The 57671-nt window shown below is 61.6% G+C and carries 50 protein-coding genes and 1 riboswitch (1 of these 51 running past the window's edge); of the genes, 29 read left to right on the forward strand and 21 right to left on the reverse strand.

Going from position 1 to position 57671, the window contains the following annotated elements:
- Positions 1–244: 244 nt before the first annotated feature.
- On the reverse strand, positions 245–673 hold the full coding sequence (locus GV819_RS24080) for a DUF4952 domain-containing protein (RefSeq protein WP_161758545.1): 429 nt from the start codon (positions 671–673) through the stop codon (positions 245–247).
- Between the two features lie 313 nt (positions 674–986).
- On the opposite strand from GV819_RS24080, the gene GV819_RS24085 reads away from it, so the two are divergent.
- The gene (locus GV819_RS24085) at positions 987–1250 is read left to right on the forward strand and encodes a hypothetical protein (RefSeq protein WP_161758546.1); all 264 of its coding nucleotides are present in this window, start codon (positions 987–989) and stop codon (positions 1248–1250) included.
- Between the two features lie 65 nt (positions 1251–1315).
- Entirely contained in the window at positions 1316–1762 is a 447-nt protein-coding gene (gene aac(6'), locus GV819_RS24090; RefSeq protein ID WP_161758547.1) for an aminoglycoside 6'-N-acetyltransferase, read from the forward strand.
- Here the strand turns inward: aac(6') and GV819_RS24095 are convergent, their stop codons facing one another.
- On the reverse strand, positions 1763–2866 hold the full coding sequence (locus tag GV819_RS24095) for a GlxA family transcriptional regulator (protein ID WP_011063935.1): 1104 nt from the start codon (positions 2864–2866) through the stop codon (positions 1763–1765).
- 458 nt (positions 2867–3324) lie between these two features.
- Positions 3325–4701, reverse strand: a complete 1377-nt coding sequence (locus GV819_RS24100; protein ID WP_161758548.1) for an L-serine ammonia-lyase — start codon at positions 4699–4701, stop codon at positions 3325–3327.
- A gap of 426 nt (positions 4702–5127) precedes the next feature.
- On the opposite strand from GV819_RS24100, the gene GV819_RS24105 reads away from it, so the two are divergent.
- The 3 genes from GV819_RS24105 (at position 5128) to choV (ending at position 8178) form a co-directional block, all read left to right on the forward strand.
- Positions 5128–6084, forward strand: a complete 957-nt coding sequence (locus GV819_RS24105; RefSeq protein WP_161758549.1) for a choline ABC transporter substrate-binding protein — start codon at positions 5128–5130, stop codon at positions 6082–6084.
- Positions 6085–6157: 73 nt separating this feature from the next.
- The gene (gene choW / locus GV819_RS24110) at positions 6158–7003 is read left to right on the forward strand and encodes a choline ABC transporter permease subunit (protein WP_161758550.1); all 846 of its coding nucleotides are present in this window, start codon (positions 6158–6160) and stop codon (positions 7001–7003) included.
- Complete coding sequence (gene choV / locus GV819_RS24115; protein ID WP_161758551.1) at positions 7000–8178, forward strand: choline ABC transporter ATP-binding protein; 1179 nt, start codon at positions 7000–7002, stop codon at positions 8176–8178. The genes choW and choV overlap by 4 nt, the downstream gene beginning before the upstream one ends.
- A 187-nt stretch (positions 8179–8365) precedes the next feature.
- On the opposite strand, the gene GV819_RS24120 is transcribed toward choV, so the two are convergent.
- Positions 8366–10306, reverse strand: a complete 1941-nt coding sequence (locus GV819_RS24120; protein ID WP_368668933.1) for a BCCT family transporter — start codon at positions 10304–10306, stop codon at positions 8366–8368.
- A 487-nt stretch (positions 10307–10793) separates the two neighbouring features.
- On the opposite strand from GV819_RS24120, the gene betI reads away from it, so the two are divergent.
- The 9 genes from betI (at position 10794) to yccS (ending at position 24724) form a co-directional block, all read left to right on the forward strand.
- Positions 10794–11387 (forward strand): transcriptional regulator BetI, encoded by a 594-nt coding sequence (gene betI, locus GV819_RS24125; protein WP_161758553.1) that lies wholly within the window; start codon positions 10794–10796, stop codon positions 11385–11387.
- A gap of 107 nt (positions 11388–11494) precedes the next feature.
- Positions 11495–12967, forward strand: a complete 1473-nt coding sequence (gene betB / locus GV819_RS24130) for a betaine-aldehyde dehydrogenase (protein WP_161758554.1) — start codon at positions 11495–11497, stop codon at positions 12965–12967.
- 128 nt (positions 12968–13095) lie between these two features.
- On the forward strand, positions 13096–14799 hold the full coding sequence (gene betA, locus GV819_RS24135; RefSeq protein WP_161758555.1) for a choline dehydrogenase: 1704 nt from the start codon (positions 13096–13098) through the stop codon (positions 14797–14799).
- Positions 14800–15081: 282 nt separating this feature from the next.
- Positions 15082–16524, forward strand: a complete 1443-nt coding sequence (locus GV819_RS24140; RefSeq protein ID WP_161758556.1) for a TldD/PmbA family protein — start codon at positions 15082–15084, stop codon at positions 16522–16524.
- Entirely contained in the window at positions 16524–17861 is a 1338-nt protein-coding gene (locus tag GV819_RS24145) for a TldD/PmbA family protein (RefSeq protein ID WP_161758557.1), read from the forward strand. The genes GV819_RS24140 and GV819_RS24145 overlap by 1 nt, the downstream gene beginning before the upstream one ends.
- Positions 17862–17979: 118 nt before the next feature.
- Positions 17980–19407, forward strand: coding sequence for a multidrug transporter subunit MdtD (mdtD, locus tag GV819_RS24150; protein WP_161758558.1), 1428 nt, complete (start codon positions 17980–17982; stop codon positions 19405–19407).
- 243 nt (positions 19408–19650) lie between these two features.
- Positions 19651–20988 (forward strand): ATP-dependent RNA helicase DbpA, encoded by a 1338-nt coding sequence (dbpA, locus tag GV819_RS24155; protein ID WP_256667581.1) that lies wholly within the window; start codon positions 19651–19653, stop codon positions 20986–20988.
- Positions 20989–21116: 128 nt separating this feature from the next.
- Entirely contained in the window at positions 21117–22295 is a 1179-nt protein-coding gene (locus GV819_RS24160) for an NAD(P)/FAD-dependent oxidoreductase (protein WP_161758560.1), read from the forward strand.
- Positions 22296–22537: 242 nt separating this feature from the next.
- Positions 22538–24724 carry a YccS family putative transporter gene (gene yccS, locus GV819_RS24165; protein ID WP_161758561.1) on the forward strand — a complete coding sequence of 729 codons (2187 nt, stop codon included), beginning with the start codon at positions 22538–22540 and terminating at the stop codon, positions 24722–24724.
- Between the two features lie 117 nt (positions 24725–24841).
- On the opposite strand, the gene GV819_RS24170 is transcribed toward yccS, so the two are convergent.
- Positions 24842–25579, reverse strand: coding sequence for a substrate-binding periplasmic protein (locus GV819_RS24170; protein WP_161758562.1), 738 nt, complete (start codon positions 25577–25579; stop codon positions 24842–24844).
- Positions 25580–25858: 279 nt separating this feature from the next.
- Here GV819_RS24170 and GV819_RS24175 point away from each other — a divergent pair, with 279 nt between their 5' ends.
- Positions 25859–26311, forward strand: coding sequence for a GNAT family N-acetyltransferase (locus tag GV819_RS24175; protein ID WP_161758563.1), 453 nt, complete (start codon positions 25859–25861; stop codon positions 26309–26311).
- Positions 26312–26314: 3 nt separating this feature from the next.
- Here the strand turns inward: GV819_RS24175 and GV819_RS24180 are convergent, their stop codons facing one another.
- Genes GV819_RS24180 through GV819_RS24190 form a run of 3 tightly spaced genes read right to left on the reverse strand, consistent with a single transcriptional unit; the run spans position 26315 to position 29313 of the window.
- Complete coding sequence (locus tag GV819_RS24180; RefSeq protein ID WP_161758564.1) at positions 26315–26611, reverse strand: winged helix-turn-helix domain-containing protein; 297 nt, start codon at positions 26609–26611, stop codon at positions 26315–26317.
- 23 nt (positions 26612–26634) lie between these two features.
- On the reverse strand, positions 26635–27147 hold the full coding sequence (locus GV819_RS24185; RefSeq protein ID WP_161758565.1) for a M48 metallopeptidase family protein: 513 nt from the start codon (positions 27145–27147) through the stop codon (positions 26635–26637).
- 42 nt (positions 27148–27189) lie between these two features.
- Positions 27190–29313 (reverse strand): putative bifunctional diguanylate cyclase/phosphodiesterase, encoded by a 2124-nt coding sequence (locus tag GV819_RS24190; protein ID WP_161758566.1) that lies wholly within the window; start codon positions 29311–29313, stop codon positions 27190–27192.
- 320 nt (positions 29314–29633) lie between these two features.
- Between GV819_RS24190 and GV819_RS24195 the strand changes: the two genes are divergently transcribed.
- Positions 29634–30305 carry a polysaccharide lyase family 7 protein gene (locus tag GV819_RS24195; protein WP_161758567.1) on the forward strand — a complete coding sequence of 224 codons (672 nt, stop codon included), beginning with the start codon at positions 29634–29636 and terminating at the stop codon, positions 30303–30305.
- Between the two features lie 467 nt (positions 30306–30772).
- On the opposite strand, the gene fba is transcribed toward GV819_RS24195, so the two are convergent.
- The 6 genes from fba to tkt form a co-directional block, all read right to left on the reverse strand.
- Positions 30773–31837: a class II fructose-bisphosphate aldolase gene (fba, locus tag GV819_RS24200; protein ID WP_003229012.1), complete on the reverse strand. Its 1065-nt coding sequence runs from the start codon at positions 31835–31837 to the stop codon at positions 30773–30775.
- A gap of 210 nt (positions 31838–32047) precedes the next feature.
- Complete coding sequence (locus GV819_RS24205; protein WP_161758568.1) at positions 32048–32377, reverse strand: MliC family protein; 330 nt, start codon at positions 32375–32377, stop codon at positions 32048–32050.
- Positions 32378–32437: 60 nt separating this feature from the next.
- A complete protein-coding gene (locus GV819_RS24210; RefSeq protein ID WP_161758569.1) occupies positions 32438–32659 on the reverse strand; it encodes a hypothetical protein in 222 nt (73 codons plus the stop codon).
- A 32-nt stretch (positions 32660–32691) separates the two neighbouring features.
- Positions 32692–33855: a phosphoglycerate kinase gene (locus GV819_RS24215; RefSeq protein WP_161758570.1), complete on the reverse strand. Its 1164-nt coding sequence runs from the start codon at positions 33853–33855 to the stop codon at positions 32692–32694.
- A gap of 17 nt (positions 33856–33872) precedes the next feature.
- Positions 33873–34952 (reverse strand): erythrose-4-phosphate dehydrogenase, encoded by a 1080-nt coding sequence (gene epd, locus GV819_RS24220; protein ID WP_161758571.1) that lies wholly within the window; start codon positions 34950–34952, stop codon positions 33873–33875.
- A 153-nt stretch (positions 34953–35105) separates the two neighbouring features.
- Entirely contained in the window at positions 35106–37103 is a 1998-nt protein-coding gene (tkt, locus tag GV819_RS24225) for a transketolase (RefSeq protein ID WP_161758572.1), read from the reverse strand.
- A 260-nt stretch (positions 37104–37363) separates the two neighbouring features.
- Here tkt and GV819_RS24230 point away from each other — a divergent pair, with 260 nt between their 5' ends.
- The 4 genes from GV819_RS24230 to GV819_RS24245 all read left to right on the forward strand — a co-directional run bounded on the left by GV819_RS24230 (position 37364) and on the right by GV819_RS24245 (position 41985).
- A complete protein-coding gene (locus tag GV819_RS24230) occupies positions 37364–38359 on the forward strand; it encodes an ArsR/SmtB family transcription factor (RefSeq protein ID WP_161758573.1) in 996 nt (331 codons plus the stop codon).
- A gap of 19 nt (positions 38360–38378) precedes the next feature.
- Entirely contained in the window at positions 38379–39569 is a 1191-nt protein-coding gene (gene metK, locus GV819_RS24235) for a methionine adenosyltransferase (RefSeq protein ID WP_161758574.1), read from the forward strand.
- Positions 39570–39795: 226 nt separating this feature from the next.
- A complete protein-coding gene (ligB, locus tag GV819_RS24240; RefSeq protein WP_161758575.1) occupies positions 39796–41466 on the forward strand; it encodes an NAD-dependent DNA ligase LigB in 1671 nt (556 codons plus the stop codon).
- Between the two features lie 123 nt (positions 41467–41589).
- Positions 41590–41985, forward strand: a complete 396-nt coding sequence (locus GV819_RS24245) for a DUF1090 domain-containing protein (protein ID WP_161758576.1) — start codon at positions 41590–41592, stop codon at positions 41983–41985.
- Between the two features lie 54 nt (positions 41986–42039).
- Here GV819_RS24245 and GV819_RS24250 read toward each other — a convergent pair whose 3' ends face one another.
- Positions 42040–42489, reverse strand: a complete 450-nt coding sequence (locus tag GV819_RS24250; RefSeq protein ID WP_161758577.1) for a c-type cytochrome — start codon at positions 42487–42489, stop codon at positions 42040–42042.
- Between the two features lie 131 nt (positions 42490–42620).
- On the opposite strand from GV819_RS24250, the gene mltA reads away from it, so the two are divergent.
- Positions 42621–43796 (forward strand): murein transglycosylase A, encoded by a 1176-nt coding sequence (gene mltA / locus GV819_RS24255; RefSeq protein ID WP_161758578.1) that lies wholly within the window; start codon positions 42621–42623, stop codon positions 43794–43796.
- A 47-nt stretch (positions 43797–43843) separates the two neighbouring features.
- Here mltA and GV819_RS24260 read toward each other — a convergent pair whose 3' ends face one another.
- A complete protein-coding gene (locus GV819_RS24260; protein WP_161758579.1) occupies positions 43844–44230 on the reverse strand; it encodes an MAPEG family protein in 387 nt (128 codons plus the stop codon).
- A gap of 35 nt (positions 44231–44265) precedes the next feature.
- Positions 44266–45099, reverse strand: a complete 834-nt coding sequence (locus GV819_RS24265; protein ID WP_161758580.1) for an EamA family transporter — start codon at positions 45097–45099, stop codon at positions 44266–44268.
- A 113-nt stretch (positions 45100–45212) separates the two neighbouring features.
- On the opposite strand from GV819_RS24265, the gene GV819_RS33310 reads away from it, so the two are divergent.
- Together GV819_RS33310 and GV819_RS24270 are read left to right on the forward strand one after the other, a co-directional pair.
- Entirely contained in the window at positions 45213–45341 is a 129-nt protein-coding gene (locus tag GV819_RS33310) for a hypothetical protein (RefSeq protein ID WP_256667579.1), read from the forward strand.
- A 193-nt stretch (positions 45342–45534) separates the two neighbouring features.
- Positions 45535–46794 (forward strand): cation:proton antiporter, encoded by a 1260-nt coding sequence (locus tag GV819_RS24270; protein ID WP_161758581.1) that lies wholly within the window; start codon positions 45535–45537, stop codon positions 46792–46794.
- 218 nt (positions 46795–47012) lie between these two features.
- On the opposite strand, the gene GV819_RS24275 is transcribed toward GV819_RS24270, so the two are convergent.
- Complete coding sequence (locus GV819_RS24275) at positions 47013–47417, reverse strand: acyl-CoA thioesterase (RefSeq protein ID WP_161758582.1); 405 nt, start codon at positions 47415–47417, stop codon at positions 47013–47015.
- A gap of 199 nt (positions 47418–47616) precedes the next feature.
- A riboswitch (S-adenosyl-L-homocysteine riboswitch) is annotated at positions 47617–47723 on the forward strand.
- Between the two features lie 21 nt (positions 47724–47744).
- Between GV819_RS24275 and GV819_RS24280 the strand changes: the two genes are divergently transcribed.
- From GV819_RS24280 to GV819_RS24295, 4 genes are all read left to right on the forward strand, one after another.
- On the forward strand, positions 47745–49154 hold the full coding sequence (locus GV819_RS24280) for an adenosylhomocysteinase (protein WP_161758583.1): 1410 nt from the start codon (positions 47745–47747) through the stop codon (positions 49152–49154).
- A 188-nt stretch (positions 49155–49342) separates the two neighbouring features.
- Positions 49343–50188, forward strand: a complete 846-nt coding sequence (gene metF, locus GV819_RS24285; protein ID WP_161758584.1) for a methylenetetrahydrofolate reductase [NAD(P)H] — start codon at positions 49343–49345, stop codon at positions 50186–50188.
- A 119-nt stretch (positions 50189–50307) separates the two neighbouring features.
- Positions 50308–51123, forward strand: coding sequence for a substrate-binding periplasmic protein (locus GV819_RS24290; RefSeq protein ID WP_161758585.1), 816 nt, complete (start codon positions 50308–50310; stop codon positions 51121–51123).
- Positions 51124–51346: 223 nt separating this feature from the next.
- Positions 51347–53218: a DEAD/DEAH box helicase gene (locus GV819_RS24295; protein WP_161758586.1), complete on the forward strand. Its 1872-nt coding sequence runs from the start codon at positions 51347–51349 to the stop codon at positions 53216–53218.
- A 174-nt stretch (positions 53219–53392) separates the two neighbouring features.
- On the opposite strand, the gene GV819_RS24300 is transcribed toward GV819_RS24295, so the two are convergent.
- Entirely contained in the window at positions 53393–53989 is a 597-nt protein-coding gene (locus tag GV819_RS24300) for a YceI family protein (RefSeq protein WP_161758587.1), read from the reverse strand.
- Positions 53990–54021: 32 nt separating this feature from the next.
- A complete protein-coding gene (locus tag GV819_RS24305) occupies positions 54022–54573 on the reverse strand; it encodes a cytochrome b (protein WP_161758588.1) in 552 nt (183 codons plus the stop codon).
- Positions 54574–54892: 319 nt separating this feature from the next.
- Here GV819_RS24305 and GV819_RS24310 point away from each other — a divergent pair, with 319 nt between their 5' ends.
- Positions 54893–56299 carry an adenosylmethionine--8-amino-7-oxononanoate transaminase gene (locus GV819_RS24310; RefSeq protein WP_161758589.1) on the forward strand — a complete coding sequence of 469 codons (1407 nt, stop codon included), beginning with the start codon at positions 54893–54895 and terminating at the stop codon, positions 56297–56299.
- Positions 56300–56419: 120 nt separating this feature from the next.
- On the forward strand, positions 56420–57139 hold the full coding sequence (locus GV819_RS24315; protein WP_161758590.1) for a 16S rRNA (uracil(1498)-N(3))-methyltransferase: 720 nt from the start codon (positions 56420–56422) through the stop codon (positions 57137–57139).
- A 117-nt stretch (positions 57140–57256) separates the two neighbouring features.
- Here GV819_RS24315 and GV819_RS24320 read toward each other — a convergent pair whose 3' ends face one another.
- Positions 57257–57671, reverse strand: the end of a protein-coding gene (locus GV819_RS24320; RefSeq protein ID WP_161758591.1) for a transporter substrate-binding domain-containing protein. Its footprint extends 488 nt past the window's final position; the window shows 415 of its 903 coding nt (coding positions 489–903); its start codon lies beyond the right edge, outside the window; the stop codon is at positions 57257–57259.

A 57671-nucleotide genomic window follows, 5' to 3' on the forward strand; every position in this document is an offset into this window, starting at 1 on the left:
ACCCGCCCCCGGCTCCCCCGTAGGAGCCGGCTTGCCGGCGAAACTTGCCGGCGAGCCTTCCACAGGCAAAAAAAAGCCCCGATCAAGCCGTGACAGGATCGAGGCAGGGACTACTTCTGAGGAGCAGCGGTGAGAAGGTGACCAAACCCACACGACGCCAGCTGCTTGCAGTCTGCCCACTCTGCCTTGCTGCGAGTTAGCCGAAAACGACCTGCCCATAGGTATTAAGGCCACTGGTACGCCTTCAAATCTCCTCGGTGTACAGCACCACCGTCACATAGAAATAGCCGATCTTGTCCCACTCCAGCCGCTGGTTATAGGGCGTCTCTTCAGAGCCCATGCCGAACTGATACTGACGGCCGGTGGCTTTGTCTCTATAGGAGATGAACCCCGCCGTTTCCCAGCCACAGCAGACAAACTTCAGCTCGCCCTCCAAGCCCATTTCCTGCTGCAGATACCGCTCGACCTCGTGGGCATCCTTACCTTTGACTCTGTAGCTGGCGGTCAGCGGTGCCCCCTGATGCTTCGGCTCCGACTCACAGCGGAAAAACTCCAGGGACTTCGGGGGATCGGCCATGGCCCGCAGGAAATCGGCGCACTCGGGGGATGCCGAAACCGCGCTGGAAAACATCCAGAACCAACAGGCCAAACACACTCTGAACATCACTTTCATCGACTACAGCTCCATGTTTTCCGCCCCAGCGGCCATCCTGCCAAACATCCACCGCGTGCGCAGTGTGTCCTTGAGCGACAGGACCGCTCATTGCCTACCCTTATGCAAGCCCGAGCCATCACAAGCAAGCCCCGCGAGACTGAATAGCACAGCCTTTTCCAAGCGCGCTGGCAACCGGCTATTTACCATCGAGTTAGCCGAAAACGACCTGTTCATAGGTAAACAGGCCATCGCGACAATCTACCCTTGCCGCCGCCGGGATGGCCTACCAGAATCGACTGACGACCACGCTCCCTGAATAAGGATAAGAGTCATGATGCATGCGGATTTGATTGATCAGGACGACCTGCTGGGACAACTCCGGGCCCTGGGTTTCGAGATGCCCGCAGGCGCCAGTGCCGAGCAGGCCTGTGAATGTGCGGTACGCGGCTTGAGTGATGCGCGGGCCAAGGCGCTCAAGGGCATGGTGGAGCAGATGCTCACCGGCAACGCGACGATTCTTCCGGCAGTGCGCCAGGCTATAGACCGCCAGTTGCTACCGGCCCTGGCCGAGCACCTGCAGCAAAAACGCGCGTGAATTTCCCTGGATCCTGAACGGATTGCTAGAGTGCGCCGATCTCCGGCAAACACAGGCAAGCGCTCATGATCCGCATTCAAACCGGCTTATCCGCCGAACCATCCGGCTGGCTGCAATTGCGCCAGGGCCTGTGGCCCGACTGTCCGCCAGACGAGCACCGGGCCGAAATCCAGCAGATGCTGGCCGAGCCCCAGCGCTACGGCTGCTGGCTGGCCTTTGCCGAGAGCGGTGAGGTCATCGGCCTGGCCGAGGCGGCGTTGCGTCACGACTATGTCAACGGAACCGACAGCTCGCCGGTGGTATTTCTCGAAGGGATCTATGTAGCACCCGAGCACCGGCGCCGGGGCGTTGCCCAGCAACTGATCGAGCAGGTCAGCCAGTGGGGACGACAGTCGGGATGTGTGGAGATCGCGTCAGACACCGGCCTGGATAATCTGCTCAGCCAGAATCTGCACCACGCGCTGGGCTTCGAAGAAACCGAACGCGTGGTGTATTTCAAAAAACGTCTTTGACTACAGACGCACGCTGGCGAAGGTCGACTCGTTGCGCGCCTGGCTCAGGGCCGACAGCGGGCCGGACAACGGCGCCAGGACCATGGCCTGCGGCAGCGGCATCATCGCCACCTGCTGGGTGGTGTTGGAGCCGATACGCTCATCCCGCGGCGGAATGCCGAAGTACTCGCGGTAGCACTTGGAAAAGTGCGGTGTAGAGACGAAACCACAGACCGAAGCCACTTCGATGATCGACATCGGTGTCTGCTTGAGCAGTTGCCGGGCGCGGATCAAGCGCAGTTTGAGGTAGTAGCGCGATGGCGAGCAATGCAGGTACTTCTGGAACAGGCGCTCCAGTTGACGACGCGACACTGCGACATACACCGCCAGTTCGTCGAGATCGATCGGCTCTTCGAGGTTGGCCTCCATCAGCGCAACGATCTCTTGCAGCTTGGGCTGGTTGGTACCGAGCATGTGCTTGAGCGGAACACGCTGGTGATCCTGCTCATTGCGGATGCGCTCGTAGACGAACATTTCCGAGATCGCCGCCGACAGTTCACGGCCGTGATCACGGCTGATCAGGTGCAGCATCATGTCCAGCGGCGCAGTGCCGCCGGAGCTGGTGAAACGGTTGCGATCGAGGGTGAACAGGCGGGTGCTCATGGCCACCCGAGGAAAAGCTTCCTGCATCGACGCCAGGCATTCCCAGTGCACGCTGCAATCGAAACCGTCCAGCAGGCCGGCACAGGCCAGGGCCCAGCTGCCGGTGCACACGGCGCCCAGGCGCCGGGACTGGCGGGCCTGACTCTGCAGCCATGAGACATGTTCACGGGTCACGGTGCGCTGGATGCCGATGCCACCGCAGACGATCACGGTGTCCAGGCTAGGGGCTTTGTGCATGGCGGCGTCGGGGGTGATTTGCAGACCGTCACTGGCCCAGACCTGCCCGCCATCGACGCTGAGGGTAGTCCAGCGATACAGCTCGCGGCCGGACAGTTGGTTGGCCATGCGCAGGGGTTCGACTGCGGAGGCCAGGGAAATCAGCGTGAAATTGTCCAGCAGCAGAAAGCCGATGGATTGAGGCGCACGGTTCTGGGGTTGGGCCCCGGAGTTGAACGACGTCATCGCGATATCTCCTCACACAAAGCGGGTGATGGCCTCAGGCGGAGGCTCTTTTTATGTGCCCTGCTGCTCAACAGAGGCGGGCTTGAGATTCACAGAGCAATTGCCATGCCTAAAGTTGAATGGGCATTCAATAACTCCTGAAAACGACGTCGCGACGTGTCTACATAGCCCTTGTCAATGTGCGGATTAGAAGCGCTCGAGAAACCTGGCCACCGGCGGGGGTTGCAGCTGTGAGCAGTTAGGTAGCACTTGCGCGAGCGCTGTATCGCGCCTTGCATGGCAAGTGTCACTCCAAGCACAGCCGGCCGACGAACGCGAACGCTCGTCGGCCGCCATAACAACTTGTCTATTCACGACGCGCTAAAAGGTGGCGCGCCCTCGATTCGTGAACAATTTGAGCGCGTGCGCCTCTGTCGAAGCCAACTCGTCGGCACCCGGTGCCTATCCCCTGCGCGCACTCAACACTCGACGGCACTCACCGCCAACCCGCCGCGAGAGGTCTCTTTGTACTTGTCGTGCATATCCGCCCCGGTATCACGCATGGTGCGTATGACCCGGTCCAGGGAAATGAAGTGCTGGCCATCACCGCGCAAGGCCATCTGTGCGGCATTGATCGCCTTGACCGCGGCAATCGCGTTGCGCTCGATGCAGGGCACCTGGACCAGCCCGCCCACCGGATCACAGGTCAGGCCGAGGTTATGTTCCAGGCCGATTTCCGCCGCGTTGCACAACTGCGCAGGCGTCGCCCCCAGAATCTCCGCCAACCCGGCCGCCGCCATGGCGCAGGCCGAGCCCACCTCCCCCTGGCAGCCCACTTCGGCGCCGGAGATCGAAGCGTTCTTCTTGCACAAGATGCCGATCGCTGCCGCACCCAGGAAAAAGTCCACCACGTTGGCGTCGGTCACTTCCTCGCTGAACTTCATGAAGTAATGCAGCACCGCCGGAATGATCCCGGCCGCGCCATTGGTGGGGGCAGTTACCATGCGGCCGCCGGCGGCGTTTTCCTCGTTCACCGCCAGGGCGAACAGGTTGACCCACTCCATGGCGCTCAAGGTCGAGCCGATCACATTGGGCTTGTTCAACTCCTGCAGGCTGCGGTGCAGCTTGGCCGCACGCCGCCGCACATTGAGCCCGCCGGGCAGGATGCCTTCGTGCTTGAGCCCCTGTTCGACGCAATCCTGCATGGCCCGCCAGAGCGTCATCAGCGTGTCGCGGATTTCCTCCTCAGGGCGCCAGACCTTCTCGTTGGCCAGCATCAGTTCGGCGACCCGCAGGTTGTGCTCCTGACACAGGCTGAGCAATTGCGCCGCACTGGAAAAGTCGTAAGGCAGTTCGCTGCGATCCAGGTCCGCCACGCCACTGCTGGCCTGGGCCTGGTCGACGACAAAACCGCCGCCCACCGAATAGTAGGTATCGCGGTGCAACTCACCGCCCTCGCCTTCCACTACCAGGGTCATGGCGTTGGGGTGAAAGGGCAGGTTTTCATCCACCAGGCGCATGTCCCGGGACCAGATGAAAGCCACCGGCAGGCGACCGTCCAGCAACAGAGTGTCGGTTTCCCGCAGCCGCTCGATGCGGGTGCCGATCAACGAAGGATCGATCGCGTCCGGCCACTCCCCCATCAACCCCATGATCACCGCGTTGTCGCTACCGTGGCCGATGCCGGTGGCGGACAGCGAACCGAAGAGTTGCACCTCGACCCGCCGTACCTGTTCCAGCAGGTGTTTTTCCTTCAATGCCTGGACGAACAACGCCGCTGCGCGCATGGGCCCGACGGTGTGGGAACTGGAGGGACCGATGCCGATCTTGAACAAGTCGAAAACACTGATAGCCATTACTGCAAAACCCCTCGTTGAGCACAGTCCAGACGCCAAAAACGCCCGCTGACGGAGCTGCTACGCTCAAGCTGCAATCCGCCGAGAAGGGCGCATCATCAGGCTTTTAACGAGTCCCACGACGTCTGACACCGACCCACTCATGCCCACTAACGCCGCCAGGCGCAACGCTCGAGTTTTGGGCGCTTTTGCGGCTCAGATGCAGGAAAAATTGCAGAAAAACACTGTAAGCGACCTCACCGACACTGGATGCGACCCTCCCTGTACTGGATACGACGCACCCTGTAGGCGACAGATTTTCACTGGTACATGATCAGTCTCGACTCGATTGCAAGGCACGGTGGTAGAGCTGTTCCCGACACACCAACCGCCACACTTATAAGCGCGGTCCAAACGCCGCCAGAAAAACATCCAGGAGTCTCCCCGATGAAAGGTTCCCCGTCGTTGTTGTTGGCCGCCACGCTGAGTCTGCCGCTTCTGGCACAAGCTGCAGAACCGGCGCAATGCAGCACCGTAAACTTCTCCGATGTCGGCTGGACCGACATCACCGTGACCACCGCCACCACCAGCGTCGTGCTCAACGCCCTGGGCTACAAGACCAAGACCACGATGATTTCCGTGCCGGTGACCTACAAGTCCCTGGCCGACGGCAAGAACATGGACATCTTCCTCGGCAACTGGATGCCGACCATGGAAAACGACATCAAGCAGTACCGTGATGCCGGCACCGTGGAAACCGTGCGCGCCAACCTGGAGAACGCCAAGTACACCCTGGCAGTGCCTGAGGCGCTGTACGACAAGGGCCTGAAAGACTTCTCCGACCTGGTCAAGTTCAAGAAGGAACTGGACGGCAAGATCTATGGCATCGAGCCGGGCAACGACGGCAACCGCACCATCCAGACGATGATCGACAAGAACGCCTTCGGCCTCAAGGACGCCGGCTTCAAGGTAGTGGAATCCAGTGAGGCGGGCATGCTTTCGCAAGTCGAACGCGCCCAGCGCCGCGACACCGCGGTGGTGTTCCTGGGCTGGGAACCGCACCCGATGAACACCCGTTTCAAGATGAAGTACCTGACCGGGGGTGACGAGTTCTTCGGCCCCAACTTCGGCCAGGCGACCATCTACACCAACACCCGCAAGGGCTACACCAGCGAATGCAGCAACGTCGGCCAGTTGCTGAAGAACCTGTCGTTCACCCTGAACATGGAAAGCTCCCTGATGGGTAACGTTCTGGACGACAAGATGAAGCCTGACGCGGCCGCCAAGGCCTGGCTGAAGAACAACCCACAGGTGCTCGATACATGGCTCGCTGGCGTGACCACCATTGACGGTAAACCCGGCCTTGCAGCCGTGAAAGCCAAGCTTGAGCAGGCCTCTAATTAATAAGTAGCGCGCTTACGCCGGGTGGGTTCGCCCGCCCGGGCTGTTTTTTCCTTGCATGCGGACGTTCAATACCATGCTGACTGATCAGAAAATCCCCTTGGGCCAGTACATCGCAGCTTTCGTAGAGTGGTTGACGAAGCACGGCGCCTACATCTTCGACGCGATCGCTACCACCCTGGAAACCATGATCCACGGCGTGACGTTCGCGCTGACCTGGTTCAACCCCCTGGCCCTGATCGGCCTGATCGCCCTGCTCGCGCACTTGATCCAGCGCAAATGGGGCCTGACTGTATTTGTCGTGCTGTCGTTCCTGCTGATCCTCAACCTGGGGTACTGGCAGGAAACCATGGAAACCCTGGCCCAGGTCCTGTTCGCCACCCTGGTCTGCGTGGTCATCGGCGTGCCCCTGGGGATCGTCGCCGCCCACAAGCCGCTGTTCTATACGATGATGCGTCCAGTGCTCGACCTGATGCAGACCGTACCCACTTTCGTCTACCTGATCCCGACCCTGACCCTGTTCGGCCTGGGCGTGGTGCCCGGGTTGATTTCCACCGTAGTGTTCGCCATCGCGGCACCGATTCGCCTGACCTACCTGGGCATTCGCGATGTTCCACAAGAGTTGATGGATGCCGGCAAAGCCTTTGGCTGCTCGCGCCGTCAGTTGTTGTCGCGCATTGAACTGCCCCACGCCATGCCGAGCATCGCCGCCGGTATCACCCAGTGCATCATGCTGTCGCTGTCGATGGTGGTGATCGCCGCCCTGGTGGGCGCCGATGGCCTGGGCAAGCCGGTGGTCAACGCACTCAACACTGCCGATATTGCATTGGGTTTTGAAGCCGGCCTGGCGATCGTCCTGCTGGCGATCATGCTCGACCGCATCTGCAAGCAACCTGAAGCCAAAGTAGGAGGTGACGCATGAGCATTATCCGCTTCGACAAGGTCGACGTGATTTTCTCCAAGGACCCGCGCGAGGCGCTCAAGCTGCTGGACCAGGGCATGACCCGCAACGAGATCCTGAAGAAGACCGGGCAGATCGTTGGCGTGGAAAACGCCAGCCTGGATGTCGAGAAGGGCGAGATCTGCGTGCTGATGGGCCTCTCAGGCTCCGGCAAGTCGAGCTTGCTGCGCTGCATCAACGGCCTCAACACCGTGAGCCGCGGCAAGCTGTTCGTCGAGCACGAAGGCAAGCAGATCGACATTGCCTCTTGCAGCCCCGCCGAACTGAAAATGATGCGCACCCAGCGCATCGCCATGGTGTTCCAGAAGTTCGCCCTGATGCCCTGGCTGACGGTGCGGGAAAACATCAGCTTCGGCCTGGAGATGCAGGGCCGGCCGGAAAAGGAACGGCGCAAGCTGGTGGATGAGAAGCTTGAGCTGGTGGGCCTGACCCAGTGGCGCAACAAGAAACCCGACGAGCTTTCCGGCGGCATGCAGCAACGTGTGGGCCTGGCCCGCGCCCTGGCGATGGACGCAGATATCCTGCTGATGGACGAACCCTTCTCGGCCCTCGACCCACTGATCCGCCAAGGCCTGCAGGACGAGTTGCTGGAGCTGCAACGCAAGCTGAGCAAGACCATCGTGTTCGTCAGCCACGACCTGGACGAGGCCCTGAAGCTCGGCAGCCGCATCGCCATCATGAAAGACGGCAGGATCATCCAGTACAGCAAACCGGAAGAGATCGTCCTCAACCCGGCCGACGACTATGTACGCACCTTCGTCGCCCACACCAACCCGTTGAACGTGCTCTGCGGGCGCAGCCTGATGCGCACCCTGGACAACTGCAAGCGGGTCAACGGTTCGGTATGCCTGGACCCGGGCGGCGACTCCTGGCTGGACCTGGCGGAAGGCAACACCATCAAGGGCGCGCGGCGCAATGGCTCGCAGATGGACCTGCAGAACTGGATTCCGGGGCAAGCGGTGGAGGAGCTGGGACGGCGCCCGACCCTGGTGGATTCCAACATCGGCATGCGCGACGCCCTGCAGATCCGCTACCAGACCGGCAACAAACTGGTGCTCCACGACAACCAGAAGGTGGTGGGAATTCTCGGCGACAGCGAGCTCTACCACGCCCTGCTCGGCAAGAACCTGGGTTAAGCAGCAGACACAAAAACGCCGCGAGCAATCGCGGCGTTTTGCTTTAACGACACACCACCTTCTGTAGGAGCTGGCTTGCCAGCGAAGAGGCCCTGAAGCCTTGCAGCACCCTTGAGGGCGCCGTCGCCGGCAAGCCGGCTCCTACATCCGGTGGAGCCGCTCCATCGGGAGCGGCCCGTGACTTCACTCAGCTATAGACACGGCCAAGGAGCTGCCGATGGCTTTCGAACTGATCGAGCACATCTCGGGTGATCTGCTCCTGGGTGAAGCCCATCAGGTCGTATTCCTGGCTGCCGTTGTGCAGGTACACCTCGGCGCGGTAATAGCGCGTACGCTCTTCCTCAGCCTCGGTCGACTCGCTCGGCGTGGCCAGGTAGCCGTCCAGGCTCACTTCGTAGACAAAAGGGTTGCCCTCTTCCATCTCGATCCGCACGCCCATGCAGTGCTTGGACTTGCCGAGCAAGGTCTGCACGTCCAGGCCTTGGGTACGCAGCAGCACTGCAGCTTCTTCCAGGGCCGGAGTGACCTTTTTATCCATGAAGCGCTGGACCACCGACTGCGTCGGTTGCAGATCGAGGGCGGTCAGGCGCTCGCTGAAACCACGACGCCCGCGTTCAGCCAGTTGCGCCTGCTCCTGTTCGATCTGCACGTCCTGGCGCATGGCCTTGTGCAAGCCGAACATAAAGAACACCAGCACCACCGAGAACGGCAGCCCCGCCAGCACCACCATGGTTTGCATGGCTTCGAAGTTGCCGGCAAAGAGCAGACCGATGGTCACCAGGGTGATCACCACCGACCAGAAGATCCGCAGCCAGTGCGGCGCGTCTTCGTCAACGTTGCCGCCCTTGCAGGACAGGTTGGCCATCATCACCGCGCCAGAGTCGGCCGGGGTCAGGAACAGCACGAAGCCGACGAAAATCGACACACCGATCACAATCTTCGACGCTGGGTAATGCTCAAGCAGTTGGTAGATGGCCATGGACGGCTGCTCGAGTGCCGTCTTGCCAAGTTCCACCGCCCCATGGTTCATCACCAGGTCCAGTGCCGAGTTACCGAAGATCGACAGCCAGGCCAACGTGAAGCCCAGGGGAATCAGCAGCACGCCCGCCACCAGTTCGCGCACGGTGCGGCCACGGGAAATACGCGCGATGAACATGCCCACGAATGGTGCCCAGGAAATCCACCAGGCCCAGTAGAACAGGGTCCACAGGCCCAACCAGCGGTCAGACTTGGCGCTGTCGCCTTCGTACACATAAAGGTCGAAGGTCTTCAGCACTACACCGTTGAGGTAGTCGCCGATGTTCTGCACAAAGCCGTTAAGCAGGTGCAAGGTCGGGCCAAACAGCAGCACGAAAATCAGCAGGCCGCTGAACAGCACGATGTTCAGGTTGGACAGGCGGCGAATGCCGTTCTCCACGCCGGAAACCGCAGCGATGGTCGCCACCGTGCTCATGACGATGATCACGATCAGCAGGTTGGTGTTGCTGTGTTCCATGCCGAACAGGTTTTCCAGACCGGAAGACACCTGCATCGAGCCGATGCCCAGGTTGGTCACCAGGCCCAGCAGGGTCACGAACATGCCAAAGCCATCCACCGCGTGACCGGCCGCGCCTTTCACCCAACGCTCGCCCACCAGCGGGTACAGCGCCGAACGCAGGGCCAGTGGCTGGTTATGCCGATAGGCAAAGTAGGCTACCGCCAGGCCGACCAAGGCATAAATCGCCCAGCCGTGCAGACCCCAGTGCAGGAATGTCAGCTGCACCGCCTGACGCGCCGCCAGGTTGCTGCCGGCCACGCCTTCGGGCGGGTTGAAGTAGTGGTCCAGGGGCTCGGACGCGCCGAAGTACAGCAGCGAGATACCGATACCGGAGGAAAACAGCATGCCGGCCCAAGCGCCGTAGCTGAAGTCCGGGGTGTCATCCTTGCTGCCCAGCTTGAGCTTGCCGTAGGAAGAGAATGCCAGGCCCACCACGAACACCAGGTAGGCGGCGATCACCACCATGTAGTACCAGCCGAAGCTGCGGGACAACCAGGCCTGGGCGATACCCAGCAATCTGCCGGCCTCTTGCGGGGCGATGATCAGAATGCTGGTCAACAACAGGATCAGCGCGGTCGAGGTGTAGAACACCCAACCGTTGACCCGCACCTTTTCCGGTGGGGTCTTTATAAGAGAGGCAGAACTCATTGCACAGATGCTCCAGGCAGTGCGAGAGAAGGACACAAGGCAACACGGCACTCGACCAATCGGTTAGTTGGCAGCCGATCGTCGGGTGATATAAAGACACCCCGAAAAAACCCGAAACCGCAAAACTCGCGTGGCGTAGCCGCATCGAAGGTTGGTCGCGAAACTGCAGCTCATCGCCTGGCCCCCAGAGCATCCTGCCCCTTCAACACGTCCGTTCTCTTGCCGGTCCACGCCATGCCACATGTAAGCTTTGGGATTATTTCGGAGGTCGTTTTCCCGCCATCTACAGGTAGGGAAAACTTCCCAGGTAGCGACGATTTGTCGCAGATCTTATTCTTTGTTGATTGAACGTTCAATCAAAACAAAATAGACTGGCCCACAAGTCGACAGGCGTATGACGCCCATCGACAGGCCTAAGGAGAGGTAGCAGATGCCCAAGGTCGGTATGCAACCCATACGCCGCCAGCAATTGATCGAAGCCACGCTGCAAGCGGTCGATCAGGTCGGAATGGGGGACGCCAGCATTGCGCTGATCGCCCGTTTGGCCGGTGTCTCGAACGGCATCATCAGTCACTACTTTCAGGACAAGAACGGCCTGATTGCCGCGACCATGCGGTACCTGATGAATGTCCTGATAGAGAACGTCACCGAGCGCCGTCAGGCGCTGACAGATGACAGCCCGCGGGCACATCTGCAGGTGATCATCGAAGGCAACTTCGACGCCAGCCAGGTCAATGGACCGGCAATGAAAACCTGGCTGGCCTTCTGGGCCACCAGCATGCACCACCCGTCATTGCACAGGTTGCAGCGGATCAACGATCACCGCCTTTATTCCAACCTGTGTTGCCAGTTTCGCCGCGTCTTGGCGCTGGATGAAGCACGCAGCGCAGCCCGCGGTCTGGCAGCCCTGATCGACGGTTTGTGGTTGCGCGGCGCGCTGTCGGGAGACGCTTTCGACACCGAGCAGGCGCAACAGATCGCTTACGAATACATGGATTTCCAACTGGCTAAGCAGGAGCGCTAGAGCACAACTAAAGACGCTCGGCCCCTGACGCCACTGATCAGTGCGCCCCGAACTTCAGGGCGCCTGCAGTGGTCAAGCCAACTACTTAATGCACTTGCGAGGACACTATGGCCCGTTTCGAACTGCAAAAACTCTACATCGATGGCGGCTACACCGACGCCGGCAGCGACGTCACTTTCGATGCCATCAACCCGGCCAATGGTGAAGTTCTCGCACAAGTGCAACGTGCGACCAAGGAAGACGTTGAACGCGCCGTGGTCAGCGCTGAAAAAGGCCAGAAGATCTGGGCCGCGATGACCGCCATGGAGCGTTCGCGCATCCTGCGTCGCGCTGTGGAAATCCTCCGCGAGCGCAACGACGAGCTGGCCGCCCTGGAGACTCTGGACACCGGCAAGTCGTACTCCGAGACGCGCTATGTCGACATCGTTACCGGCGCCGACGTGCTGGAATACTACGCTGGCCTGGTCCCGGCCATCGAAGGCGAGCAGATCCCGCTGCGCACCACTTCCTTCGTCTACACCCGTCGCGAGCCGCTGGGCGTGGTTGCCGGTATCGGCGCGTGGAACTACCCGATCCAGATCGCCCTGTGGAAATCCGCACCGGCCCTGGCCGCTGGCAACGCAATGATCTTCAAACCGAGTGAAGTGACTTCGCTGACCACCCTGAAACTGGCCGAGATCTACACCGAAGCCGGCCTGCCGGACGGCGTGTTCAACGTCCTGACCGGCAGCGGCCGTGAAGTCGGCACCTGGCTGACCGAACACCCGCGCATCGAGAAGATCTCCTTCACCGGCGGCACCGATACCGGCAAGAAAGTCATGGCCAGCGCCTCCAGCTCTTCGCTGAAAGACGTGACCATGGAACTGGGTGGCAAGTCGCCGCTGATCATTTTCGACGACGCCGACCTCGATCGCGCCGCCGACACCGCGATGATGGCCAACTTCTACAGCTCCGGTCAGGTCTGCACCAACGGTACTCGGGTGTTCGTACCGAGCCACCTGAAAGCCGCTTTCGAAGCCAAGATCGCCGAGCGCGTTGCCCGCATCCGCATCGGCAACCCGGAAGACGAAAACACCAACTTCGGCCCATTGGTGAGCTTCGCCCACATGGAAAGCGTGCTGGGCTACATCGCCAAGGGTAAAGAAGAAGGTGCCCGCGTCCTCTGCGGCGGCGAGCGCCTGACCGACGGCGAATTCGCCAAAGGCGCTTTCGTGGCACCAACCGTGTTCACTGACTGCACCGACGAGATGACCATCGTTCGTGAAGAAATCTTCGGCCCGGTGATGGCGATCCTCACCTACGAGACCGAAGAAGAAGTGATCCGTCGCGCCAACGACACCGACTTCGGCCTGGCTGCCGGCCTGGTCACCAAGGACCTGAACCGCGCCCACCGCGTCATCCATCAACTGGAAGCCGGTATCTGCTGGATCAACGCCTGGGGCGAGTCCGACGCCAAGATGCCGGTCGGCGGCTACAAGCAATCGGGCGTGGGCCGTGAGAACGGCATCAGCTCGCTGAACAACTTCACCCGCATCAAGTCGGTGCAAGTTGAACTGGGCGACTACGCCTCGGTGTTCTAAGCAGCTGTAAGCGGCAAGCAAAGGCCAAGGCTTTGCTTGCCGCCCTGCTCCCCCCATTCACGCCAAGCCCGCTTCGCTGCTTCCTGCAGCTTGAAGCTTGAGGCTTGCAGCTCTCCACGGAGGCTCTAATGGCCCAAGAATTCGATTACATCATCATCGGTGCCGGCTCCGCCGGTAACACCCTGGCGACCCGTCTGACTGAAGACGCTGGCGTCACCGTCCTGCTGCTGGAAGCCGGCGGCCCGGACTACCGCTTCGACTTCCGTACCCAGATGCCGGCGGCACTGGCGTACCCGCTGCAAGGCCGTCGCTACAACTGGGCCTATGAAACCGATGCCGAGCCACACATGGACGGCCGCCGTATGGAATGCGGTCGCGGCAAGGGCCTGGGTGGTTCGTCGCTGATCAACGGCATGTGCTACATCCGCGGCAACGCCATGGACTACGACGGCTGGGCCAAGCTGCCTGGCCTGGAAGACTGGACCTACCTGGATTGCCTGCCGTATTTCCGCAAGGCGGAAACCCGCGACATCGGCGCCAACGACTACCACGGTGGCGACGGCCCGGTCAGCGTGACCACGCCTAAAGCTGGCAACAACCCGTTGTTCCACGCCATGGTCGAAGCCGGCGTGCAAGCCGGTTACCCGCGTACCGAAGACCTCAACGGCTACCAGCAGGAAGGCTTCGGTCCGATGGACCGTACCGTCACCCCTAAAGGTCGTCGCGCCAGCACCGCCCGCGGTTACCTGGACGTGGCCAAGCAGCGCTCGACCCTGACCATCGTCACCCACGCGCTGAGCGACAAGATTCTCTTTGAAGGCAAGCGCGCCGTCGGCGTCAGCTACCTGCAAGGCAGCACCGAAGAGCGCGTGGAAGCTCGTGCCCGCAAGGAAGTCCTGGTGTGCAGCGGCGCGATCGCTTCGCCACAACTGCTGCAACGCTCCGGCGTCGGCCCGGCCAAACTCCTGGAAAGCCTCGAAATCCCGGTGGTCCACGACCTGCCGGGCGTCGGCGAGAACCTCCAGGACCACCTGGAGCTGTACCTGCAATACGCCTGCACCCAGCCTGTCTCGCTGTACCCATCGCTGCTGTGGTGGAACCAGCCGGCCATTGGTGCCGAGTGGCTGCTCAAGGGCACCGGCATCGGCGCCAGCAACCAGTTCGAAGCGGGCGGTTTCATCCGTACTCGCGAAGAATTCGAATGGCCGAACATCCAGTACCACTTCCTGCCGGTAGCGATTAACTACAACGGCAGCAACGGAGTGAAAGAGCACGGTTTCCAGGCACACATGGGCTCCATGCGTTCGCCAAGCCGTGGCCGCGTGCAGGCCAAGTCCAAGGACCCACGCCAGCACCCGAGCATCCTCTTCAACTACATGGCCACCGAGCAGGACTGGCAGGAATTCCGCGACGGCATCCGCCTGACCCGTGAAATCATGCAGCAGCCGGCCCTGGACGCCTACCGTGGTCGCGAGATCAGCCCGGGCATCGAGATGCAGACCGATGAACAACTGGACACGTTCATCCGCGAGCACGCCGAGACCGCGTTCCACCCATCCTGCTCGTGCAAGATGGGCACCGACGACATGGCCGTAGTGGATGGCCAGGGTCGCGTGCACGGCATGCAAGGCCTGCGTGTGGTGGATGCCTCGATCATGCCGATCATCACCACCGGCAACCTCAACGCGCCGACGATCATGATGGCCGAGAAAATCGCCGACAAGATCCGTGGCCGTCAGCCGCTGCCTCGCAGCAAGGCCGACTACTACGTAGCGGGCGACGCCCCGGTGCGTGGCAAGCCGATGCGTGAAGTGGGTCCGACCGCGCAGTAAGCGATGTTGGCGCCGACCGCAACGGTCGGCGCCATTTACCCACCTGTATTCTTATTCTGCTGCACTGGCGCCACTGCCTTTTCTCCCGCTCCTCAGCGCATCATCCCGTTTCAGGGATTGCGTCCTTGATCGCAGCCTTCGGCAGCGGCTACAGTTCTGCAACCTGCCCACCCCCTTTGCATCACGGACTTTATCCCGAGCCCACCGCCGCCTATACCTGTAGGAGCCGGTTTGCTGGCGATAAGGCCCGCGAGCCGCCCGCTTTTTACAAGGAGGTCCTCCATGTTCGACTTTCACCCCCAGCTCAAGCAGCGCTTCGCTGCCTTGCGCACGGGCGCCGAATTCTTTTCCCTGCGCTATGTACGCGAGTCGGACCAGTACCTGTCGGTGCGCAAGAATATCGCCGAACCGCCGAGCCTGGGCCGTGACGAAGGCGCGATGCTGACAGTACGGGTGCGCGGCGTGGAAGCCTACGCGGCCACCAACGACCTGTCGCAAAGCGGTCTGCAAGCGGCCCTGGATCGGGCCGAACAACAGGCCCGGGTGATTGCCGCCCACGCCCTGCTGGACCTGCGCGAACAGCCGGTGTCCAGCCATCGTGCAGACTATCTTTCGCCGAACCTGGACCAGCCCTTCCCGTCCCTCAGCGACTGCTATCAACTGCTGGGCGACGAGTCGGCCTCGGTGCCCAAGGACGAGCGCCTGGTGAACTGGCAGGTAGGCATCGGCGTCACCCAGGTCGAGCAGATCTACCTCAACAGCGCCGGCGCCGAGCTGCGCCAGGCACAACGCTTCGTCTACCCGGGCCTGGACGTCACCGCCTACGACGGCAACGACAGCCAGACCCGCAGCCTGGGCCGGGAGAACTTCGGTCAACAGGGCGCTGGCGACGTGATCAACCGCTGCGGCTTGCTGGGAGCAGCACCACGAGTTGCCGATCAGGCCCTGCAATTGCTCTTGGCACCGAACACCCCGCAAGGCCCCCGGGACCTGCTGTTGACCCCGGACCAGATGATGCTGCAGATCCACGAGTCCATCGGCCACCCCCTGGAGCTGGATCGGATTCTCGGTGACGAGCGCAACTACGCCGGTACCAGCTTCGTCAAACAGGAAGACTTCGGCCACCTGCAATACGGCTCGTCCCTGCTCAACGTGACCTTCGACCCGGAAATCCCCGAGGAGCTGGCCAGCTATGGCCATGACGACGACGGCACGGCCGCGCGCAAGCAGTTCCTGATTCGCGAGGGCCTGTTGGTACGCCCCCTGGGCGGCGCCCTGTCGCAATACCGCAGTGGCCTCGACGGCGTTGCCAACAGCCGCGCCAGCAGCTGGAATCGCGCACCGATCGACCGCATGGCCAACCTCAATATCGAACCCGGCGATCAGCCCCTGGAACAACTGATCGGCCAGATCGAGCACGGCATCCTGATGTCCACCAACCGCTCCTGGTCCATCGACGATGCCCGCAACAAGTTCCAGTTTGGTTGCGAGTGGGGCCAGTTGATCGAGAACGGCGAACTCAAGGGCGTGGTCAAGAACCCCAACTACCGGGGGATTTCCGCACAGTTCTGGCGCAACCTCAGCGCCGTCGGCGATCGCAGCACCTTCCAGGTGCTGGGCACGCCCAACTGTGGCAAGGGCGAACCCAACCAGGTGATCCGCGTCGGCCATGCTTCGCCGGCCTGCGTGTTCAGCAAGATTGACGTATTTGGAGGAGACGCCTGATGACCAGGACAATGAATCAGGCCGAGCAGTTCAAGGTGCTGGTGCAGTGGCTGAAGGACGCGCTCAAGGAGTCGGAGCAGTTCACCCTGAGCTATGCCGCCGAGTCCTCGGAGTTCATCCGCTTCAACCACGCCAAGGTGCGCCAGGCCGGCCAGGTGCAACAGGCCAGCCTGCACTTCAAGCTGATCGAAGACGGTCGCCATGCCGATCTGAGCATCACGTTGAGCAACGACCCCGACGTTGATCGCCAGCGCCTGGCCGAAGGCCTGCAACAACTGCGCGAGACCCTGCCACTGCTGCCGGCGGACCCGTACCTGATGCTCAACCACACCGGCTGGCATTCCCATCACGTGCAGGAACACCCGCTGCCGGGTAGCGAGCAGGTGGTGGAGGAAATCGGCCGCGCCGGTGCCGGCCTGGATCTGGTAGGCATCTACGCTGCCGGCCCCATCAGCCGTGGTTTTGCCAGCTCCGACGGGGCCTTCGGCTGGCATCAGGCCAATAGCTTCAACTTCGACTTCAGCCTGTTCCACGCCAACGGCGAGGCGGTGAAAGCCAGCTACGCCGGACACGCCTGGAACAGCGAGCAATTCGCCCAGCGCTTCGACCAGGCGCGCCAGCAACTGGAGTTCCTCGGACGGCCGCTGCGCACCCTGGCGCCAGGGCAGTATCGCGCCTACCTGGCACCGGCGGCCCTGGAAGAGATCATGGGCATGCTGGCCTGGGGCGGCTTCTCGGCCCAGTCCATCGCCAGCAAGCACAGCCCGCTGCAGAAGCTCTATGCCGGCGATAGCAGCCTCAGCCCGCTGGTGTCCCTGGACGAGCAGGTCAGCGGCTCCCTGAGCCCGGCGTTCTCCGATGAAGGCTACCCGCGCAGCGATCTGGCGCTGATCAGCCAGGGCGCCGCCAATGCCCAGTTGATCAACTCCCGCAGCGCCGTCGAATATGGCCTGACCACCAACGGCGCTGGCAGCGGCGAATACCCCAGCGCGCTGAACATGCTGGCGGGCCAGCTGTCCCAACAGGAGATTCTCAAGCAGTTGGGCACCGGCCTGTACATCAGCAACCTGTGGTACCTGAACTACTCGGACCTGCCGGCGGCGCGCCTGACCGGCATGACCCGCTTCGCCACCTTCTGGGTGGAGAACGGCGAGATCCAGGCACCGGTGAGCACCATGCGCTTCGACGACAGCGTCTACAGCTTGCTGGGTTCACAACTGGAGGCCCTGACCGAACAGCGAGAGCTTCTGCTGTCGGCCAGTACCTACGGCCAGCGCCAGACCGCTTCGATGCATCTGCCCGGAGCACTGGTCAGCCGCCTGACCCTGACCCTGTAGGAACTGCCCGCAAAGCTGTAGGAGCTGGCTTGCCAGCGAACGATGCAACGCCCCGGCCCGAATGCAGCGCGTCCTTCGCCGGCAAGCCGGCTCCTACCTGAACTGACATCGAGGTCCCATGCCCGAACGCCCGCCTCTTGACGCCACCACCGCCCGCTGGGTGCCCTGGGTAGTGGCCATCGCCTTCTTCATGCAATCCCTGGACGGCACCATCCTCAATACGGCGTTGCCGGCCATGGCCAAGGACCTTGCGGAAGATCCGCTGCGCATGCAGGGGGTGATCATCGCCTACATGCTCACCGTAGCCCTGCTGATCCCCGCCTCGGGCTGGATCGCCGACCGCTTCGGCACCAAGAAGATCTTCTTTGGCGCCATCTTGCTGTTCAGCATCGGCTCCTTGCTGTGCGCCCTCTCCAATTCCCTGGGCATGCTCAACGGCGCACGGGTGATCCAGGGCCTGGGCGGGGCCCTGATGCTGCCGGTGGGCCGGCTGGTTGTGCTGCGCGCCTACCCGCGCTCGGAACTGGTGCGGATCATGGGATTCATCACCATCCCCGGGCTGCTGGGTCCGCTGATCGGCCCGACCATGGGCGGCTGGATGGTGCAGTACCTGACCTGGCACTGGATCTTCCTGATCAACCTGCCAGTGGGCGCCGTTGGCTGCTACGCGGTGTGGCGCTTTATTCCCGACCTGCGCGGCAGCGAGCGCACACGCTTCGATAGCCTGGGCTTTTTGCTGTTCGGCGCAGCGATGGTGCTGATCACCATCGCCATGGAAGGCCTGGGCGAGTTGCACCTGCCCCACCTGCGGGTGATGCTGCTGCTGTTCGGCGGGATGGCGTGCCTGGCGGCCTACTGGCTGCGCGCCGGGCATATCGACAACCCGCTGTTCGCGCCGTCGCTGTTCAAGGTGCGAACCTTTGCCGTGGGCATCCTCGGCAACCTGTTCGCCCGTTTGGGCAGCGGCGCCTTGCCGTTCCTGGTGCCCTTGCTGCTGCAGGTGGCCCTGGGTTATTCGCCGTCCCAGGCCGGCATGAGCATGCTGCCCCTGGCCGCCGCGGCGATGCTGGCCAAATCCATTGCCCGGCCGCTGATCGAGCGCCTGGGCTATCGCATTGTGCTCACCGGCAACACCCTGGCCCTGGGCCTGATGCTGGCAAGCATGGGGCTGGTCAGCGAACAGACGCCCTACCCGCTGCTGCTGTGCATGCTGGCGGTGCTGGGGGCGATCAACTCGCTGCAGTTCACGGCGATGAATACCGTGACCCTGATCGACCTCGACGATGCCGCCGCCAGCAGCGGCAACAGCCTGCTGTCGGTGGTAGCGCAGTTGTCCCTGAGCCTGGGGGTGGCCTGTGCCGGTGCGTTGCTCGGCGGCTTTACCGCGGGAGTGGGTAACGACGGGGTGGATACGGTGCTGGGCGCCTTCCAGCTGACCTTCCTCACCGTGGGCATCATGGCGATGCTGGCGGCGGCGATCTTCCTCCAGCTATCACCCACCGACGGCCGCCGAGCGCGCAAGGTCGAGGAACACATCGAACACTGAACCCACACACCTCCCCCGTAGGAGCCGGCTTGCCGGCGAAGAGACCCTTGAGCCCTGTGCAAACCTTGCGGCCGCCTTCGCTGGCAAGCCAGCGCCTATCCAGAACCGCCCCTGTGCGGTTGCTCGTCCAGAATTTGCAGGTTGAGGGAGCGGGACTGATACACTGCGCGACATTTTGTTTTGCAGGCCAGTCCCGTGACCACCATTGCCACCGCTTTTAATACTTTGCCCCTGTCTCCCGCCATGCTGGCTAACCTCGACTCCCTCGGTTATGCCCAGATGACGCCGATCCAGGCGCAGAGCTTGCCGGTGATCCTCAAGGGCATGGACCTGATCGCCCAGGCCAAGACCGGCAGCGGCAAGACCGCCGCCTTCGGCATCGGCCTGCTGAACCCGATCAACCCGCGCTACTTCGGTTGCCAGGCGCTGGTGATCTGCCCGACCCGCGAGCTTGCCGACCAGGTGGCCAAGGAAATCCGTCGCCTGGCCCGCGCCGAAGACAACATCAAGGTCCTGACCCTGTGCGGCGGCGTGTCCTTCGGCCCGCAGATCGCCTCCCTGGAGCACGGCGCGCACATTATCGTCGGCACCCCGGGGCGCCTGTCCCAGCACCTGCGCAAGGGTTCGCTGAAACTCGACGGCCTCAACACGCTGATCCTCGACGAAGCCGACCGCATGCTCGACATGGGTTTCTACGACCCGATCGAGGAAATCATCGCCTACACCCCGGAACGCCGGCAGACCCTGCTGTTCTCCGCCACCTACCCGGTGGGCATCAAGCAGTTGGCGTCGAAGTTCATGCGCGACCCGCAGCAGGTCAAGGCCGAAGCCTTCCATGCTGACAGCCAGATCGAGCAGCGCTTCTACGAGATCTCGCCGGAAGAGCGGATGGACGCCGTGACCAAGGTCCTGGCGCATTTCCGCCCACAATCCTGCGTGGCTTTTTGCTTCACCAAGCAGCAGGTACAGGAAACCGTCGACCACCTGACCGGCAAAGGCATTTCCGCTGTCGGCCTGCACGGCGACCTGGAGCAGCGTGACCGTGACCAGGTCCTGGCGATGTTCGCCAACCGCAGCACCTCGGTGCTGGTGGCTACTGACGTTGCCGCCCGCGGCCTGGACATCGACGCCCTGGACATGGTGATCAACGTCGAGCTGGCACGGGATTCGGAAATCCACATCCACCGCGTCGGCCGTACCGGTCGTGCCGGTGAGAAAGGCATCGCCATCAGTCTGGTCTCGCCGTCCGAGGCCCATCGCGCCCAGGCCATCGAGCAGCTGCAGAAAGCCCCGTTGAACTGGGAACAGATCGACAGCCTGAAAGCCCAGGGCGGCGGTCCGCTGCTGCCAGCCATGAGCACCCTGTGCATTGGCGCCGGACGCAAGGACAAGGTGCGTCCTGGGGACATCCTCGGCGCCCTGACCGGCGAAGCCGGCATTCCCGGCACCCAGGTTGGCAAGATCGCGATCTTCGACTTCCAGGCCTACGTGGCCGTGGACCGCAGCATCGCCAAGCAGGCCCTGCAACGCCTCAACGACGGCAAGATCAAGGGCCGCTCCCTGCGCGTGCGGATTCTCTGATCCTCTGTAGCAGCGGCCGGGCGGCTTTCCGCTCGCCAGCGAACAACCATGCTGCGGTCTGCCAGACAGACCGCGGCGCCCCCTTTGCTGGCAAGCCAGCTCCTGCAGTTTCCTGAGAGGACAACGTTTTGCGCTCTACCGAAGTCGTGATCATTGGCGCTGGCGCCGCAGGCCTGATGTGCGCCCTGACCGCCGCTGGCCGTGGGCGCCAGGTGCTGCTGCTGGACCACGCCAACAAGGCCGGCAAGAAGATCCTCATGTCCGGCGGCGGCCGCTGCAACTTCACCAATATGTACACCGAGCCGAGCAACTTCCTCTCGCAAAACCCGCACTTCTGCAAGTCGGCCCTGGCCCGCTATACCCAGTGGGACTTCATTGGCATGGTGGCCAAGCACGGCGTGCCCTACCACGAGAAGAAACTCGGCCAGCTGTTCTGCGATAACAAATCCAGCGACATCCTCGGCATGCTGCTCGACGAATGCGAGCAGGTGGGCGTCGAGTTGCGCCTGGACACCTCGATCCAGCAGATCGAGAAACTCGAGTCCGGCTACCTGCTGCAAACCACCCTTGGCCAGGTGCAGTGCCAATCCCTGGTGATCGCCACCGGCGGCCTGTCGATCCCGACCCTGGGCGCCACCGGCTTCGGCTACCAGGTGGCCAGGCAGTTCGGCCATGAACTGCTGCCGACCCGCGCCGGCCTGGTGCCCTTCACCATCACCGACCAGCTCAAAGAGCTGTGCGGCGAGTTGTCGGGAACCTCGGTGGACTGCCTGGTGAGCTGCAACGAGCAGAGTTTCCGCGAGAACATCCTGTTTACCCACCGCGGCCTCAGCGGCCCGGCGATCCTGCAGATTTCCTCCTACTGGCAGCCCGGCGACAGCGTCGAGATCAACCTGCTGCCGGACCACGACGCCCTGGACTGGCTGCAACAGCAGCAAGCCGAGCGCCCCAACAGCGAACTCAAGACCCTGCTGGGTGAGATCTTTACCAAGAAGATGGCCGGGCTCCTGGCCGACCATTGGTTCGTCTCCAAGCCGATGAAGCAGTACACCCCGGCAGAGCTGGCGGACGTGGCAGGCAAACTCGGCAGTTGGCAACTGGTGCCGGCGGGCACTGAGGGTTACCGCACCGCCGAAGTGACCCTGGGCGGCGTCGATACCCGTGAAGTCTCCTCCAAGACCATGGAATCGCTGAAAAGCCCGGGGCTGTACTTCATTGGTGAAGTGCTGGACGTCAGCGGCCACCTGGGCGGTTTCAACTTCCAGTGGGCCTGGGCTTCGGGTTACGCGGCGGCGCAGTACGCCTGAGGTCTTTTCTGAGCTGTCGCTGTAGCCACGGCCAAAGGCAGCAATAGGCCCACAGAGTCTCCGGTCGCTGCGCGCTTCGGCTCGATCGCAACCGGCGCCAGCGACGACAGGGAAACCTCGGCAGCAGACTTGGTTTCAGGCCGGCGGGAACGAATTTTGCTCAAGGATGTGACGGCGGCATTGCGCCGTCGTCAATACTGGCTCAATTTAGCTGCATTGCCCCGGAAGGCCTGCCCCACTCCATGTCATCGACCTCTCTTCGCCATTCCCTGCGCCGTCTCTGGGCACTGGATAAATTCAGCTACAGCGTACGGGTGTTCATCGCTCTGACCGGCAGCATGGCGCTGTGCTGGTATCAGGATGAAATGGCCCTGCTGATCCCGCTGTTCCTCGGCATCATCGCCAGCGCCCTGGCGGAAACCGACGACAGCTGGCAAGGCCGGCTGAACTCCCTGGCGGTGACCCTGGTGTGTTTCAGCATCGCCGCGCTGTCGGTGGAACTGCTGTTCCCCTACCCCTGGATCTTCGCCATCGCCCTGGCCCTGGCCAGTTTTGGCCTGACCATGCTCGGAGCCCTGGGCGAACGCTACGGCGCCATCGCCTCGGCGACCCTGATTCTTTCGGTCTACACCATGATCGGCGTCGACCAGCGCGGCGGCGCGGTGATCGACTTCTGGCATGAACCGCTGCTGCTGGTAGCCGGCGCCGCCTGGTACGGCCTGCTGTCGGTGCTGTGGCAGGCGCTGTTCTCCAACCAGCCGGTGCAACAGAGCCTGGCCCGGCTGTTCCGCGAACTGGGCTACTACCTCAAGCTCAAGTCGTCGCTGTTCGAACCGATCCGCCAGTTGGATGTGGAAGCCCGACGCCTGGAACTGGCCCAGCAAAATGGCAAGGTGGTGGCGGCTCTCAACGCGGCCAAGGAAATAATCCTGCACCGGGTCGGCAATGGCCGGCCAGGGTCGAAGGTCAGCCGCTACCTGAAGCTGTACTTCCTCGCTCAGGACATCCACGAACGCGCCAGTTCGTCCCACTACCCGTACAACGCCCTGGCCGATGCCTTCTTCCACAGCGACGTGCTGTTCCGCTGCCAGCGCCTGCTGCGCCAGCAGGGCAAGGCCTGCCGCGCCCTGGCAGAATCCATCCAGCTGCGCCAACCATTCGTCTACGACGCCAGCTTCGCCGAAGCCCTGAGCGACCTGCACGCCTCCCTGGAACACCTGCGCATCCAGAGCAACCCGGCCTGGCGCGGGCTGCTGCGCTCGCTGCGCGCCCTGGCCGCCAACCTCGGCACCCTCGACCGGCTGCTCAGCGACGCCAGCAATCCCGATGCCCTGGCCGACGCCACCGACAGCAGCCTGCTGGACCGCTCGCCACGCAACCTCAAGGATGTCTGGACGCGCCTGCGCACCCAGCTGACGCCGACCTCATTGCTGTTTCGCCACGCACTGCGCCTGCCCCTGGCGCTGAGCATCGGCTACGGCATGGTGCACTTGATCCACCCGTCCCAGGGCTATTGGATCATCCTCACCACGCTGTTCGTCTGCCAGCCCAACTACGGTGCTACCCGGCGCAAACTGGGACAGCGGATCATCGGCACCGCCATTGGCCTGACCATCGCCTGGGCGCTGTTCGACCTGTTCCCCAGCCCGCTGGTGCAGTCGCTGTTCGCCATTGCCGCCGGGGTGGTGTTCTTTACCAACCGCACCACCCGCTACACCCTGGCCACCGCCGCCATCACCCTGATGGTGCTGTTCTGCTTCAACCAGGTGGGCGATGGTTACGGACTGTTCCTGCCACGGCTGTTCGATACCTTGCTGGGCAGCCTGATCGCCGGGCTCGCGGTGTTCCTGTTCCTGCCGGATTGGCAAGGCCGGCGCCTGAACAAGGTGCTGGCCAACACCCTGACCTGCAACAGCATCTACCTGCGCCAGATCATGCAGCAGTACGCCGCCGGCAAGAGCGACGACCTCGCCTACCGCCTGGCCCGGCGCAACGCCCACAACGCCGATGCCGCACTGTCCACCACCCTGGCCAACATGCTCATGGAGCCGGGGCACTTCCGTAAGGAGGCAGACGTGGGCTTCCGCTTCCTGGTGCTGTCCCACACCCTGCTCAGCTATCTTTCGGGACTCGGCGCACACCGGGAAACCCAACTGCCGAGCGAGGTCCGCGAGCAACTGATCGAGGGGGCCGGGGGCAGCCTGGCGGCGAGTATCGACGAGATCGCCCAGGGCCTGGCCAACAAGACCCCGATTGCGATCCAGAGCGATACCGAGGAGGCGCTGGCCAATGAACTGGAGCAGATGCCCGACGAGATCGACGAAGGCCAGCGCCTGGTGCAAACCCAATTGGGGCTGATCTGCCGCCAGCTGGGCCCGCTACGGACCCTGGCGGCGCATTTGATCAAGGACACCAGCAGCGCTGAATAACCGTAGGAGCCGGCTTGCCGGCGAAAGGGGCCGCGGGAGCTGCGTGAAATCCGGGGGCCTCTTCGCTGGCAAGCCAGCTCCTACACAAGCCAGCGCCTGCACCAGCCTACTGCCCGGTTACATGCCGTGCTCGCGCAACAGGCGGTCGTAGCTGCCATCCGCTTTCATCGCGGCAATTTCCTGATCGAACCTGGCAACGATCTGCGCATGCTCGGGATTCTTCAGGCTCACCAGGATATGCAGGCTGTTTTCGCTCAGGGGCTTGGGCAGGAACTCCACCGCGTTACGTACCCGCGGTGACTCCCGGGCCAGGTAGTAACGGGCAACGTATTCATCTTCCAGGGTCAGCTTGACCCGGTCCGCCGCCAGCATGCGCACGGCCATGGCGAAGTTGTGCACCGGAACCTTCTGCAGGTCCGGGTCATTGTCGAACTCCGGGGAATAGGCATAGCCACGCACCACCGCCACCGGATAAGCGTGCAGTTGCTTGAGATTGTTGTATTCCAGCGGGGCGTCCTTGCGCTTGATGAAGCGCACCCGGTTGAGCATGTACTCCGAAGAGAATTGCCCCAACTGAGTGCGCTCCTCGTTGTACCAGGCATTGACCAGCACGTCGTAGCGCCCCTCGCCAATACCCAACAGGGCCCGAGCCCAGGGCACCTGTTCAAACTCGCTGGAGTAGCCGGCGCGGGCCAGGGCAGTACTGACAATATCGGTGGCCACGCCGCCGTTGACCAAGGTCGCGTCAGTAAAGGGAGGCCAGGTGTCAGCGACCAGTCGCAGCTTCTGTGCAGAAGCGCTCTGGTCCAGCAACAGCAATCCGATCAAAGCCAAAGCTCGATGCAATCGCAGCATGCTAAAAGATCCTTAGCGGGCACGGAGCCCGGCGCGTACCAGCTCACACTTAAGGGACCCTACCGACACTTGGCAGGTCGACCCCAGGCCCTAACATTAGCTCATCGAAAGCGATGTACAGGAGTTGAAAGCAGATTACACAAAGAAGACAAAAACCAGCGACAACAAATAGTGGCATTTTGACCTAACTCACAGAAACAGCCTCTGGGTGATACCTGACAAGACATCCCGCGGCGATGTGCTTACTATCTCGTGCAGCACTTTTCACAGGATATGAACATGGCCATCGAATGGGTCTGCAAACATCACACCGATCTGGGTAAAGAACAGCTGTACGCCATTCTGCAACTGCGCACCGAAGTGTTCGTGGTAGAGCAAAAATGCGCCTATCAGGAAGTTGACGGCCGCGACCTTGAAGGCGACACCTGCCACCTGATGGCCTGGGACGGTGACCGTTTGCTGGCCTATCTGCGCCTGCTGGACCCGATCTCCCAAGGCGGCGACGTAGTGATCGGCCGTGTGGTGACCGCCGAGCAGGCTCGCGGCCAGGGCCTGGGCCACGCCTTGATGGAGCAAGCACTGAAGCAGGCACAACGGCACTGGCCCGAGACTCCGATCTATCTCTCGGCCCAGTCACATCTTCAGGCTTACTACGCAGGCTACGGGTTCATTGTGGCGAGCGAGGAGTACCTGGAAGACGATATCCCGCATATCGGCATGCGCCGCCCCTGAGCCTCAGGGGTACCCCAGCACCGCCTTGATCTGCCGTAGATTGGGCTCGATCCAGCCTTTGTCGATCGCCCCCCAACTGTGGATCCGATAGCGCCCGGCATGATTACGGGCGCCATCCTGCTGCTCGAACTCACAGAGAATATCCAGCTCCGCCAGCGCGGTGATGGTGTCCTGGGCGGTGCGCCGGGGCATGCCGGTCACTTCGCTCAACGCCGGTACGCTACTGGCCAGGCCACTGTCGATCAGGTACGCCACATACAGGCGGCGGTAGAAACTGCTCTTGGTCTTGCTTACATCCATCGCCCACTCCTTGTCGCTAAGGGTTAATCCGACGCCACTGCCTTGGTTTGCAGATCGCGCCAGGTCAGGTAGACCCGCAGGTCGAATTCCAGCTGGTGATAGCCCGGCAGCATATGCTCGCAGAGCTTGTAGAACGCCTTGTTGTGATCGGATTCCTTGAAGTGCGCCAGCTCGTGCACCACGATCATCCGCAGAAATTCCGGAGCCGCTTCCTTGAACAGCGAGGCGATGCGAATCTCCTTCTTGGCCTTGAGCTTGCCGCCCTGCACCCGGGACACGGTAGTGTGCAGGCCGAGGGCGCGATGGGTCAGGTCCAGGCGGTTATCGAACAGCACCTTGTCGATCGCCGGTGCATTGCGCAGGTACTCCTGCTTCAATTCCAGCGCGTAGCTGTACAGCGCCTTGTCACTCTGCACCGGGTGTTTCTGCGGATAGCGCTGGTTCAGGTAGTCGCCCAGACGCTCTTCAACGATCAGTTGGCGCACTTGCTCTTGCAAGGCAACGGGGTAGGCCTGGAGGTATTTGAGTGCAGTCATGAGAGGGCAACGCAAGGTGCAAAGGTCAGCAGTGTAGCGAATTCAGGCCTGCAACGCGCTCCAGTCAAAAGGCTGGGCAAACTGACTGGCGGTGCTGGCGGTCAGTGGACGTGCCACCAGGAAACCTTGCACGTACTCACAGCCGTTGGCTTTGAGCCATGCGTACTGTTCAAGGGTTTCTACACCCTCGGCAATCACCAGCAAACCGAATTGCCGGCACAGATCAATCACGCTGCGGGCGATCGCGGCATCCCGCGGCGAGGTGAGCAAGCGCGCGATCAGATGACGGTCGAGCTTGAGGGTGTCCAGTTGCAAGTCACGCAGGTAAGCCAGGCAACAACTGCCCGAGCCGAAGTCGTCCAGAGCCACTCGCACTCCCAACTGATGCAGCAGCTGCAACTGTTTGCGGGTGTCATCCAGGTTCTGGGTCAGTGCCGCTTCCGTGACCTCGACCTCCAACTGGCGAGGTTGCAGGCCATGGCACAGCAGGACCTGGCGTAGTTCGGTGGCCAGGTTGGGCATGCCGAACTGGGTGGCGCTGAGACTGACCCCCAGCACCAATTCCGGACTGAACACCTGCTCCCAATCCTTGCGCTGGGCGGCGCCCTGTTGATAGATCCAACTGCCCAGGCGACTGATCAGCCGCGCTTCCTCCAACAAGGGCAAGAACAGCCCCGGCGGTACATCGCCGACACTCGGGTGACGCCAACGCAACAACGCCTCGAACCCTCGCAAGCGCCCATCGGCAATCGCCACCTGGGGCTGATAGACCAGGGTGAACTCCTTGCGCTCCACCGCACTGCGCACGCTTTCTTCGAGCATCAACCGGGAACGCGCGCGGCCGTTCATTTCGTGGTCGTAATAACGATATTGCTGGCGACCGGCGCGCTTGGCCTCGTACATGGCAATGTCCGCCGCCCGCAGCAAGCCATCCAGGTTGGAGCCGCAGTCGGGGTAGATGGCGATGCCGATACTGGCCCCCAGCACCACCTCCAGGCCATCGATCTGCTGGCTGATGGACAGGCGCTCGATCAGCTTCTCGGCGATTTTCGCCGCCTGTTCGGGGAGTCTCAGTTCCAGTAAGGCGGTGAACTCGTCACCGCCCATGCGCCCGAGAATGTCGAATGAATGCAGGCACTCCTTCAACTGTTCGGACACCCAGCGCAGTATCCGGTCGCCGGCATCGTGCCCCAGGGAATCGTTGACGCGCTTGAAGCCATCAAGATCCAGGTACAAGAGGACCAGGGTCTTGCCCGAGCGATCACTGCGCAACAGGATGTTTTCCACCGTCTGGTAGAAGCCGCGCCGATTGAGCAACCCGGTCAGCGGATCGGTCACCGCCTGGTATTCCAGTTGCTGATGCAGATGATGCACCTCGGACATGTCCAACAGGGTCACCACCATCGCCTTCTGCTCGCTGGGCAAGGGCGCGCAGGACAATGCCACGCTGAGCTGCTGGCCGGGAACGGTGCGTAACAGCGCGTCATGCAAGCGATAGGTTTGTCCCTGGCGATAGCAGGCGAACAACTCGGATTGATGCCAGTCGGGAACATGGGGCTTTTGCAGATAGTTGAGGAAGAGCGAACCTTCCAACTCTTTCACCTGGGCACTGAGCAAGCGTGAAACCGCCGGATTGGCGAAGCGTACCCGCCCGTCCTCGTCCACCACCAGGATGCCTTCGGCGGCGTTGTCCAACACCGAGGCATTGAACGCCCGGGCCACTTCCAGGTCATGACTGAGGTGCTGCAGCGCCCGGCGATTGCGCTGGTGTTCCAGCAGCGCCTGAACCTTGGGCTTGAGGATCTGCGGGTCGAAAGGCTTGAACAGGTAATCCACCGCGCCGTTGGCGTAGCCCTTGATCACCGCGTCCTGGGACTGTTCGTTGGCCGTCAGAAAAATAATCGGCGTCAGACGGGTGCGCTGGCTGCCACGCATCAGCCTGGCCACTTCAAAGCCGTCCATGCCGGGCATCTGCACATCCAGTAAGACCAGATCCACCTCATGCTCGAGCAGCAGGCCCAGGGCCTCAATGCCTGAGGCAGCCGTCATCACCTGCCAATCCTGACGCTGCAACAGCGCGCGCATGCTTAGGAGATTTTCAGGATAGTCATCGACGATCAAAAGAGTGGAGTGGCCTTCAGTTGCCCCCGGTTGCACGCATTCCATGCTGCTTCTCTTGTCTGTAATGAGATCGAACTTTTGAGAAAAACCTGACAAATACTGAGGTTTCACTCTAGACCCGGATATACGAAAGCAGAAGCTGTCAGCACACCATCACTCCATCAATGGCCACGACTCCCGACTAACGGTCACACTTTGGCCGCGCAAAAACCGGGACAGATGGCAATTTGATACTTTGCCGGCGTCATATTTCCGCCACACGGACCTCGCCAGACACCTGCACTGCGCTATAAAGACGCCCGAAGAAGCGCAGACTAAAGCCTTCGGCTTGCTGCAACTGACATGCTCTTGGGGAAACATCGACCATGATCGACCTGGCAACCTGGAACCTCAGCGTTCCTGTCGGCAGCCCGCCGACAACCATCGACACCCCGACACTGGTCAAAGGCTTCAAGGACCAGTACTTCCACTCCAACACCGGCACGTTGTTTTTCTGGTCTCCGGTTACCGGCTCGAGAACCGAGAACGCCATCTACCCGCGCACCGAACTGCGCGAGACCTATGCCAACGGCACCCTGCGCAACTGGACCTATCCCGAAGCGGACAATCTGCTGTCTGCGACCCTGGCGGTGAACCAGGTGCCTTCGTCGGGCAAGATCGTCATCGGTCAGATCCACGCCTACAACAGCACCAAGCCCCTGGTGAAAGTGGAGTACCAGTACAAGACCAGCAACAGCCGCGGCAACATCGTCGCCAAGGTACGCATGCGCCCGGATGACGATGAGGGCCGGGTGATCACCATTGCCAAGAACGTGCCCATGGGCCGAAAGTTTTCCTACCTGATCCACCTGAGCCCAGGTGGTGCCCTAGGGGTCAGTGCAGCGGGATATCAATGGGATGGCCAACTGAGCGCCAGCTGGCGCGACAAGCCGCTGTATTTCAAGGCCGGGGTTTATGTACAGGACAACAGCGGCTACACCAGCGAGGGCGGCAAGGTAACCTTCTCCAAGCTGGATATCGACCACAACAAAATCTAAACCCCCTCCCCGTGCAGGAGCCGGCTTGCGGGCGAAGGCGTCCTTGAACACAGCGCAATCCCAAAGGGCCTCTTCGCTGGCAAGCCAGCTCCTACAATAATCACCTGGATCCCCTGTGGGAGCCGGCTTGCCGGCGAAGGCGTCCTTGAACGCAGCGCAGTCCCAAAGGGCCTCTTCGCTGGCAAGCCAGCTCCTACAATAATCACCTGGATACCCCGTAGGAGCCGGCTTGCCGGCGAAGGCGTCCTTGAACGCAGCGCAGTCCCAAAGGGCCTCTTCGCTGGCAAGCCAGCTCCTACAATAATCACCTGGATCCCCTGTGGGAGCCGGCTTGCCGGCGAAGGCGTCCTTGAACGCAGCGCAGGCCAAAAGGGCCTCTTCGCTGGCAAGCCGGCGGCTACGGAGGCGGGAATTCCGGGCACAAAAAAGCCCGCATCGCTGCGGGCTTTTTCGCTCGACGCTAAGGCTTAGTTGACCTTGGCGTTCAGCTCACCCTTGAGGTAGCGCTGGAACATCGCTTCCAGGGAAATCGGCTTGATCTTCGAGGCGTTGCCCGCAGTGCCGAAAGCTTCGTAACGGGCGATGCACACGTCGCGCATGGCGGTCACGGTGGCACCGAAGAACTTACGCGGGTCGAACTCGCTCGGGTTGGTGGCCATCAGGCGACGCATGGCACCCGTGGACGCCAGGCGCAGGTCGGTGTCGATGTTGACCTTGCGTACGCCGTACTTGATGCCTTCGACGATTTCCTCAACCGGTACGCCGTAGGTTTCTTTGATGTCGCCGCCGTACTGGTTGATGATCGCCAGCCACTCTTGCGGAACCGAAGACGAACCGTGCATCACCAGGTGCGTGTTGGGGATGCGCTTGTGGATCTCTTTGATCCGGTCGATCGCCAGCACGTCGCCGGTAGGTGGCTTGGTGAACTTGTAGGCGCCGTGGCTGGTGCCGATGGCAATGGCCAGGGCATCGACCTGGGTTTTCTTGACGAAGTCAGCCGCTTCTTCAGGATCAGTCAGCATCTGGCTGTGATCCAGCACGCCTTCGGCGCCGATACCGTCTTCTTCACCGGCCATGCCGGTTTCCAGGGAACCCAGGCAGCCCAGTTCGCCTTCAACCGAAACGCCACAGGCGTGAGCCATGGCCACGGTCTGCTGGGTCACGCGCACGTTGTACTCGTAGTCGGTCGGAGTCTTGCCGTCTTCGCCCAGGGAACCGTCCATCATCACCGAGCTGAAGCCCAACTGGATGGAGCGCTGGCAGACGTCAGGGCTGGTGCCGTGGTCCTGGTGCATGCACACCGGGATATGCGGGAACTCTTCGATGGCAGCCAGGATCAGGTGGCGCAGGAACGGCGCACCGGCGTACTTGCGCGCACCGGCGGAAGCCTGAACGATCACCGGGGAGTCGGTCTTGTCAGCGGCTTCCATGATGGCGCGCATCTGCTCAAGGTTGTTGACGTTGAAGGCTGGAACGCCGTAGCCGAACTCGGCTGCGTGGTCCAGCATCTGGCGCATGCTGATGAGTGCCATTGTGTGTCTCTCTCCCGGTCGAGGGTCGTTAATCGTGCAAGCCTGCCGTAGCGGCGACTGCTATTCAAGTGATTGCAGATCGGGGGTCAGCCCGCTCTGTTCTATGCGTTAAAACCAAATCTCTACAGCCCTGTAGGAGCCGGCTCGCCGGCGAAAAGGCCCTTGAGCCTTGCTCAGGTCTCGACGCCGCCTTCGCTGGCAAGCCAGCTCCTACATGGCCTTGCAGCCACGGCCGATCAGGTCATTGGTGGCGACCCAGTAGACCAGGCCTTCCTCACCCTTGACGTGAAACGCCAGCATGTCATCGCTGTACGGCGAGCCCGAACCGCTGGGCTCAAGCTTCAGGCGGCGCACCTGGTCGTCACCCCCAAGGCGCACGTCGACAGCCTTGCGGCTGTCGTCGGTGTAGCGCCAGAGCACCTGGGCCTGGCTGTCGCAGGTCCAGGTCGTCCAGTTGTCAGTGGTCGGCGACTTGAGCAGGTTCAGGTTGGCGCAACCTGCAAGCAAGCCCAGCATCGCCACGGCGATCAAACCTTTCATCAATGTTCCTCGGCTGGCGCTCCACAGAGCGCAGCACGTCGCGTTATCCAGTCTGACCCGTCAAGGACAACCCTGTTCCTTGGCCTTTGACGGTGTCTCGTACTTCTCCAGGCCTTCAGGCCCCAGGCGCTTGTTGATCACCGGCGCCGTCTCGGCTTGCCAGTCGGCCTGATAACAGCCTTTCTCCGGCTCTCCGGCCTCGCTCCCCGACTGTGCTTGCGGGGTGCTTGAGCACCCTGCAAGCAAGGCCGCGGCAATCAACAGTGGCAACGTCTTGACCATCAGAACACTCCTTTGCCTGGCCAGAGAGGACCTCAGGCTTTAGCCCGGGCTTCCAGGACTTCAACCGCCGGCAGCACCTTGCCCTCGACAAACTCGAGGAAGGCGCCACCACCGGTAGAAATGTAGGAGATCTGCTGGGCAACGCCATATTTGTCGATGGCGGCCAGGGTGTCGCCACCACCGGCAATCGAGAATGCCGCGCTGTCGGCAATGGCTTGGGCCAACACCTTGGTGCCATGACCGAACTGGTCGAATTCGAACACGCCCACCGGACCGTTCCAGAGGATGGTCTTGGAGGACTTCAGCAACTCGGCGAATTGCGCGGCGGTTTGCGGACCGATGTCGAGAATCATATCGTCATCGGCTACGTCGGCGATCAGCTTGACGGTAGCTGCAGCGCTTTCGGCGAACTCCTTGGCCACCACCACGTCCACCGGCAACGGCACGCTGACCTTGGCAGCGATGGCGCGGGCGGTGTCCAGCAGGTCCGGCTCGTACAACGACTTGCCCACCGGATGACCAGCAGCGGCGAGGAAGGTGTTGGCGATACCGCCGCCGACGATCAACTGGCTGCAGATCTGGCTCAGGCTGTTGAGCACATCAAGCTTGGTCGAGACCTTGGAACCGGCAACGATCGCCGCCATCGGCTTGGCCGGGTTGCCCAGGGCCTTGCCCAGCGCGTCCAGCTCAGCCGCCAGCAAAGGGCCTGCTGCGGCCACTTTGGCGAACTTGGCAACGCCGTGGGTCGAGCCTTCGGCACGGTGTGCGGTACCAAAAGCATCCATCACGAATACATCGCACAAAGCAGCGTATTGCTGGGCCAGTTCATCGGCGTTGCTTTTCTCGCCCTTGTTGAAGCGCACGTTCTCGAACAGCACGATGTCGCCGGCCTTGACCTCGATGCCGCCCAGGTAGTCGGCTACCAGCGGTACCTCGCGGCCCAAGGCACGGCTCAGGTAGTCAGCCACCGGCTTGAGGCTGTTCTCAGCGGAGAACTCGCCTTCGGTCGGACGGCCCAGGTGCGAGCAAACCATCACGGCCGCACCTTTTTCCAGGGCCAGCTTGATGGTCGGCAGCGAAGCCAGGATTCGCGCATCGCTGGTGACAACACCGTCCTTGACTGGGACGTTGAGGTCTTCACGGATCAGCACGCGCTTACCTTGCAGATCGAGGTCGGTCATCTTCAACACGGTCATGGGTCGCAATTCCTGGGTTACTGGTCTTTAGAAGCAGAGAGTTTAGAGACAGAACGTGGAGCAGCTGTTTGCAGATAGTGCCCTGCAACATCCAGCATTCGGTTGGCAAAGCCCCATTCGTTGTCGAACCACGCCAGGATGTTCACCAGCCGGGGGCCGGAAACACGGGTCTGGCTGGCATCGACGATCGCCGAATGGGGATCGTGATTAAAATCACAGCTGGCGTGAGGCAGCTCGGTATACGCCAACAAGCCCTTGAGCGGGCCACTGGTAGCCGCCTCGCGCAGGATCCGGTTGACCTCGCTGGCGTCGGTGTCACTCACGGTCTGCATGGTGATATCCAGGCAGGACACGTTGACCGTCGGCACCCGCACAGCTTTGGCCTGAATTCGGCCGGCAAGTTCCGGCAACAAGCGCTCGATACCCCGCGCCAGTCCGGTGGACACCGGGATCACCGACTGAAACGCTGAGCGGGTGCGGCGCAGGTCTTCGTGGTGATAAGCATCGATCACCGGCTGATCGTTCATTGCCGAGTGAATGGTGGTCACCGAGACGTATTCCAGGCCAATGGCCTGATTCAGCAAACGCAACAGCGGCACGCCGCAGTTGGTGGTGCAGGAAGCGCTCGACACCAGCAGCTCGTCACCGCTCAGGCAATCCTGGTTCACCCCGTAGACGATGGTGGCGTCGACATCCGCCTCGCTGGCCATCGGTTGGGAAAACAGCACTCGCGGCGCGCCGGCATCGAGGAAGCGCTGGCCGTCTTCCCGGGTGTGGTAGGCACCGGAACATTCCAGCACCAGATCGACGCCCAGGGACGCCCAATCGATGCCTTCGGGGGTGGCACTGCGCAACACTTTCACGCAATTACCATTGATATGCAGACAGTCGCCATCGACCTTCACCTCGCCCGGGAACCGGCCGTGGGTGGAGTCGAAGCGTGTCAGGTATTCCACGCTGGCCATGTCGGCCAGATCGTTGATCGCGACGATTTCGAACCCGGCCGCAGCCCCCCGCTCGAACAGAGCACGCAAGACGCAACGACCAATCCGGCCGTAGCCGTTGAGTGCAACTTTATAGGGACGCGGTTGAGGCATGGGGTTCTCAATGACCGGTGATGAAACCGTCAGCTTCGTGCTGCCTGCGCCATCGTCATCGCGAGCAAGCTCGCTCCCACAAGGACGGTATACATCCCTGTAGGAGCGAGCTTGCTCGCGATTGCGTCAGCGCTGACAACCCGGCTTCCGGGTTTAGTCTTCCAGCAGCTCTTCGGCCTGACCCAGGATATTCTCCAGGGTGAAACCGAACTCTTCGAACAAGGCCGGCGCAGGCGCCGACTCGCCGTAGGTGGTCATGCCGATCACCCGGCCTTCCAGACCGACGTACTTGTACCAGAAGTCAGCGTGAGCAGCTTCGATGGCAATCCGCGCACTGACCTGCAACGGCAGTACCGATTGCTTGTAGCCCGCATCCTGGGCGTCGAACACGCTGGTGCACGGCATGGAAACCACACGCACCTTGCGGCCCTGCTCGGTCAGCTTGTCGAACGCCTGAACCGCCAGGCCCACTTCCGAACCGGTAGCGATCAGGATCAGCTCAGGCTCGCCTGCGCAGTCTTTCAACACGTAGCCACCACGGCTGATGTCGGCGATCTGACCGGCATCACGGGTTTGGTGCTGCAGGTTCTGACGCGAGAAGATCAGCGCCGATGGGCCGTCCTTGCGCTGCAGAGCGTGCTTCCAGGACACCGCTGATTCCACGGCATCGGCTGGACGCCAGGTGTCGAGGTTCGGGGTGGTGCGCAGGCTGGTCAGTTGCTCGATCGGCTGGTGGGTCGGGCCGTCTTCACCCAGACCGATGGAGTCGTGGGTGTAGACATGAATCACCCGCTGCTTCATCAGGGCCGACATGCGTACCGCGTTGCGGGCGTATTCCATGAACATCAGGAAGGTCGCGCCGTAAGGTACCAGGCCACCGTGCAGGGCCACGCCGTTCATGATGGCGGTCATGCCGAACTCGCGCACGCCGTAGTACATGTAGTTGCCGCTGGCGTCTTCAGCGCTGACGCCCTTGCAGCCTTTCCACAGGGTCAGGTTGGAACCGGCCAGGTCGGCCGAGCCACCGAGGAACTCTGGCAACAGCGGGCCGAAAGCGTTCAGAGTGTTCTGGCTGGCTTTACGGCTGGCGATGGTTTCGCCCTTGGCCGCTACTTCAGCGATGTAGGCGTTGGCCTTCTCGGCGAAGTCCGCCGGCAGGTCACCGCTCAGGCGACGCACCAGTTCATTGGCTTCGCTTGGGAATGCCGCGGAGTAGGCAGCAAAACGCTGATCCCATTCGGCTTCCACGGCGCGACCGGCTTCCTTGGCGTCCCACTCGGCGTAGATGTCGGCAGGAATTTCGAACGGGCCATGGTTCCACTTCAGCGCGGCGCGGGTCAGGGCGATTTCCTCGGCGCCCAGTGGCGCGCCGTGGCAGTCTTCCTTGCCCTGCTTGTTCGGCGAACCGAAACCGATGGTGGTCTTGCAGCAGATCAGGGTCGGCAGCGGGCTCTTGCGCGCGGTGTCGATGGCGGTCTTGATCTCTTCCGGATCGTGGCCGTCGACGTTGCGGATCACCTGCCAGTTGTAGGCTTCGAAACGCTTCGGCGTGTCGTCGGTGAACCAGCCTTCGACTTCACCGTCGATGGAGATGCCGTTGTCATCGTAGAAGGCGATCAGCTTGCCTAGGCCCAAAGTACCGGCCAGGGATGCCACTTCGTGGGAAATGCCTTCCATCATGCAGCCATCACCCAGGAATACGTAGGTGTGGTGATCGACGATGTTGTGGCCTGGGCGGTTGAACTGGGCTGCCAGGACTTTTTCCGCCAGGGCGAAGCCCACGGCATTGGCCAGACCCTGACCCAACGGGCCAGTGGTGGTTTCCACGCCTGGGGTGTAGCCCAATTCAGGGTGGCCCGGGGTGCGGCTGTGTAGTTGGCGGAAGCTTTTCAGATCATCGATCGACAGGTCGTAGCCGGTCAGGTGCAGCAGCGAGTAGATCAACATCGAGCCGTGGCCGTTGGACAGCACGAAGCGGTCACGGTCGGCGAAGGATGGATTGCTCGGGTTGTGCTTCAGGTAGTCACGCCAAAGTACTTCGGCGATATCCGCCATACCCATAGGGGCACCTGGATGGCCGCTGTTGGCTTTTTGCACGGCATCCATGCTGAGGGCACGAATGGCGTTGGCACGCTCACGACGGCTGGGCATCGCTGATCTCCTGGGGATTGAATAAAACGAAACGGAAAAAAGGCCTGCATTTTCCCTCAGGCGTCTGGCGGGGGCAATGACAGATAGTCACTCAGGCATGTTTTTCCCATGGATAGATGCAGAATCGACTGATGAAACTGCGCCACCGTTCGTTAAGAGAAGAAACCAAGGCTCTGGCACAGGAACCTCGCAGCTCAATATCAAAACTTTTTGATATTGGTCTTGCAGGCTGTTCCCGCCATCACTAGACTGCTGCCCCTATGAATCTCCCCGCGCCCTCCATTCGCCATGATGATTGCGACGACCTGGCTGCCTTGTGCAAAGCCGGTGGCGATCCCTTGCGGCTGAATGTATTGCGTGCGCTATCCAACGATTCGTTCGGCGTGCTGGAGCTGGCGCAGATCTTCGCCATCGGCCAGTCAGGCATGAGCCATCACCTGAAGGTCCTGTCTCAGGCTGGCCTGGTGGCGACTCGCCGTGAAGGCAATGCGATCTTCTATCGCCGCTCCCTGCCCCACACCGAGCTTCTGGGCGGCAAACTGCACGCAGCGTTGCTGGACGAGGTCGACCAATTGCCTCTGCCAACAGAGGTGCAGTCGCGAATCAGCCTGGTTCATCGGCAACGGGCCGCGGCCAGCCAGGACTTCTTTTCTCGGGTAGCGGAGAAATTCCGTGCCCAGCAGGACCTGATTGCAGGACTGCCCCAGTACCGCGAGAGTGTGCTCGCGCTGCTGGACAAACTGAGTTTCAACCCAATGGCCACGGCCATTGAAGTCGGTCCCGGCGACGGTGGATTCCTCCCCGACCTGGCCCGACGCTTTGCCCGGGTGACCGCCCTGGATAACAGCCCGGCGATGCTTGAACTGGCGCGCCAGCTGTGTGAACGCGAAACACTGGCTAACGTCAGCCTACAACTGGCCGATGCATTGAATGGCGTGCAACTCCAAGCCGATTGCGTGGTACTGAACATGGTCTTGCACCATTTCGCCGCACCGGCCGAGGCCCTCAAACAGATGGCCGACTTGCTACAACCAGGCGGCAGCCTGTTAGTGACAGACTTGTGCAGCCACGACCAGAGCTGGGCCAAAGAGGCTTGCGGCGATCTCTGGCTAGGGTTCGAACAAGATGATTTGGCCCATTGGGCCACCGCTGCGGGACTGACTCCCGGGGAAAGCCTTTATATAGGTTTACGTAATGGTTTCCAGATCCAGGTTCGCCACTTTCAGCGACCGGCTGGCAACACTCACCATCGGTAAATTTTAGGAAACCGTCGAGATGAGCGAATACTCCCTTTTCACCTCCGAGTCCGTGTCTGAAGGGCATCCGGATAAAATCGCTGACCAGATTTCCGATGCGGTGCTGGACGCCATCATTGCTCAGGACAAACACGCCCGTGTGGCAGTGGAAACCCTGGTCAAGACCGGTGTTGCCATCGTCGCCGGCGAAGTCACCACCAGCGCCTGGGTCGACCTGGAGCAGATCGTTCGCGACGTCATCTGCGAAATCGGCTACACCAGCTCCGAAGTCGGCTTCGACGGCGCTACCTGTGGCGTGATGAACATCATCGGCAAGCAGTCCCCTGACATCAACCAGGGTGTCGACCGTGCCAAGCCTGAAGACCAGGGCGCCGGTGACCAGGGCCTGATGTTCGGCTACGCCAGCAACGAAACCCAAGAGCTGATGCCAGCCCCGATCGCCTTCTCCCACCAGTTGGTGCACCGCCAGGCTGAAGCCCGTAAATCGGGCCTGCTGCCTTGGCTGCGTCCGGATGCCAAGTCCCAGGTCACTTGCCGCTATGAAAACGGCATTGTGGTCGGGATCGACGCTGTGGTGCTGTCGACCCAGCACAACCCGGAAGTGTCCTACAACGACCTGCGCGAAGGCGTGATGGAACTGATCGTCAAACACGTGCTGCCAGCCGAGCTGCTGCACAAGGACACCCAGTTCCACATCAACCCGACCGGCCAGTTCATCATCGGTGGCCCAGTGGGTGACTGCGGCCTGACCGGTCGCAAGATCATCGTCGACAGCTACGGCGGCATGGCCCGTCACGGCGGCGGCGCGTTCTCCGGCAAGGATCCATCGAAGGTCGACCGTTCGGCCGCCTACGCTGGCCGTTACGTAGCCAAGAACATCGTCGCTGCAGGCCTGGCCCAACGTTGCGAGATCCAGGTGTCCTACGCCATCGGCGTCGCACAACCGACCTCGATCTCGTTGAACACCTTCGGCACTGGCAAGATCAGCGACGACAAGATCATCAAGCTGGTCCGCGAGCATTTCGACCTGCGTCCTTACGCGATCACCACCATGCTCGACCTGCTGCACCCGATGTACCAGGAAACCGCGTCCTACGGCCATTTCGGCCGTGCTCCGCAGACCAAGACCGTGGGCGAAGACACCTTCACCACCTTCACTTGGGAAAAAACCGACCGCGCCGACGCCTTGCGCGCCGCCGCCGGCCTGTAAGCTTCACCTGGCAACATCCAAAGCCCCGCCCGGCATTCCCGGCGGGGCTTTTTTGTAGCCTGAGGTTTCTTCCCCAATCCGCCAAACAGCCATCCTGTCAGGAGCCGGCTGACCGCCGAAGGCGCTTTCAACCTCAGCGAAACACCCCGCAAATACCTGCCAGCGATGCCTTTCCCAGCACCACCTAACCTTCAAGGCATGCCAACCCAGAGCAAGGATGCTCCCCATGCTGCCAAGACTGTGCCTGCTGCTGACTCTCACTCCCCTGGCCGCCCAGGCCCAGTGCCCGGATTGGACTGCCCCGCAAGCCACCAGGGAAATCACCACGCTGCAGCAACAACTCAAACACTGGGACGACAGCTATCACCGTCTCGGTCAGTCACTGGTGGCCGACGAGTTGTATGACCAATCACGCCAGCGCCTGGATGCCTTGCGCCACTGCTTCCCTCAGGCCTCTTTGCCCGTGGAGCAGCCCCTGGCCAGCTCCCGCGGCAGCATCCCTCACCCCATCGCCCACACCGGCGTGGCAAAGCTCCCCGACGCCAACGCCGTACAGGTCTGGCTCACGGGACGTGAGGATGTCTGGGTGCAACCCAAGATCGACGGCGTGGCCGTGACCCTGATCTACCGTAAAGGCCGCTTCCAGCAGGCACTGAGCCGGGGTGACGGCCAGCGCGGCCATGACTGGAGCAGTACCGCTCGACAGATTGCGGCCATTCCCCAGCAGTTGCCGCGCCCTATCGATCTAGTGCTCCAGGGAGAGCTCTATCAACGCCTGGACCTGCATGTGCAAGCGCGTACTGGCAGCCTCAATGCCCGCAGTCGGGTAGCAGGATGGATGGCGCGAAAGCAACTGGCACCCAGGGAAGCGGCGCAGATCGGCCTGTTTGTCTGGGATTGGCCACAAGGTCCCAGCACCCTGAATGAACGGCTGATGCAACTCGCCAGCCTTGGATTCCCCGAAGGCCTGGAATACAGCCGCGCCATCACCCACTTCAGCGACATCCATCTTTGGCGGGAGCATTGGTACCGCTCGCCTCTGCCCTTTGCCAGCGATGGCATCATCCTCCGGCAAAGCCGGCGCCCTGCCGCCGAACGCTGGCAAGCCCAGACTCCACAGTGGATCGCCGCCTGGAAGTATCCCCATGTACAGGCCCTGGCCAGCGTGCGCAAAGTGCAGTTCAGGATCGGTCGCACCGGACGCATCACCCCCCTGCTCGAAATCGACCCCGTGACCCTCGACGACCGGCAGATCCGCCGCGTTAGCGTCGGCTCGTTGCAACGCTGGCGAAGCCTGGACATTGTCCCCGGCGATCAGGTGGCGATCAGCCTCGCCGGACTGACCATCCCACGCCTCGACGGCGTAGTACTCAGGAGCCAACAACGCCCGCCCGTCCAGGCTCCGGCACAGGAGTCCTTTCACCCCATGAGTTGCTGGCAACCGTCACCCGGCTGCGAGAGCCAATTCCTGGCGCGACTGACCTGGCTCAGCAGCAAGCAAGGCCTGAACCTGCAGAATGTCGGCAGGCAAACTTGGGTCACGCTGGTTGAAACAGGCCGTATCAAAGGCCTTTTGGATTGGCTGACCCTCGATCAAGCAGAGCTTGCTAACATTGCCGGCTTTGGTGAGCGCAGCAGTGGTCGTTTGCTCAAGAACCTGCACAGCGCCAGGCAGCAACCCTTCGAACGCTGGCTGAAGGCGCTAGGCCTGCCACCCAGCGGCTCCGCCGACCTCAGCGGTCCGTGGCAGGCCCTGGCGCTGAAAGACCGCCAGGACTGGCAGAACGAAACGGGAATTGGTGCGGAACGTGCTGCACAACTGACGGCATTTTTTCGTGATCCACAGGTGCTGGCCCTACGCGCTACCTTGAGTGACGCCGGCATCGAAGGTTTTTAGTCCTTAATCTTGGGCGGGAGCGTTGAACCACCCAGGCAGAAATGGGCTCCAAGAGCCCAGCTCCAATACAATCGTCATATTTTTTGCTGGTTATTTTTTGATCTTTTTCACCAGGAGTCTTAAATGAAAATTTTTCCATCGCTCGCCACCTTGACCCTCTGCAGCCTGATGAGCGCGCCACTGCTGGCCACCGAGCAAGCCTCGCCGTTGACCGGTTGTGCCGCCAAACGCCAAGCCATCATGACCCAGATCGAACAGGCCAAGGCCCACGGCAACAGCGATCAGCAAGCCGGCCTGGAACGCGCCCTGAGTGAAGTCACGGCCCACTGCACCGACGCTTCGCTGAAGAAAGAGCGGGAAAACAAGGTGCTGGAAGCCAAGCATGAAGTCAGCCGCCGTCAGGCCGACCTGGAAAAAGCCATGAAGAAAGGCGACTCGGAGAAGATCAACAAACGCAAAGAGAAGCTCGCCGAGTCCCGCAAGGAACTGCAACAAGCCCTGGACGAACTGGACAAGTAAGTAGCGAGGGGCCGGCTCTCTGGCGACAGCCGCCCTTTTCAGCAAAGCCGCCGATCAGTGATTACGGAACTCTTTGTGGCAAGCACTGCAGACATCTTCAACCTTCTGCACGGCCGGCCCGAGGTTGCTGGCCTTGTAAGGCTGGACCTGACTGATAGTCACCAACTCACCGGTGGCGGCCTCAAGATTACGCACCAGCTCCTGGAAACGCGCCTGTTTACGCCAGACATCATCCGTGGCACTGGTGTGATCCTCTTCCTTGACCTCGGGAAAATGCTTCCAGGGTTCACGGGACAGGCTGTCGAGCCGCACCGCGCCCTCGGCAAAACGCGCACCGTCGAAAGGAATCCGCCCACGGAGCATGCCCCCCAGGTCCTCGCCGGTCTTGAGCATCTGTTTGAAGATTGCCTTGCGCTGGCCCAAAGGGGAATTAGGGTCGACACCGCCACAGGCGGAAAGCGTCAGGCAGGCCAGCAATACAACAGAGAGTCTTTTTAGCGTCATGGTGGTTTCTGGTCAGGTCACGGGAAACGGCGGCCAGTATCCTCGCCTCCCCGGCAAACACCAATAGCCCTATTAATAATACGGGTTGTCCGCAGTGCGAACCTGCGGGCAATCACCCAAGGAAACACAGCATGAATGCAAGCTTCATCCACTGGCGCTGCCACCTGCTCTGGGCCCTCCCGGCCCTGGCACTACTGGCCGGTTGCAACGGCGGCGACAGTGGCAAGCCAGCACCAACCCACGCCCTGGCTACATACAACAGCGCGCCATGGGACTCTCTGCCCAGCGTTGCCGACAACGACCTGTTGGCCGGCTTCGGCTCCTGGCGCAGCGCCTGTACCCGCCTGAAGGCCGACCCCGTCTGGGGCGCCACCTGTGCCGCAGCGGCCAACATGCCGCAAACCCCCGAAGCCATCCGTGGATTTCTCAAGGAGCACTTGGAGGTCTATGGCCTGCGCTCGGGCAGCGGCAGTGGTACCGGCCTGATCACCGGCTACTACGAGCCGGTGTATCCCGGCAGCCTGACCCCAACCCAAGTTGCCAATGTGCCCGTGTACGGCGTGCCCGACGACATGATCATCGTCGCCCTGGACAGCCTCTATCCGGAGCTCAAGGGCAAACGCCTGCGGGGTCGACTCGAAGGCCGGGTGCTCAAACCCTATGACGATGCAGCAACCATCGAGAGCAAAGGGGTCAAGGCGCCGGTGATTGCCTGGCTGACAGACCCGATGGACTTGCAGTTCTTGCAGATCCAGGGCTCGGGAAGGATTCAACTGGATGATGGTCGCCAACTGCGGATCGGCTATGCCGACCAGAACGGCCACCCTTATCGGCCTATCGGGCGCTGGTTGGTGGACCAGGGCGAACTGAAGAAAGAAGACGTAACCATGGGCACTATCGCGGCCTGGGCCAAGGCCCACCCGACGCGGATCCCAGAGCTGTTGGGCAGCAACCCGAGCTATGTCTTCTTCAACCGTAACCCGGACAGCAACGAAGGCCCCCGAGGCTCGCTGAACGTACCCCTGACCTCTGGCTACAGCGTGGCAGTGGACCGCAAGGTGATCCCCCTAGGTAGCCTGCTATGGCTGTCCACGACCCGCCCCGACGGCAGCAGCCTGGTACGCCCGGTGGCGGCCCAGGACACAGGCGGCGCCATTACCGGAGAGGTGCGCGCCGACCTGTTTTGGGGCACTGGCGACGCCGCCGGCCAACTGGCCGGCGACATGAAGCAGTCAGGCCAGATCTGGATGCTCTGGCCCAAGGGCGCGGCACTGCCTAAAGTCCCGGAAGTCGCCGACACCCCGTAAACCCCAGAGCGCGGAAGCCGGCTCGCTGGCTTCTGCAACTACCAGTATCAGACCGAAACGAAGAAGAAGCTGGCGATCAGAGCCATCCCCACGAACCACACCAGGGAACGCAGGATCGCCCAATCCGCCAGGTAGCAGATGATGTACAGCAGGCGACTGGTGATGAACAACACCGCCAGTACGTTGATAGTCACCAGTTCAGCGTTGCCGGCCACATGGGCGATGATCACCGCCGCGGCAAACGCCGGGGTCACTTCGAAACCGTTGAGCTGTGCGGAATGCGCACGCTTGGCAAACCCTTCCAGAGTCTCGAGGAATGCCCGCGGATCATGGTTCTGCCGGGGGCCGTACTGGCCAGCGCCGAACTTGGCGATACCGGTACACAGATACGGCAGGCAGATAGCGATCAACACACACCAGAAAGCGACAGTCATAGCGCGAATCCTTTTTTAGAGTTTTTAGGGAGTGTTCAGAACTTCATCACCAACATGCCGATCAGTACCAACCCACAGGCTAAGAGCCGTGACCGGCCGAAAGGTTCTTTCAAGTAGCGCATGCCGAACAGCACCACCAGGATCACACTGACCTCGCGCAACGCCGCCGCCTCGGCAATCGAACCCAACTGCATGGCCCAAAGCACCAGAGCGTAGCTGAACAACACGCAGAAGCCGACGCTCAGGCCGAGACGCCATTGCTCGCGCCAGAACAGCGCAAAGGGCCGCCGTTGCCACACCACCGCCACCAAGGGGAAAGGCCACGCACTGAGCAAAGTGACCCAGGTCAGGTAGTCCATCGGGTGTGACCAGCGACGCAACGCTTGACCGTCGATAAAGGTGTAGCAACCGATGCACAGGCCGATCAGTACCACCACCGGCAACATGCTCCAGGGCAGGCGCGTACCGCCGCCGCCCTGCCAGAGCAGGCAGAGCATGCCGAAGGGAATCAGTAAGATGCCGAAGATCTGCTGGCTACTCAGCACCTCGCCGGCAAAGATCAGGGTCAGGGCCAGCACGACCAGGGGTGACAGTCCGCGCATCAGTGGATAGACCAGGCCCAGGTCCCCCACTCGATATGCCTGGATCAGCAGATAGCGATACAAGAGCTCAAAGGCAGCCGAGGCGATGATCCACGGCCAGATTTCCAGCGGCGGCCACTGCAGGAAAAACAGCATGATTGCCACGAACAGCAACGCCACGCTGTCCATGCACGCCACCACCAAAAGGCGCTCGCCACTGAACTTGATCAGGGTATTCCAGGCTGCATGCAGCAGCGCCGCCACCAAAACCAGACTTGTCGCCAGCACCTCACACTCCCTGCTGTCCTGAAGAGAATCGGATCGCCTGCCCCTCGGCGCTGTCAGCGCTGATGCAGTGCGCGGCAATGCCACTGCCACCGATAGAGGCCAGGAATCCTCGCATGCCACTGTCCTTGCTTGCACTGACTGTTACTGCCCTTGGCATCGTCAGCACTGAATTCGTCACCATGGACCTGCTGGCTGACCCCGCTCACAGCCAGGCGGACGCGCTCCGTGCATGTTCGCGGTAATTTTCTTCATTGACCTGCAACGTCGTGCCGCCCCTGTGGTCAATGAGTGCACAGAACCGGTATCCGCAATCAAATCGCCACCATCGAGCGGCCAGATCTGAATGTTCTGTGCCCCGCCCCGTCGCCGATACATCAAACCCTTGGCCTGAAAGCGTTCAGGCTGCTTTCCCTGTGATCATCCAAAGGAGTTCGGATGCTTGAACTTGTCGCTGCCTTTATCTGCCTGACGACCCTGCTTACCTACGTCAATTTCCGTTTTATCGGCCTGCCGCCGACCATCGGCGTGATGGTCACCGCCCTGTTGTTTTCCTTGCTGCTGCAAGGCTTGAGTTACCTCGGCTACCCCGGTCTTGAAGAACATATCGAAGAGCTGATCGGCAAGATCGACTTCGGCGATCTGCTGATGAACTGGATGCTGTCGTTCCTGCTATTCGCCGGTGCCCTGCACGTCAACCTCAACGACCTGCGCAGCTATCGCTGGCCCATCGGCCTGCTGGCCACCGTCGGCGTACTGATCGCCACCTTCGCCATCGGCAGTCTGGCCTACTGGATCTTCGGCCTGTTTGGCTGGCACGTGAGCTTCCTCTACTGCCTGCTGTTCGGCGCACTGATTTCGCCCACCGACCCGATTGCGGTGCTGGGCGTGCTAAGGACCGCCAACGCCTCCAAGCCGCTGAAGACCACCATCGTCGGCGAGTCGCTCTTCAACGACGGCACTGCGGTCGTGGTGTTCACGGTACTGCTGGGGATCGCACAACTGGGTGAAACCCCGACCGTGACTGCCACCGCATGGCTGTTTGTGCATGAGGCTATTGGCGGCGCGCTGTTTGGCGGGCTGATCGGTTATCTGGTGTACCTGATGATCAAGAGCATCGAGCAGTACCAGATCGAAGTGATGCTGACCCTGGCCCTGGTGATCGGCGGCTCGGCAATGGCCAGTGAGATTCACGTATCGGCGCCAATCGCCATGGTGGTGGCCGGATTGATCATCGGCAACCTAGGACGCAACCTGGCAATGAACGACATGACTCGCCGCTATCTGGATGGTTTCTGGGAACTGCTGGACGACATGCTCAACGCCTTGCTGTTCGCCTTGATTGGCATGGAACTGTTGCTGCTGCCGTTCAACTGGCTGCACCTAGCGGCCGCCAGTCTGCTGGCGGTAGCCATCGTGCTCTCGCGCCTGCTCACCGTGGCCCCGGCAATCCTCCTGCTGCGACGCTGGCGCAGCGTACCCCGGGGCACCATCCGCGTACTGACCTGGGGTGGCCTGCGGGGCGGCGTCTCGGTAGCGCTGGCCCTGGCGCTGCCCTTGGGGCCGGAGCGTGACCTGGTACTGAGCATTACCTACATCGTGGTGCTGTCGTCGATCCTGCTGCAGGGATTGAGCATTGGCAAACTGGTGCGCCACGTCACTAGCGAGACCCCTGCCAGCAAGACCGAGGCTCATTGATCATTTATTGATCTGTTGTGGACCGAGCGCCAATGCTCGGCCCACAACCTTGTTCGGCGTACCGCCGCGCAAGGCGGCCGGTTGTGTTCGACCCCGTGCGGTCCTTGCGCAGAGAGGCCCGGCTTGCCGTGTTCTTTCGCACCCACAAGCCCCTTGAACCAGGCAGCTCTTCAGCTACGACACGCGGGATTCAGGGCTGCTGCTTGATGCGCGAAGCATCAGGCGTCGGCAGCGTCGTCCTTGAACTGGTCCTTGACGTACTTGATCTCGGTACGGCCGTGTGGAGCAGGCAGACCGTCTTCACCCAGGTTGACGAAGACCATCTTCTCCACGGTAAGGATGGGCTTGCGGGTGATCTTGTTGCGCACTTCGCAAGTCAGGGTAATGGAGGTACGACCGAATTCTGTGGCGGTGATGCCCAGCTCGATGATGTCGCCCTGGCGCGATGCACTGACGAAGTTGATTTCCGAGATGTACTTGGTGACCACTCGCTGGTTACCCAACTGGACAATGGCGTAGATCGCCGCTTCTTCGTCGATCCAGCGCAACAGGCTGCCACCGAACAGCGTGCCGTTGGGGTTAAGGTCTTCGGGTTTTACCCATTTGCGGGTGTGAAAATTCATATGCACTCCTGACCGTCCTGCCAATTGATGCCCGGCATAATGGCAGACCGGGCGGCCATGCTCTATGCAACCTCGACTATGGTCGCGATTAACGATCTTCATCCAGGCAACAGAAACACTTTTGGAAGTCTGGCTCAGGCGGCTATAATCGCCACCGTTTCAAAACGGTCATCTGCACTTGATACCGTTTTCCCGCCACCTGTCCGAGGGGCGCTGCAGCAGGCATGACCTGTCAGGCTCGGATGGGGCGTTGTGGGTACAGGGTTCCCTGTACCCACACTAAACGCACAACGGCGCCCATTCGCACACTACGAATGGAGGCTCTTCATGAGCGCTGTAAACACGCCTGCAGATTTTACCGACTACAAAGTCGCCGACATGTCCCTGGCTGCCTGGGGCCGTCGCGAAACCATCATCGCCGAATCGGAAATGCCGGCCCTGATGGGTCTGCGCCGCAAGTACGCCGGTGAGCAGCCGCTCAAGGGCGCGAAAATCCTCGGCTGCATCCACATGACCATTCAGACCGCCGTGCTGATCGAGACCCTGGTTGCCCTGGGTGCCGAAGTACGTTGGTCGTCCTGCAACATTTTCTCGACTCAGGACCAGGCCGCTGCCTCCATCGCTGCCGCCGGTATTCCGGTCTTCGCCTGGAAAGGCGAGACCGAGCAAGAGTACGAGTGGTGCCTGGAGCAAACCATCCTCAAGAATGGCGCACCTTGGGACGCCAACATGATTCTCGACGATGGCGGCGACCTGACCCAGTTGCTGCACGATAAATACCCGGCAGTCCTCGAGCGCGTCCACGGCGTGACCGAAGAAACCACCACCGGCGTACACCGTCTGCTGGACATGCTGGCCAAGGGCGAGCTGAAGATCCCGGCCATCAACGTCAATGACTCGGTGACCAAGAGCAAGAACGACAACAAGTACGGCTGCCGTCACAGCCTGAACGATGCCATCAAGCGCGGTACCGACCATCTGCTGTCCGGCAAGCAAGCGCTGGTCATCGGCTACGGTGACGTGGGCAAGGGTTCGGCTCAGTCCCTGCGTCAAGAAGGCATGATCGTCAAGGTTTCCGAAGTCGACCCGATCTGCGCCATGCAAGCCTGCATGGACGGCTTTGAACTGGTTTCGCCATTCATCGACGGTATCAACAACGGCACCGAAGCCAGCATCGACAAAGCCCTGCTGGGCAAGATCGACCTGATCGTGACCACCACCGGCAACGTCAATGTTTGCGACGCAAACATGCTCAAAGCCCTGAAGAAGCGCGCTGTTGTCTGCAACATCGGCCACTTCGACAACGAAATCGACACCGCTTTCATGCGCAAGCACTGGGCATGGGAAGAAGTGAAGCCACAGGTGCACAAGATCCACCGCACCGGCCACGGCGATTTCGACCCACAGAACGATGACTACCTGATCCTGCTGGCCGAAGGCCGCCTGGTGAACCTGGGCAACGCCACTGGTCACCCAAGCCGCATCATGGACGGTTCGTTCGCCAACCAGGTTCTGGCGCAGATCTTCCTGTTCGGCCAGAAGTACGCCGACCTGTCGCCAGCCCAGAAAGCCGAGCGCCTGACCGTTGAAGTACTGCCGAAGAAACTCGACGAAGAAGTGGCCCTGGAAATGGTTCGCGGCTTCGGTGGCGTGGTCACTCAACTGACCAAGCACCAGGCTGACTACATCGGCGTGACCGTCGAAGGCCCGTTCAAGCCAGACGCCTACCGGTACTAAGAGCAGCTGCAAGCTTTGAGCGTCAAGCGGCAAGCATGGGCCACAAGCCCGGCTTGCCGCTTGAAGCTTTCAGCTTCGTCCCTATTTGCTTAACAGTTTCAGGCAGCCCGCTCCAGGCTCAGGAGATGAGCGCACCTCCGCTTCTCTTGGCGCTTGCAGCTTGCAGCTTGTAGCTGGAGGTTCCCTCCATGTCCCAAGACCGTCGTTACAGCTTCGAGTTCTTCCCTACCAAGACCGATGCTGGGCATGAAAAACTGCTCGCCACTGCCCACCAGTTGGCCAGCTACAACCCCGATTTCTTCTCCTGCACCTACGGTGCCGGCGGCTCGACCCGTGATCGCACGGTCAACACCGTGCTGCAACTGGAGAGCGAAGTAAAAGTCCCTGCGGCGCCACACCTGTCCTGCGTCGGTGACAGCAAGGACGATCTGCGCGGCCTGCTGCAGCAATACCAGGCCGCCGGCATCAAGCGCATCGTCGCCCTGCGCGGCGACCTGCCTTCGGGTATGGGTGCGGCCAGTGGCGAGTTGCGCTACGCCAATGACCTGGTGAGCTTCATTCGTGAAGAAACCGGTAGTCACTTCCATATCGAAGTCGCCGCCTATCCGGAAATGCACCCGCAAGCGCGAAATTTCGAAGACGACCTGAGTAATTTTGTACGCAAGGCCAATGCCGGTGCCGACAGTGCGATCACCCAGTACTTCTTCAACGCCGACAGCTACTTCTACTTCGTCGAACGTGTACGGAAAATGGGCGTAAGCATTCCTATCGTGCCGGGCATCATGCCGATCACCAACTACAGCAAGCTGGCACGTTTCTCCGACGCCTGCGGCGCCGAGATCCCACGCTGGATCCGCAAGCAGCTGGAAGCCTATGGCGACGACAGCGCGAGCATCCAGGCCTTCGGTGAACAGGTAATCAGTGACATGTGCGAACGTCTGCTGCAGGGCGGCGCACCCGGGTTGCACTTCTATACCCTGAACCAGGCCGATCCGAGCCTGGCGATCTGGAACAACCTGAAGCTGCCGCGCTAACCCGCAAAGCCTCATGGGCCCTGGTGAAAACCGGGGCCTTTTTGTTTGCATCAGGCTCGAACTAGAGCGGTTGCAACTGCCCCTAGCATTTGCATGATCTCTCGTCGTAATCTCCAGCAATGTCCGTCATCGTCCAGTTGCTGACAGCCCTTCTCTGCACTTGCCTGAGCCTCGCGGCCCAAGGCGAGAAGCTGCGCATTGTCACCGAGCCCTGGGCACCTTACGTCTATGAAGATAACGACAAGGCCCTGGGGCTGGACTACGAAACCACAGCCATTGTCTTCCAGCGCCTGGGCATCGAGGTGGAATGGCAGTTCCTGCCGTGGAAACGCTGCCTGGCCATGCTGGAAACCGGGCAGGCCGACGGGGCCCTGGACATCTTCCATAGCGCCGAGCGCGACAGCACCCTGCTCTACCCCAGCGAACCGCTCTCCGACGTCGAATTCGTGATGTTCTACGCCAACCAGCGCCCGCACCCGTTCAAACAACTGAATGAGCTCAAGGGGCTGACCATCGGCACCTCACCCGGCTATCTGTACAGCGACGACTTCAGCGGCTCGACCCTGTTCAACCGCGAGCCGGCCCCCACTCACGAAGCCAATTTCGGCAAACTGCTGCTGGGGCGGATCGACCTGCTGATCACTGACAAGCGGGTCGGCCAGCACCTTTTGGACGCCTTGGGGCTGCGTGGACAGATCAGCCAGAACCCCACCGTTATCAGCCATCAAAGCCAATACCTGGCGGTGCGCCGCAATGCCGGCATGGACCTGTTGGTGCAGCGCTTTGGCGCCGAGCTCAAGCGCTTCAAGCGCGAACCGGCCTACGCTGCATTGAGCGCCAAGTACGGTGCGGAACCTGCTCCGCCCCCTATCAGGCCGGCATCCACCCAAGAGTTAGAAAAAACCGTTGAGCAGCAGGAAAGCAGCGCACACTGAATGCTCTGTTATACTGCCGCCTCCCGCCAGGCTCACGCCCGGACGCTGGACCCTGTTCAAGGCCTCTCCACCCCGCTACGGCGCAGCCATCCGGCCCGCGCGAGCCACCGGTGAATGACCCTTCAGGCCAGCAGGACCGGACGGGATTGCGTCCTCTTAAACGCCATTCACGCCCGGCAAGATTATCCCTTTGGGCCAAGCCCTCACTAAAACAGGATTACTCATGTCCTTTGCTTCCCTCGGTCTCTCCGAGGCTTTAGTCGGCGCCATCGAAGCCGCCGGCTATACCCAGCCTACTCCGGTGCAACAGCGGGCCATTCCCGCCGTGTTGCAAGGTCGCGATCTGATGGTCGCGGCACAGACAGGTACTGGTAAAACCGGCGGTTTCGCCCTTCCGATCCTGGAACGGCTGTTTCCCAACGGTCACCCGGACAAATCCCAGCGTCACGGCCCGCGCCAACCCCGCGTACTGGTCCTGACTCCGACTCGCGAACTGGCCGCGCAAGTGCATGACAGCTTCAAGCTGTACGCCCGCGACCTGAAGTTCGTCAGCGCCTGCATCTTCGGCGGCGTCGGCATGAACCCGCAGGTCCAGGCCATGGCCCGTGGCGTCGACGTGCTGGTGGCGTGCCCCGGCCGACTGCTGGACCTGGCGGGCCAGGGCAGCGTCGACCTGTCCCACGTGGAAATCCTGGTGCTCGACGAAGCCGACCGCATGCTCGACATGGGCTTTGTCCATGACGTGAAAAAGGTCCTCGCCCGCCTGCCGGCCAAGCGCCAGAACCTGCTGTTCTCCGCGACCTTCTCCAAGGACATCACGGACCTTGCCGGCAAGCTGCTGCACAACCCCGAGCGCATCGAAGTCACCCCGCCGAACACCACGGTGGAGCGCATCGAGCAGCGGGTGTTCCGCCTGCCGGCCAGCCACAAGCGCGCCCTGCTGGCGCACCTGATCACCGCTGGCGCCTGGGAACAGGTCCTGGTGTTCACCCGTACCAAGCACGGCGCCAACCGCCTGGCCGAATACCTGGACAAGCACGGCCTGAGCGCCGTGGCGATCCACGGTAACAAGAGCCAGAACGCCCGCACCAAGGCCCTGGCCGACTTCAAGGCCGGCGAAGTGCGCATTCTGGTCGCCACCGATATCGCCGCCCGCGGCCTGGATATCGACCAACTGCCTCACGTGGTCAACTTCGAACTGCCCAACGTCGACGAAGACTACGTGCACCGTATCGGCCGTACTGGCCGCGCCGGTCGTTCGGGCGAAGCCATCTCCCTGGTAGCTCCGGACGAAGAGAAGCTGCTGAAAAGCATCGAACGCATGACCAAGCAGAAAATCGCCGATGGCGACCTGATGGGCTTCGATGCCAGCACCGTGGAAGCCGAGAAGCCGGAAGTACGTGAGCGCCCGGATGTGCGTAACCCGCGCAATCCTCGTGGCCCGCGTGGCGATGGCCCGAACGGCGGTGGCGGCGGTCGCAAGGACAAAGGCAAGGACAAGGGCGGCAAAGACAAGCCGGCCCGTGGCGAGCGTCCAGCCCGCGAGCAAAAACCTCGCGAAGGTACTCCTGCCCGCGAACAGCGCCAGCCGACTCCACGTGCCGACCGGGCGCCGGACGAGTTCCTCGATGACGACGTGGACAACTTCGGTAACCGCGCTGACTACGTCAGCCCGTACCCGAACAAGAACAGCCAGGGCCGCGGGCGCCGTCCAGGGGCTCCAGCCCAGGGCGCAGGCGCAGGCACCAGCAATCCGCCACGCGGCGGTGCTGGTACGGGCGGTGGCCAGGGGCGCTCCGGCAACCCACGCAACAGCAACGGCAGCACCACAGGTACCGCACCGGCCAAGCGTAGTGGCGGCCGCAGCGGAGCTCCCCGTGACAGCCAAGGCCGTCGTGACGAGCCACGCAATCGTCGCCCGAACAGTGACGATCAGCAGCGCCAGGAACCCGCGGTGCAGAATACTCGGGGCTCCCAACCGAAGATCGTGCACAAGGAATCCAAGGCCGATCGCTTCCCCACGCCTGAGCAACTGGACCAGTTGCCAAGCCGTCCACGGGGCGAGAAGCCAGCGTTGCTGACCCGCAATCGCTGAGTCCTTGCGCTGAAATGAAAAACGCCCCTGGTCGCAAGACCCGGGGCGTTTTTGTTGGGCCGGCTTACCAGCGAAGAGTCGTGGAAGATCACCACCTTCGCCAGCCAGCTGGCTCCTGCAGCCACCATGCAAAACGCCGACACGAGGTCGGCGTTTTGTTGCTGCCAGCGAAATTTACTTCGCTTTCACACCTTCAAAGCTGATGTACATCTCAACGTTGTTGGACGCTGGGCCCAGGTCCATCATCTTGCCGAAATCCTGACGATTGAAGCTGGTGGTGCCTTCGAAGCCGGCACGGTAGCCGCCCCATGGATCCTTGCCTTCACCCAGGAAAGTAGCCTTGACCACGACCGGCTTGGTCACACCGTGCAGGGTCAGATCGCCCGCCACATCGGCAGTCAGCTTGCCGTCAGCGTTCTTGCCGGTAGGCTTGACGCTGGTGGAAACGAACTTGGCGTCGGCAAACTTGCCAGCGTCGAGGAAGTCCTTGCTGGTGATGTGCTTGTCACGTTCAGCGTGGTTGGTGAACACGCTGGCGGTACGCACATTGACTTCGATCTTGGCATCTTCAGGCTTGGCCGCATCAAAGCTGAACTTGCCGTCCAGGTCCTTGAAGGTACCGGTGATGAAGCTGTAGCCCAGGTGGCTGATCTTGAAGTCAACGAAGGCGTGCTGGCCTTCCTTGTCGATCACGTAGTCCGCTGCCATCACTTGACCGGCCGCCAATACAGCAGATCCGATTGCCAGCGCGGCGAGAGTCTTTTTCAACATGCTTTCTATTCCTTTTGTCTCAAGGTTGAACATCAGGCTTTGCGCCCCAGCATACGGGTGAGGGTCGCATCACGATCGATAAAATGGTGCTTCAGCGCGGCCAGGCCATGAACGCCGGCAAAGATCACCAGAGCCCAGGCCAGGTACAGATGCACCACACCTGCTACATCCGCCTGGTCCGGCAGTCCGGAAACCAGGGCAGGAACTTCAAACAAGCCAAACACCGGGATACCCACGCCGTCTGCGGTGGAAATCAGGTAGCCGGCAATCATCGCCGCAAACAGGCCAAGGTACAGGAACGCGTGTCCCAACTTGGCCCCCAGGCGGGTCAGAGGCCCATGATTGGCCGGTGCCGGTGGCGTTGGGCTGACAAAACGCCACAACACCCGCAGCAGCATGATCGCAAACAGCGTCAGGCCAATGCTCTTGTGCAGGTCCGGCGCATCTTTGCGCCAGGTGCTGTAGTAGTCGAGACCGACCATCCACAGGCCCAGAGCGAACAGTCCGAAGACCGCCAAGGCCACACCCCAGTGCAGAACAATGCTTACCCAGCCATAGCGCGAAGAAGAATTACGTAACTGCATCAGTTGCATCCTGTAAGAAACGCTGATCAAGACTAGCGATTTACCTATCGAATTAAAGCGGAATTTTTTGCTTTGAAATATCGAGAAATACGATCAATAGTCTGGACCGAGCGAGTTAAGAAAAGATTAAGGCCCTCTTTACCCATGGCCGACCGCTGCCTTGCACAGTGCCCTGGGGCACTTCGACTGCGTCTTTGCACAGAGCGTGCTGCACCTTTGACGCCACCTCGCACAATAGGTTGTCCCGCGGCCATGCATTGCATAGGCTTGCCCGATTGTTCGCCCGCGCCTTTAGCGAGCTGCCTCCAGGAGACTGTACATGGGCCTGAATAACCAGTGGATGCAACGCGACCTCGCGGTATTGTGGCATCCCTGCACCCAGATGAAAGACCACGAAAAACTGCCTTTGATCCCGATCAAACGTGGTGAAGGTGTCTGGCTGGAAGACTTCGAAGGCAAACGTTACCTGGACGCGGTCAGCTCCTGGTGGGTCAATGTGTTCGGCCACGCCAACCCGCGCATCAACCAGCGCATCAAGGACCAGGTAGACCAGCTGGAGCATGTGATTCTCGCCGGCTTCAGCCACCAGCCGGTGATCGAGTTGTCGGAGCGCCTGGTAAAGATCACCCCAGAAGGCCTGACCCGCTGCTTCTACGCCGACAACGGTTCGTCGTGTATCGAAGTGGCGATGAAGATGAGCTTCCACTACTGGATCAACCGCGACCAGCCAAACAAGAAGCGCTTTGTCACCCTGAGCAACAGCTACCACGGCGAGACCATCGCCGCCATGTCGGTGGGCGACGTGCCGCTGTTCACCGAGACCTACAAGGCCCTGCTGCTGGACACCCTCAAGGTACCGAGCCCGGACTGCTACCTGCGCCCCGAAGGCATGAGCTGGGAAGAACACTCGCGGAACATGTTCGCAGCCATGGAGCAGACCCTGGCCGAACACCACGAGACGGTGGCGGCGGTCATCGTCGAGCCGCTGATCCAGGGCGCCGGCGGCATGCGCATGTACCACCCGGTGTACCTCAAGCTGTTGCGCGAAGCCTGCGACCGCTATGGCGTGCACCTGATCCATGACGAGATTGCTGTGGGCTTTGGCCGTACCGGGACCATGTTCGCCTGCGAGCAGGCCGGTATCCGTCCGGACTTCCTGTGCCTGTCCAAGGCCCTGACCGGCGGCTACCTGCCCCTGGCCGCGTGCATGACCACCGATGATGTCTACAGCGCCTTCTACGACGACTATCCGACCCTGCGGGCCTTTCTCCACTCCCACAGCTACACCGGCAACCCGCTGGCCTGTGCGGCGGCCCTGGCGACCCTGGACATCTTCGAGCAGGACAACGTCATTGAGAACAACCGCGCCCTGTCCCAGCGCATGACCAGCGCCACTGCGCACCTGGCGGATCATCCCCATGTCTCGGAAGTGCGCCAGACCGGCATGGTCCTGGCCATCGAGATGGTCCAGGACAAGGCCAGCAAGACCGCCTATCCGTGGCAGCAACGCCGTGGCCTGAAAGTCTTCCAGCATGCCCTGGAACGTGGCGCCCTGTTGCGCCCCCTGGGCAGCGTGGTGTATTTCCTGCCGCCCTACGTCATCACCCCGGAGCAGATCGACTTCCTTGCTGAAGTCGCCAGCGAAGGCATCGACATCGCCACCCGTGACCAGGTCAGTGTCGCCGTGCCCAAGGACTTCCACCCGGGGTTTCGCGATCCGGGTTAAGCCCCTCACCCAGCTCCTGCCTCCACGCCAGGAGCTGGCTTGCTAGCGAAGGGCCCTGCCCGGCACAGCGCGTTATGGTTTATCGCCGGCAAGCCGGCTCCTACAACACAGAGAACCCAGATGAGATTGTCCCGTTTCTTTATCGACGCCCCCTTGAGCCTCGGCGAACACGAACTGCCGGAAACCCAGGCCCACTACATCGGCCGCGTGCTGCGCATGGCCGAAGGTGATGGCCTGCAGGTATTCGACGGTTCGGGCCTGGAGTTTCGCGGCACGCTGGTGGAAGTAGGCAAGAAGCGGGTGCGGGTACGACTGGACGAAAGCTTCGCCGGCCAGGCGCCATCGCCGCTGCAGATTCACCTGGGCCAGGGCCTGTCCCGGGGCGAACGCATGGACTGGGCGATCCAGAAAGCCACGGAGCTTGGGGTCAGCGAAATCACCCCAATCTTCAGCGAGCGCTGTGAAGTGCGCCTCAAGGACGAGCGCGCCGACAAACGCCTGCTGCACTGGCGCCAGGTGGCCATCAGCGCCTGCGAACAATGCGGTCGCTCACAGGTGCCGGTGATTCACCCACCCGCGTTGCTGGCGGATTGGATCAACCAGAGCCAGGCCGACCTCAAGCTGGTCCTGCATCCGGTGGCCCAGCCCCTGGAAAGTCATGCCAAGCCTGCCAGCCTGGCGTTCCTCATTGGCCCTGAAGGCGGCCTGAGCGACGCCGAAGTGGAACAGTCCCACAGTGCCGGTTTCCTCCCGGCGCGCCTGGGGCCGCGGGTGCTGCGTACCGAAACCGCCCCGGTGGTGGCCCTGGCCGTGGCCCAGCAGCTCTGGGGTGACTTCTAACCCCTTTCATCCCCGCGTAGGAGCTGGCTTGCCAGCGAACAGGCGCAAGACAGGCGCCTGCCTCAAAAGCCCCTTCGCCGGCAAGCCGGCTCCTACAAGCGGAGGCGCGACAGCCGGTCATTGCACCGGGTCGCTGGTGGGCTGGGCGATGATCGCTTTCAACTCGCTGGTCATCGGGAACTCCAGGTTCAGGCCCTTGGGTGGAATCGGCTGTTCGAACCAGCGCTGATAGATGCCGTTGATTTCTCCAGAGCGATACAGGTCCGCCAGGGTCGCATTGACCAGGGCCAGGAATTGCGGGTCATCCTTGCGCACCATGCAGCTGTAGATCTCCCGCGACTGCTCCTCTCCCACCACTACCCAGTTATGCGGGTCGCGGGCCTTGGCCCGCTCACCGTAGAGCAGCGCGTCATCCATGTAGAAGGCCGCCGCACGCCCCGACTGCAGCATCTGGAAAGCCTCGCCGTGATCCTTGGCGCTGATCACGAACATGTCGATCTTGTGCTCGACGTTATAGTTCTTGAGAAAGCGC

The sequence above is a fragment of the Pseudomonas sp. Fl5BN2 genome (assembly GCF_009908205.1).
In the GTDB taxonomy this organism is placed as follows: domain Bacteria; phylum Pseudomonadota; class Gammaproteobacteria; order Pseudomonadales; family Pseudomonadaceae; genus Aquipseudomonas.

Bases quoted from the DNA above. Each gene is read 5' to 3' on its own strand.
- GV819_RS24080 (WP_161758545.1), bottom strand. From the start codon at position 673: ATGAAAGTGATGTTCAGAGTGTGTTTGGCCTGTTGGTTCTGGATGTTT.
- GV819_RS24085 (WP_161758546.1), top strand. From the start codon at position 987: ATGATGCATGCGGATTTGATTGATCAGGACGACCTGCTGGGACAACTC.
- GV819_RS24095 (WP_011063935.1), bottom strand. From the start codon at position 2,866: ATGACGTCGTTCAACTCCGGGGCCCAACCCCAGAACCGTGCGCCTCAA.
- GV819_RS24100 (WP_161758548.1), bottom strand. From the start codon at position 4,701: ATGGCTATCAGTGTTTTCGACTTGTTCAAGATCGGCATCGGTCCCTCC.
- GV819_RS24105 (WP_161758549.1), top strand. From the start codon at position 5,128: ATGAAAGGTTCCCCGTCGTTGTTGTTGGCCGCCACGCTGAGTCTGCCG.
- choW (WP_161758550.1), top strand. From the start codon at position 6,158: ATGCTGACTGATCAGAAAATCCCCTTGGGCCAGTACATCGCAGCTTTC.
- choV (WP_161758551.1), top strand. From the start codon at position 7,000: ATGAGCATTATCCGCTTCGACAAGGTCGACGTGATTTTCTCCAAGGAC.
- betI (WP_161758553.1), top strand. From the start codon at position 10,794: ATGCCCAAGGTCGGTATGCAACCCATACGCCGCCAGCAATTGATCGAA.
- betB (WP_161758554.1), top strand. From the start codon at position 11,495: ATGGCCCGTTTCGAACTGCAAAAACTCTACATCGATGGCGGCTACACC.
- betA (WP_161758555.1), top strand. From the start codon at position 13,096: ATGGCCCAAGAATTCGATTACATCATCATCGGTGCCGGCTCCGCCGGT.
- GV819_RS24140 (WP_161758556.1), top strand. From the start codon at position 15,082: ATGTTCGACTTTCACCCCCAGCTCAAGCAGCGCTTCGCTGCCTTGCGC.
- GV819_RS24145 (WP_161758557.1), top strand. From the start codon at position 16,524: ATGACCAGGACAATGAATCAGGCCGAGCAGTTCAAGGTGCTGGTGCAG.
- mdtD (WP_161758558.1), top strand. From the start codon at position 17,980: ATGCCCGAACGCCCGCCTCTTGACGCCACCACCGCCCGCTGGGTGCCC.
- dbpA (WP_256667581.1), top strand. From the start codon at position 19,651: ATGCTGGCTAACCTCGACTCCCTCGGTTATGCCCAGATGACGCCGATC.
- yccS (WP_161758561.1), top strand. From the start codon at position 22,538: ATGTCATCGACCTCTCTTCGCCATTCCCTGCGCCGTCTCTGGGCACTG.
- GV819_RS24170 (WP_161758562.1), bottom strand. From the start codon at position 25,579: ATGCTGCGATTGCATCGAGCTTTGGCTTTGATCGGATTGCTGTTGCTG.
- GV819_RS24175 (WP_161758563.1), top strand. From the start codon at position 25,859: ATGGCCATCGAATGGGTCTGCAAACATCACACCGATCTGGGTAAAGAA.
- GV819_RS24180 (WP_161758564.1), bottom strand. From the start codon at position 26,611: ATGGATGTAAGCAAGACCAAGAGCAGTTTCTACCGCCGCCTGTATGTG.
- GV819_RS24185 (WP_161758565.1), bottom strand. From the start codon at position 27,147: ATGACTGCACTCAAATACCTCCAGGCCTACCCCGTTGCCTTGCAAGAG.
- GV819_RS24190 (WP_161758566.1), bottom strand. From the start codon at position 29,313: ATGGAATGCGTGCAACCGGGGGCAACTGAAGGCCACTCCACTCTTTTG.
- GV819_RS24195 (WP_161758567.1), top strand. From the start codon at position 29,634: ATGATCGACCTGGCAACCTGGAACCTCAGCGTTCCTGTCGGCAGCCCG.
- fba (WP_003229012.1), bottom strand. From the start codon at position 31,837: ATGGCACTCATCAGCATGCGCCAGATGCTGGACCACGCAGCCGAGTTC.
- GV819_RS24205 (WP_161758568.1), bottom strand. From the start codon at position 32,377: ATGAAAGGTTTGATCGCCGTGGCGATGCTGGGCTTGCTTGCAGGTTGC.
- GV819_RS24210 (WP_161758569.1), bottom strand. From the start codon at position 32,659: ATGGTCAAGACGTTGCCACTGTTGATTGCCGCGGCCTTGCTTGCAGGG.
- GV819_RS24215 (WP_161758570.1), bottom strand. From the start codon at position 33,855: ATGACCGTGTTGAAGATGACCGACCTCGATCTGCAAGGTAAGCGCGTG.
- epd (WP_161758571.1), bottom strand. From the start codon at position 34,952: ATGCCTCAACCGCGTCCCTATAAAGTTGCACTCAACGGCTACGGCCGG.
- tkt (WP_161758572.1), bottom strand. From the start codon at position 37,103: ATGCCCAGCCGTCGTGAGCGTGCCAACGCCATTCGTGCCCTCAGCATG.
- GV819_RS24230 (WP_161758573.1), top strand. From the start codon at position 37,364: ATGAATCTCCCCGCGCCCTCCATTCGCCATGATGATTGCGACGACCTG.
- metK (WP_161758574.1), top strand. From the start codon at position 38,379: ATGAGCGAATACTCCCTTTTCACCTCCGAGTCCGTGTCTGAAGGGCAT.
- ligB (WP_161758575.1), top strand. From the start codon at position 39,796: ATGCTGCCAAGACTGTGCCTGCTGCTGACTCTCACTCCCCTGGCCGCC.
- GV819_RS24245 (WP_161758576.1), top strand. From the start codon at position 41,590: ATGAAAATTTTTCCATCGCTCGCCACCTTGACCCTCTGCAGCCTGATG.
- GV819_RS24250 (WP_161758577.1), bottom strand. From the start codon at position 42,489: ATGACGCTAAAAAGACTCTCTGTTGTATTGCTGGCCTGCCTGACGCTT.
- mltA (WP_161758578.1), top strand. From the start codon at position 42,621: ATGAATGCAAGCTTCATCCACTGGCGCTGCCACCTGCTCTGGGCCCTC.
- GV819_RS24260 (WP_161758579.1), bottom strand. From the start codon at position 44,230: ATGACTGTCGCTTTCTGGTGTGTGTTGATCGCTATCTGCCTGCCGTAT.
- GV819_RS33310 (WP_256667579.1), top strand. From the start codon at position 45,213: ATGCCACTGTCCTTGCTTGCACTGACTGTTACTGCCCTTGGCATCGTC.
- GV819_RS24270 (WP_161758581.1), top strand. From the start codon at position 45,535: ATGCTTGAACTTGTCGCTGCCTTTATCTGCCTGACGACCCTGCTTACC.
- GV819_RS24275 (WP_161758582.1), bottom strand. From the start codon at position 47,417: ATGAATTTTCACACCCGCAAATGGGTAAAACCCGAAGACCTTAACCCC.
- GV819_RS24280 (WP_161758583.1), top strand. From the start codon at position 47,745: ATGAGCGCTGTAAACACGCCTGCAGATTTTACCGACTACAAAGTCGCC.
- metF (WP_161758584.1), top strand. From the start codon at position 49,343: ATGTCCCAAGACCGTCGTTACAGCTTCGAGTTCTTCCCTACCAAGACC.
- GV819_RS24290 (WP_161758585.1), top strand. From the start codon at position 50,308: ATGTCCGTCATCGTCCAGTTGCTGACAGCCCTTCTCTGCACTTGCCTG.
- GV819_RS24295 (WP_161758586.1), top strand. From the start codon at position 51,347: ATGTCCTTTGCTTCCCTCGGTCTCTCCGAGGCTTTAGTCGGCGCCATC.
- GV819_RS24300 (WP_161758587.1), bottom strand. From the start codon at position 53,989: ATGTTGAAAAAGACTCTCGCCGCGCTGGCAATCGGATCTGCTGTATTG.
- GV819_RS24305 (WP_161758588.1), bottom strand. From the start codon at position 54,573: ATGCAGTTACGTAATTCTTCTTCGCGCTATGGCTGGGTAAGCATTGTT.
- GV819_RS24310 (WP_161758589.1), top strand. From the start codon at position 54,893: ATGGGCCTGAATAACCAGTGGATGCAACGCGACCTCGCGGTATTGTGG.
- GV819_RS24315 (WP_161758590.1), top strand. From the start codon at position 56,420: ATGAGATTGTCCCGTTTCTTTATCGACGCCCCCTTGAGCCTCGGCGAA.